Here is a 55,685-nt window from a genome sequence, read left to right as displayed (position 1 = left end):
TCACCAGGTCGGCATCGGTGAGTGTGGTGGAGACGACGTATTTCGGCATGCCCTTGTACCCGGCGAAATCCGCCATGTCCGGCCACACCGGGCTGAACGCCTCATAGCTGACGCGGCCCATCAGCATCGCGGTGGCTTCCTCCTGCTCCCGTCCCTTGATCTCGTAGGCCTCGGGAACGAATTCGACATCCTTGAAGGTCCAGCCGGAGTTCCGGTAGCCGGGTTCGCCACCCGGTCCCTCCACGACGCCGTCGAGGGAAATGAAGGCGGTGCTGATGAGAGTGCGCATGCTCTGCTCCTTGATATGTGGTGTGTCGGTTGGTGATTCGAATGGTTCGGCGGGGGCTGCTTCAGCTCAGCAGGCTGGTGAGCCACTGCTGCCAGGCGGCCTCGGCCCCGGCGGTGTCGGGACCGAAGAGGTGATGGAACATCAGCGCGAGTCCGGTGGGGGCGTGGTGGAAGGTGTAGAGCCCGTCGGCCGTACGGATCTCGAAACGCTCGTCGTCGGCCCACACCACCTCACCGTCCAGCGCCGGCAGGCCCGCCGGTTCGGCCTGCACCCGCGCGCCCACCGCCACCGGGTCCGGTAGCGCCAGCGCCCGGATGAGCGCCGACCGCACCGCCTGCCCGGAAGAGCCCATGGCGACGGCGAATACGGGAGCCGCGATCCGGCCCGGGAAGTGCGTCAGGTACTCGCGCAGCGTGTTCAGGTGGAACGGCCAGCCGCGGCGCAGGGCGTCGTATTCGTCCTGCCAGTCGTCGCCCAGCATGCCGCTGTGGACCACCCGCAGCACGGTGCTGCCACCCTCGCGCCCCTCGAGCAGATACTCGAAGGCCATGAACCGGCCGTCCTCGTCGGTACCGGTGCGGGTGGCGAAGTGCTTGCCCGGCTCGTACGCGGTGATTACCGACTCTTCCCGCCGGCCGCCGGTATCCATGGCGGCGATCCCGCCCGTCCGTGCCTCGACCTCGTTGCGCCCCATGAACCAGGAGTCGATTCCCGGCCCGGTCGCGATCGCCTCCCAGACCTGGTCCGGACTCGCGGGCAGGGTCGCCTCCAGCTCGATCTCGAACGGATGCCCCATCGTCAGTTCTCCTGTCCTGCTTCGGATTCGGTGTTCTTCCGCGCGGCGGGTATCTGGTGCATGCCGACGACCACCCGATGGTCGCGCCCGCCCGGTGCGGACTCGTCGTGGTAGCGGCTGACCAGTGTCGTCACCGCCTGTGCCAGCTCCTCGGCGAATGCCGCCCGGTCGGCCGCTGAGGCGAACCGCACCTGCGCATCGATCCCGAAGGTCGTGACCCGCCGCTGCGCCCGGGCCGCGCCGGTCAGCAGCGCCCCGACCTCCTGCACCAGCCGCGCGCCCAGCGCCACGAGCCACCGCGCCGACAACTGGTCGGGCGAGCGCGCCGGATCCGGACTGACCGCACCCAGCACGCTGGGGGAGATCACGTAAGAGGCTGCCGTGGCCCGGAATACACGCTCGGTGACATTGCCCTTGCGCCGCTCCTCGACCAGCTCCACCAGCCCGTGCCGCTCCAGCTCCTTGAGGTGGTAGTTCACCTTCTGCCGCGGTAGCCCGAGCCGACCGGCGAGCATCGCGGCCGAGCCCGGCTCGGCGAGAGCGGCGAGGATCCGGGACCGGATCGGGTCCAGGGAAGCCTCGGCCGCAGCGGGTTCTTCGATCACAGCGACGTCCAGCACCACCCCAGAGTCTCACCGACAAAAATATTTGTCAAGGAAGATGAAGTTGTCGGTTGCCGAGTGCCGCGGGTCCCGTCGGCGGTCGACCGGGTTTCCGGCATTGACACCGGCCGGGTCGCGCCGCACGCTGCGCCGGTGACGATTTTCTTCATCGTGGCCATCCCGACAGCGGCGGCTCCATCGACTGACGCGCGATGACCGTTCCTGCCGACTTCGGTCCGGACGCCTACGTCGTACGCACAGGACTGTGGCGGTGGCGCCGTGCGTCGCACGGCCGAGTGGTCTTCGCCGTCCACGGTGCGGGTGTCTACTTCGCTGCCGACGCGTTCGGCCCTGCCCAGACCGTGCCCTGGTCGCGAATCTGCGCGATCGAACTGTTCACCGAAACCACCTCGACACCGCGAAATCAGTTCCGCCACCGCTGCATCGGCGTGCGGGCCCGCGGCACCACCCAACCCTCCCGAGGCGGTCCGGCCGCCCGCCCGATACCCGAGTCGTCGGCCCGGCTCCTGCGCGACGCCGGTCGCGCCGACCTGATCCCGGGCGCCGACGGCACCATCCGCTGGGCATACCGCCGCATGACGGGCTGGCGCGTATCGCGTGAGAGCCTGACCGCGGCAGTCACCTGCCACGCTCCGCACATTCCGGTCATCGACGGTCCGTCCTGGCCGCCTGCCCTGACCTGGTCCGAGGCGCTCACGGCCCGCAAGCGACGGCCTCGGTGACGTCGGCGCCGCGGTGAGCCGCGTCACCCGACACGCGCCGCGATGTCACACATCGGGCTCGAATGGTGTCTTCATGTCCGATACCACCAACGGTGAAGGAGGGCGGACATGGAACGGGTCGTCAGGGTCGTCGTGGTCGGCGGCGGATATGCGGGGATCATCGCGGCCAACCGGCTGCGGACTCGGGAGGACGTGCAGATCACAGTGATCAACCCGCGGCCGCAGTTCGTGGAGCGAATTCGGTTGCACCAGTTGGTCGCCGGCTCCGGTTCCGCCGCGGTCGAGTACGACGCGCTGCTCGGCGCGGGGATCCGGCTGATCGTCGATGAGGCGACGGTGATCGATGGGGTGCGGCGCAGCGTGGCGCTGAAGAGCGGAGGCAACGTGGCCTACGACTACCTCATCTACGCCGTCGGCAGCCACGGGGCGGCCCCGGCCGTCCCGGGCGCAGCCGAATACGCCTACGACATAGCGGAATTCGAGCACGCCGAGCAACTGCGCGACGCGCTGGCCGGTGCGGACGCGGCCGCACCGGTGACCGTGGTCGGCGCCGGGCCCACCGGCATCGAAACCGCCGCCGAGCTCGCCGAGCAGGGCCGTCCGGTCACCCTGGTGTGCGGGGGCCTGCTCGGCCCGTACCTGACAACGACCGCCCGCCGCTCGGTCGCCAGGCAACTGACCACACTCGGCGTGACCATCGTCGACGGTCCGGATGCCAAGGTCACCGCCGTTCACCCGCACAGCGTCGTGCTGGCCGACGGTCGCGAACTGCCCAGCCCGATAACAGTGTGGACGGCCGGTTTCGGCGTCCCGGACCTGGCTGCCCGCAGCGGCCTGAGCACCGACGCCGTCGGCCGCCTGCTCACCGACGAAACCCTCACCAGCATCGACGATCCGCGCATCCTGGCCGCCGGTGACGCCGCCGCCCCCTCCGGCCAACCCCTGCGCATGAGCTGCCAGGCCGCCATCCCGCTCGGTGCCCACGCTGCCGGAACCATCCTGAGCCGCCTCGCCGAATCCGAGCCCGCCGCAATCGATATCGCGTTCATCGGCCAGTGCATCAGCCTGGGCCGCAAACGCGCGACCATGCAGCTGGCCCACTTCGACGACACCGCCCGTCGGGCCTACCTCGCCGGCCGCGTTGCCGCCACCGTCAAGGAGGCGATCTGCAAATCCACCGTGTGGGGCCTCGCCCGCGAAGCCCGCAAACCCGGCTCCTACGCCGCCATCAAGGGCGGCAAGCGTCAGCAGCGCATCGCGGCCGCCACAGCGATGGCCGATCATAGGTAGGGGTGAAAGTAGGAATCGCGTCAGGTGGCACATGAAGCCGCTCAAATGCCTTGCGGCAAAACGCCGCCGCGCTTTCATTGCGTCGGGCGACCAGCGGTTTCAGTAGGTTCCGGGCTTGCCGGCCGGGCAAATCGGGCGTCCCCGTCGCGCCTCGGCCGCGGAGTGCGTAGGTGGCGCTACGGTTCCGCCATGATGCTGCTGCAGCCGCCCACGATCGCGTCAGCGCAGGAGAAGGGGATGATCCTCGATGTGGCCGCTCTCGGCCGCCACGATCCCCTCGGTGCCGACATCCCGTACGTGCGCGCCACCGACGGCTGGATGTTCGAGCTGCCCGAAGAGTTGCGGGAGTGGGCGACGTTCGTCATCGGAGGCAATCTGCACAACCTCCAGGCCGGATACCCGTCGGAGTTCCCGTGTCGGATCGAATTCGGGGTGCGCGACGGCCGCATGTACGCCGAGATGCTGTAGCTCGCATAGGGGCCGAAGACCGGGAGACACGCTCATGTACCAGGCGACACGATTCTTACCGGCACCCCTACCAGGGCACATCCCGAACTTCGTTGGATTTTCGGCGATTACTACTTTCGCCGCCAATTGCATTGGATGCGAACTCGCGATGGTATGCACATCGACCGGTTCGGGGTAGCAATTGCGGCTCCTGGCAGTGGATTTCGGATGCCGCGGCACTGGTGATGGTAGCGATCCCCTGCGCGTCGGAGGCCGAGTGTGGCTCAACTGCCTGCGGATTCATCCATCACTCGCATACGATGCGACTTTCTCGCATCAGATGCGAGTGATGGAGGGTCGGTATCACCGGCATCGGTCTGATGATCGCGTGAGAACGATCCGCCGAACGGCTCCAGGCCTACCTGCAGGACATCAGAGACGCACTAAAGGCTGCCTACGCACGCATTACCGGCCAGAGTCCGCGTGACAGTCCAAGCCTCCTTCGGCGGCGGGACTGCCGCTTTGCACGCAGCGGCGGTGAAGCAGCACATCTTCCCTCGAACCGGCGAAACCCACCGAACCACCGATGGTCGAGGGGCATCCCGGTGTTCAACAGCCAGACGAATGAAGCGACGAACATGAGCAACGACGCGAGCAAGAGGGCTTTTGGCTTTGGCCACGAGCGACGAGCGTACGGGCAGCCCGTGACAGGCCGTTCCGCTGGCACCCGCACCGCGTGCCAGCGGAACGGCCACCGAGTGGCATGTCGTTTTGGGGTACACCCCGGCACCACACTCCGACCTGCGGCGAAAAGTGTTGATCTAGGGCCGATTACCGATATTTCCTGACAGGCACCGTATTCGGCACTGTGCCCGTGGGCTCTACGAGTCGGTGCCGGCCACCGGCCGCGGGTGCCGCCGCGGGGCGCGCAACTGTGGGCATGTCCAGCAGAGCGTGCAGACGGGCGATGAAGACGTCGATGCTGCCGTAGCGCGCGAGGACCTGCGCGAGCAGCTCGTACACGGTCGATCCCATCAAATCGGTCATTTCACCCCATCAAGGTTCACCGATCCGGTCGGGCCGGTTCCCTCCGGCATTCTGCACGACAATCTCGATCACGCAGCTAATTCGGAGATATCTGCGACCTTCCGTGCCTGGGCACTCTCGATTCGTGCCACCCGTGCGGTATTCGGGCAGCTCCGACACAGGATCTGAGTACGGTGCAGAGCGGGTGAGCTGATCGTGGAGCGCGGCAGGAATCAGGGTGCGGTTATCGCGCCGCATTCTCACGTCGGACCATCCGACCGGGGTCACAAGTGGACGACTCCGGAACTGATGCCCCGCTTCGCCAACTCCGAGCGGCGCATCGTGCTCGGCAGCCGGGTGGATCGGCCCACAGACTCTTCCTATCCACCCGGCCCGAGCAGCAATCGGACCGTCACGGTGGAAATGGTCGTGTGCTATGAGCAGTACGGATGCGCGTCGCCGCCGGTCGAGGGCGCCGGGCTCTGGTGGTGGTGAAGGCATGTGCCGCCTCGCAGACCTGCACGTGCTGTGTGCCCAGATCCACCGGTGACAGTCGATGATCGCCATCGGTAATGAGCTGCACGACCGCTACCCGGAACTGTTGCCGGTGCTGAATCGATGGATGCCATTGCAGGAGAAAGACGCTGAGCCGGGTGCGGCGCTCGAACTGACATGGGTGAGGCCGGAACCTGCCCGCCTCACCCACTTTCAAGATGAGGGCTGGTTGCGACACCAAGTCTATCTAGATAGAGTTAGCGCGTGGTTGTTCGCCGTCCCTCAGCGCAGACGAGACTTGTTTTGGACACCTTGATGGTTCCCGGTGATGAGTGGCGGCACGGGTACGACCTGGCGGGGGCGAGCGGGCTCGCGGCAGGCACGTTGTACCCGATCCTCGGTCGGCTCACCGATCGCGGAATCCTCGAAAGCCGATGGGAAGAGGATCCGCCGGTCGGCAGGCCACGGCGGCATCTGTACCGGCTCACGCGGGATGGTCGGGCATTCGCCGAGCAGGTGGCCGTTGCCGCGCAATCGACGCGACCGCGCCCTACGAGCGGCTCGCCGCGACTGGCGGGCGGTCTGGCATGAATTACCCCGACCGGCTGACTCGCGCACTGTCGTTCGGCGTGCGGCTACTGCCGTCGGGGCGTCGCGACCTGGGAGCGGCCATGCTCGCCGAGGCCGCGTTGATCAGTGCCGGTCCCCTCCGCCGCCGCTGGTTGCTCGGCACGGGTTGGTTCATCGCGAAGGAAGGCATCATGACCTGGCTTAAACTCATCTCCATCGCGGGCAGCGCGCTGTTCATCCTGTGGATCCTCTACAACGGCATGGATTCCGGCTGGGCCGGTACCGGACCCGAGATTGTCTCCTATGTCGCCATCATGGCGCTGTTGGCTTTGAACATTGTGCTGATGAGCCGCGGCCTGCTGGCCCAACGACGCGGCACCGGAGGTAGCGGTGGTTCCGACCTCGCCGTGATCGATCAGTACTGAAGAACCGGTCCTCTCCTGAGACTCCTCAGCCAAGCACAACGATCCCACCCCGAACCCCGAACCGGCGAATCACCCTCTACCAGGGCACATCCCGAAATCCGTTGGTTTTTCGGCGATTACTACCGGAACCCAGCTTCGCGGGTCTTTGTCACCCTGGTGCACAACGCAATCCGGATTGTGATGTGTCGGAGGAGATTCCGAAGTCGTCCAGAGTGCCGCGCCGACCGCTCGGCGCTACGCCTGCCATGTCGCGATGGCGATGCAGGTGCCGCTGAGGATGAGGGCGATTCCGAAGCAGCGCAGGGCGTTTGCGAAGGCCCTGTACTTCAGGGCGGCGATCCTTGCCAGGGCGTGATTCTGGGTCCAGGCCTCGACGAGCGTGGCCATCGGGTCCAGATCGCTTGGTGGACACGAGGAATCGGCGACGCTGGGCCATGAGAAGCGGTTTTGCGTGGATGCGCCGCCGGATCTGGGCTTGAGCGCCTGATAGGCGAAGCCTGCAGTGGCAAGGATCGCGCAGCATAGCAATCCCAGCGGGACGGACAAGATCCACTTGTGCCGGAAGGCCGGGTTGGACAGGGCCGCGTGGAGAGTGTCGATGTTCGACGCGGTGCTCGCGACGAGGATGCCGAGTGCGGCGGTGAGAATGGTCACCTTGGTATCGGCATTCTTGATCCAGTTGCCGAATTCGGTCATCGCGAGTTTGGCGTCCTCCCACGGGGGTACCGCGGGAGTGGCGGGCGGCGCGGCAGGGGGCTGGCTGCGCCGGATGATCCAGTTCATGTGATCCGACCCGAGGTGGTGATGGAGCGCGGTTCGTCAGGGATCTGTCACTTGAAACCCGAGATGGGTTACGAGACAGGCCATTCCAGTTCGTCGCTCTCCGCGGACGCGATCAGATGCGCTTCGACTTCGGTCTGGATCCGGTCCCATGCGATAGCCCTGATGGCTAGCTGCCGTATTTCGGACACGCTGTACATGAGTTGGGTGGCCTCAAGCCGGTTCGTCATCATGCGCCTCCCTGCCGCGGGTCCGAGTCATCTGCGTTTCATAGAAGGCCCTGGTCGCCCGCATGTTGCCTACACACGAAGGTACGGCGAGACTGGAGGACAATCAACTTGATCAGACCTTGAGACAACTTGTCCCAACATGACTTTGGAGGACATGCCGTGAATGATGGTGGGGCGCGAGTGCGGGCCTTTGACCCGAACAAGCCCCGGCGGATCAGCGCCGAAGAGGTACGGCGGGTGGTGCTGGAGACCGCGGTCGAGTTGGTGAACGAGAACGGGCTGACCGTGAGCCTGCAGCACATTTCGATGGACTACATCGTGGCGGCCGCCGGTGTCGCCCGCAGCGCGGCGTATCGCATCTGGGGTTCGCGGGAGAACTTCTTCGACGAGTTGCTGCTGGAGTTGGCGAGCAAGCCCGAATGGGCTCCGTCGGTACACGATCCCGACACCTTGCGCACGGCGATACGCGCACTGCAAGAGGCCTTGCAAGAGGCGCCGAACCTTCTGGCGGATCCGGCCATGCGGCGGGCCGTGGTGGTCGAGATGTGCAGGACCGGAGCAAAGGTCAACTACGACAACGTGATCAAGCGTCAGAGCTGGCGCACCTACATCACGTTGTCGGCGACCGCGTTGTCGTACAAGGGGCCCCTGGGCGCAAAGCTGCAGGACGCGATCGCGCGCAACGAAGCCGATTATGTGGCGAGCATGGCCAGGTTCTACGAATCCATCGGTGAGATCGTCGGTCGGCGAGTGCGGGCGGAGTTCGATGCCTCGGCCGACGGGGAGCCTGCCTTCTCGAAGGTCGCGGCGACGGGCTCGGCGTTGATGGAGGGCTTGGTGCTGCGCACCGTCACCACCCCCGAGGAGAACAACATGGTGCCGGATCTCGCTCCCGACATGAAGTTGTCGGATCCGTTCGATACTGGCTCGCCGCAGCCGTGGTCGGCGCCGGCGATCGCGTTCACGGGGATGTTCATGGCGATGACCGAGCCCATCCCCGAATCCGAGTACGATCTGTCGGACCTGGATCGAAAGATCCAGGTTGTCGAGGAGTTCATCGACAACCTCCCCACGCCCCCAGACCACATGGCTTAGGCGCCCGGCACGAAGAAGGCCTCCGATCGAATTCGATCGGAGGCCTTCTTCGTGCTAACGGTGGATCAGGCTGCGACGGAGGGCGCGTCATCAACGAGTTGCTCGATCTTGATCGCGCGACCGCCCTTCGGATTGACGGCGACCTCGAACGACACCTCGTTACCGACCTTGAACTGCTTGCGCATCTCGTCCGAGACGTGGAAGTGGAACGACATCCGGTGGTTGCGGTCATCGGTCACCTCGATGAACCCGAAGGGCCGTTCCGGGTGGATGGTCCGAATCACCCCGTCCGCGCGCTGCCCAGCGACCAGCACGTTCACCGCCCGCGCCGTCTGCCCTTCCCGCGCCGGCGGCGCGGTGAGGAACACGACCTCCGTGCCGCTGCTGCTCAAGCACTCCACGTCGTCCTCGTAGAAGACGGCCCTCGACGAGATGTGAAAGTCCGTTCCAGCAAGGTCGGTGATGAATCCGAAGCCGCGATCGGCGAACCACTGCTTGACCCGGCCGACGCGCTGCCCAGCGGCAGCCCCGGCGGGGGGCGGCTGTGAGGCCGCCGTGGTGCTGGACACCACGATCCGCCCTGCTGGTGCGGATGAGACCGACGCGGCGCGCGGTGTCCTCGTCACCTCGGTCACCGCAGAGGCGCGGAGGCCGAAAAGTGAAGCACCGTAAAAGATCTCGTGGTACTCGACAGGATCGGGGATTCCCTGGAGCGGTACCCGCTCGCGCGGTCCGCGGTACTCCTCCGGCGTCCGGTGCAGGATGATCCCGAGCTTGGAGTGCACGCTGCGCATGTTCGCCGCATCCACGGTGTCGCCGTCGACGAGAATCGCGTGTGCGGAGGCTGCCGAGCACAGCCGCGACGCGCGGTCACACACCGGAGAAAGGTGATCGACACCGCCTTCCTCGAGCCGGTACCGGAACGCGGAACCGGTCGCGAACCCGATCGACATCGCGATGTCGATCTCGCCGATGGGGTGCCCGTCCTTCGCTGACGCCGCCTCGGTGATGCGCTCCATGAACTCGATGCCCATGTTCAGCAGCTGATGGGCGTGATCACTGTCGACCACGACCATCCCGCCGTCGCCCATCGGCCTGCTCACCGAGAGCACCTGCATCCCGGCGCGGCATTCGTCCAGGATGCGGAACATCTTTAGGAACTCGCTCAGCCACGCCATGGTCGACTTCTCGAACTTCTGGCCGGCGCTGTTGCGCATGTCGACGAACATGCAGGTGATTTCGCTGTTCCACGGCTTGTCGATCGGATCGGACAGGCCAGGCAGGTTCGGGTCGTCCAAACCAATGTGCTTGTTCACGGCGTACTCCTTTCCCAGTGCAGCTCGGCCCCCGTGCGGGGAAGAGTTGCTACGCCATCGATGAGACTACAGCATCTACGCATCTCCATTGATGAAAGGAATCTATAAGACTCTTTGAGATGCTCATAGATGCTTAGCATCCCATTGGCGAAGCTCTACTGATCGACAGTGCGCCGATGCCAAAACGGCGGGGAGGGAACCGGATTCGATTCCCTCCCCGCCGTTCCGTGCGGTCGTCTACGCGCCGGCCTTCTCCTGCGACTTCCGCATCTGGGCAACCGCGGCCAGAAGCCGCTGCTTCTCCGCCTCGATGGCCGCCTCGATCTGATCTGGATCGGTTGCAAGCGTGAGACCTTCCAGGATCAGCTCCCTGGCGAGCTCGGCCACCTGCCGGTTCTTGATCTTCGCGACCCCGGCGAGCACGGCATAATCTTCCGGCTTTAGCCGAACCGTGATCGCTTCGCTGGACTTTCCGGTCATGCCTACGCCTCCTTGGTGCTGCCGTTCCGTGAGGCGCAGGCCAGGGCGACGATGCGACCGTGCCTCGCCTGCAACCCGGAGTCAAACGCTTCTGCGGTGCGCAGCAGCTCTCGTGAATACCGCTAAGTTTATAGCATCTGCAGTCATTTTATTAACAGACTCTCAGCATCTGAGACTCGAACTGTGCTGGGGGTGCAGGAGGCGCCCAAAGTGGCGACCATGCCGACGCGCAGCTGGGCGAGCTGGCACCGGAGGTCATCGCCGGGCCGTAGGCGGTCGGGCATGTCGCTTGCGGAAACGGCAGGCGCGCGATCGAGGACACCGATTCTTCCGGCTGGGTGACATCCCTTCTCCCTATGCCACCTGTAGCGGGAAGCCCCGCCCCACGGTCTCCCGCGCTCCCGGAGCGGGCGGCGACCTGCGGCTTCCCGGAACACATCGATCACCCTGACGGAGATCTCGCGTCAGGGTGATGTACCGGTTGGCGTGTTGCGAGCGAACATTGCCCGCCTCGCTTCCATGAGCCGCCGCAGCTGGTCGGCGACAGCGTTGTCGTTGCTATCCGACACTCCGAGGTCTGCACGCAGGACGATCCGGAGGAGGTGAATGCCGTCGTTTAGCGGACCTTTCGCCCAGACAAGCGGGTTGTCAGCTGTGAAGGCATCAGCACGGCCGGCGTCGAGCGCGCACAGCGCGTCGTACGTGCGATCCAGGCAGTTGCTCACCTCCGACGCGATAGCCAATTCGAAGTCGGGTAGCCACATCTGCGCCATGGCGTACAAATCGCGGTAGTCGGACCGCTTCGACCCGACCACCTCAAGAGTTCGCACCCGATGCTCGACGAAATCCAATGCCGCGGTCCGGTAGCCGCGGGCCGCACGGTTGAGCTCGGCGTACCTCGCCAGACGAGCTACTTCAGTCTCTCGGCGACGCAGATTTTCCGCGTCCAGTTGCTTGCCGCGGATTGCGTACCGCTGCGATACCACGATGCCGCCAAGCGACCCAGCGACCCCTGCGAGCGCACTGATCATGGACACCAATTCCACACTCACACAGACGATTATCGGCAGCACACTGCCAACACGGGCCAGTTACGGTTCACCCTCGCTCTTGGCCAGTTGGCCCGCAGTGCCGCCGGCGGTGATCTCGGGTACGTACTTGTAGAGCGTGGACCGTGAGACTCCGAGCAGTCGGGCGATCGAGGACACCGATTCGTCGGTCCGGGTCAGCAGGGCGCGGGCCTGGCGGATCTGCTCGGTGTTCATGGCCGGCGGGCGGCCGAGGCGCTGCCCGCGGGCACGGGCGGCGGCCAGGCCCTCGTTGGTGCCGGCCACGATCAGCTCGCGGATGAACTCGGCCAGCGCGGCGAACGCATGGAACACGAGCCGCCCGCCCGGAGTGGTGGTGTCGAGCGCTTCGTGCAGCGACCGGAATCCGATTCCGCGCCTTCGGAGTTTGGCCACGATCGCGATCAGGTCCTGCAGCGAGCGGCCGAGCCGGTCCAGTGACGGAACGACCAGGAACCGACACCAGGCTGGACCGCGCGAACCTGACCAGAGCCTCCCTTGACTTCGCCAGGCTGGACCGCGCGAACCTGAGCTCTGGGGACTTGAGCCACACGAACCTGACCGGCGCGAACCTGAAACACGCGAACCTGAACGGCGCTGACCTGAACGGCGCGAACCTGAACTACGCGAAACTGAACGGCGCGATATTACGCAACGCGAAACTAGGCGGCGCGACGCTACGCGGCGCGATCTACAGCGAGTTCACTCAGTGGCCGAGTGAGTTTGTTCCATCCGAACAGTCCTGAGGCTCTTTCCTCGCGCGTTCGGAAAACGATCCTCTGGGCGTTCGCGAGCATCCGCGCTAAATGCCCCTCTCGGGTCGTGTCGGCTCGGGAAGTCATCTGCGGTAGCCCGGTCTCACCGTGACTTTCCAGCCGTGCGAACCCCACGGGCCGTGTCGGTCCCTGGTGACAGGATGGGGGTGACTATTTCGAACGAATCGTCGACCTCGATGTGACCTCGGCCGAGGCGAGCACGTTGGCCGAGCACATGGTGGACTGGATGGTGTCGCGGCGATGGCTGCTTCGGGAGACTTCGCGCGACGCGATGTACAGCCTCCAGGTCGACGAAGGCTACGTGCCCGGCCCCGACTGGCCGCAGATCGCCCAGGACTGGAGTGCCGACTGGATCCCCGGCCCCGTCGCTGTCATCATCGGACGCCACGACCACTACCCCGGACAGGGCTACATCGAACCGACCTCCGCGGTATGCCCACGCTGCCAGGCCACCACCGTGATCATCGACTACCCACAACAACGGGAAGCCGATCCCGCCGTATGGCAGCCGTTCTCCGACGCGATCGACGCCTGGAAACAAACAGGCACCGGCGCAGCAATCTGCCCCTCGTGCACCACATCGAGCCCCATCACCTCCTGGCAATGGCCAGACAACTTCGCTCTGGGCACCCTCGCCTTCGACTTCTGGAGTTGGCCGCCCTTCACCGAGGACTTCATCACCGAATTCTCCGCCCGAATCGGGCACCGAATCGAACACCACACCGGCAAGTTCTGAACCGAGGCTTCTCACAACCCAATGCCGTTAACTTTGGGAGTTTGCTGACAGCGGGCAATGTCTGAGCGAATCTGACTGTGTGGCTGGGTGTTCGGTGTAGGGTGCCGGGTCGTGACGCAGGTGGTGGGGCGGTTGACCGACCGGATCGGGCTGGGGGTGCTGACCCGGGTGGTGTCGCGGGATCTGGTCGATGAGGTGGTGGCGCAGACCGGTCGGCGGGAGAAGCGGCAGCGGTTGTTGCCGGCGCGGGTGGTGGTGTATTTCGTGCTGGCGATGACGTTGTTCTTTGACGACGCTTACGAGGAGGTGATGCGCAAACTCGTTGACGGGCTGCGGTTTCTACGATCCTGGGACGGCCTGTGGCGGGTGCCGAGCTCTGCGGCGCTGTGCAAGGCGCGGGTGCGCCTGGGCGAGGAGCCGGTGCGGGAGTTGTTCCGGCGGGTGGCGGTGCCGCTGGCGGGTGCCGGAACTCCGGGCGCGTGGCTGGCGGGGCGGCGGGTGATGGCCATCGACGGGGTCCAGATGGATGTTCGCGACACACCCGACAACGAGGCCGAGTTCGGCCGCGGCCGCACCCACCAGGCATTGGATGATCCGTATCCGAAGGTGAAGGTCGTGGGGTTGGCCGAGTGCGGCACGCACGCGATCGTCGATGCCGCGATCGGGGCTGTCGAGACCGACGAACGGGAGTTGGCGCGGGTATTGCTGGAGCGTTTCGACCCCGGGATGCTCGTTCTCGCCGACCGCGGATTCTTCAGTCACGAGTTCTGGCGCGAGGCCATCGCCACCGGGGCGGATCTGTTGTGGCGGGTGCAGTCGGGGCTGAATCTGCCTGTCGTGCAGGAACTCCCGGATGGCTCGTATCTGGCCAGGCTCTCGGATAAGGCCGAACGTCAGCGCAACCGCCGTCGTCTGGCCGCGGGCGTGGACACCGAAACCGAAGGCGTGTTGGTGCGGGTGGTGGTCTACGAGATCACCAACCGTGACAGCGATCAGATCGGGCCGATCCGCCTGATCACCACGATGCTGGATCCCGAGCAGGCCAGCGCGGGCGAGCTGGCCGCGGCCTACCACTGCCGCTGGGAATTCGAAACCAGCCTGGCCGAACTCGAGACCAGCCAGCGCGGCAGCTACCGGGTGCTGCGCTCACACAGTCCGGCCATGGTCCGCCAGGAGATCTGGGCCCTGCTGACCACCCACTACGCGATCCGCGAACTCATGTACTACACCGCCGACTTCGAATCGGTCGATCCGCTACGGCTGTCGTTCGTCCGCACCCTGCGCGTTGTCCGCCGCCACGTCGGCGGGCAAGCGGGTTTTTCCCCCTGACCGGCTCGCCATCACCACCGCCGACGCCGTCGCCGAGATCGCCGAACGCCCCAACCCGCCGCGCCGCCAACGCAGCTATCCCCGAGTCACCAAACGTGCCGGACGCCACAAATTCCCACGAAAAACGGTGCAGCACAAGAACATCAACCACCCAGAGACCGCCGAGATCCTGCTACATCGGCGCGTAAGTTAACGGCATTGTCTCACAACCCCGTACGGATCGAAACCCGAAATACGCAGGGCCAGAAGCAGAAGAGACCGGCTGTCGGCCCCGCGTCTTATGGTGGCGGCGAACCAAGGACTGAGGGAGTGCGTGTCGTGCTGTATGTCGTAGTTAACGGATTCTGGGGTCTACGCGGGGAATCCGTGCCGGGCATTGCCGAACGCTGGTACGCCACGCTGCGCGCACTCGCGGACATCGACGGCTCGATGTTCGAGCGATGGCACGAGGCCGGCGCCGACCTCCCGACCGATCCCGTGGTGGAGCCCTCGGTGCCCGCACTGGCGGAGTACATCGAGCGCACGAACACCGGTCCCGATCTCGACGTCATCGGATACACGACGTCGCTGTGGGCGCAGAACCCCGTTACAGCGCACGTGTCCTTGGCGATTCACGCGGGCAGTACCTCGCGCTACGCGGTGAACTCCGTTGCACTCGCCTTCCGCTCGCGCGAGATCGACGAAACCGCGCAGGTGATCCGGCGCGCTCCGCAGATCCTGCGCTTGCTCGCGGAAAACTGGGACATCGACGCCGGACAGGTCTACGACAGGCACCAGTACCGGGCGGTGGCCGAACGGTTCGACCTGGCCAACAGCGACCCGCGCTGCGGCCGTGCGGTTTTCCTCTCCGCCGGCCGTGCCGCCCTCGCACCCGAGGGGCTGCCCGCAACCTACGTCCGCACCGCGCACGGTGGACTGGTCATCGACCTCACCCGTGGTGGTGCGGACGCCCCGGCCATCGAGACGATACTGGAGGTGAACACACGACTGCGGGCTGCCGGGGCTCTGGACAAACTCCCGATTCCGTTCGACCGGGCCACGTTCTGACACCTGCGTGCCGCTGAGCGAGCGTGCCCCCTCAGAGCCAGCCCCGCTCCGCCGCGAACCCCGCCAGCGACCCCACCGCGAACATCCCGAGCACGAGCGCGAACACCGCGGGCATCACCACCGGCCCCCACGCCCCGGGCCCGGCCACCGTGGCGTTCGCCGCCGGGTCCGCCGGGTCGTAACTGACCCGGACCGGCGCCCCGACCGCCACGCCGAACGGGCCCGGGGCATGGTCGGCCGTCACGGGTGTGGAACGCGAAGACGTACTCGGTGGCGTAGCTGCGCTCCATGTCCGGCCGCTCGACTATCCGGCGCTCCACGCACCGCCCCTCGGCGCGTTCGCCGTGTCGCACCAGCCACAGCACCCGGAACAGGCGCAGCGCCGAACGGATCGCGAACGCGCCGAGGAACAGGCTGAACAGCAGCAGGAACGTGGACACACCGCCGGGCAGGAACTGCATGGAGCGCTCCCAATCCTCTACTCGGCCATGATCGAGTCAACGAACCCGATCCGGGCGTGCGTTACAGGCGCTGTCAGCACCCCACTGCTGTGGCGGGCCGAGTTCGAGCAACTGGCCGCGCTCGGTGACCGGGCCGGCGCACCCGGCTCTCGCGCCACCGCCCGCCGGTCCCGCAGTGTCAGCAAGTCCGACTCCAATTCGCTCATACCCCAACCACTTTCGACACGATCCGAGCCTAGCCGCGCCCACTCGGCAATCGGTAATGCTCCTACACACGACACCACCCGACCCCCATCCTCGATTCGCGTACCGTGCCCGAGCATTCGTGTTCGGAAAACCATCGTCTGACGAACCCGAACACGACCGACCAGCCGCGCGCGTTGTGACTCGCGCCGATAGATGGCGGTCTTTCGCGTTGTCAGGTGGCGCCGATGACGAGAGTGCTGCGGGCGGTTTCGACGACGCCATGGGAACGATTTCTGGGCTACGCGCGTGCCCGATGCGCAGACGCGGGACGGCCGAACCCGGATGTTCACCGATGCGGGAGGGTGACGGTATGGGTGGCAGGTGGCGGGTCGTGCCGGGAGGCACACGGAATCCGCACATTTCTCACGCGGATTCTGCACATCGTCCGGATAGGTTTCCAGGATGCCGTCTGAAAAGCGCAGTTCGGTTCTGGGGCTGGGAGTGGCCGCCGCGCCGGTCGTGGTTTCGATTGTCGTGACACTGCACGCCGAGCTCTTCTTGTACTGGATCGGGGTCCTGTACCTGCCGTTGTTCGCCTTCGGTTATCTGATCCTGGCCATCGTGTTCGTGGTGTTGCTGCGGCGTGTTACTCGCAGTGGTTCCCAGGGGCTGGCGGTGGCCACCGCGGCACTGGCGGTCGTGGGTGTCAGCGGGTCGTTGTTCCTGTTCGTCGATACCAAGGCCAGCGGGTGGGCGCGGTTCTGGCTCGAGTATCCTGCGTTCGCCGCGGCGGCCACGGTGGAGGTGCCCAAGCACGGCGAAGGTGATCTCTACGGTGTCGAGCTACCGAGTCATTTGTGCGTCGTGGCGCCGAACTGCCGGATCGCGAACCTCGGTTACAGCAATGGAGCACCGGTCCGGTACGCCGCCGACTACGTCGACGTCTTCGAGGACACCTACGGTTACGGGCACTTCGTCGGCACGCCGGAGCCGAGGCCGTACAACGGATTCGGAATTCCCTTGTGCCCCACCATGGAGTTGGCGGGCGGATGGTGGTGGCTCGAACGTTGCGACGGCCCGGAGTACGAGCGAGCCCGGTGAACTCGACGATCAGCCTGCTAGTCAGGAACCAAGGTCTGATCGGGAAGCTTCTGCCACATGCTATTCGGCACTACATGACGTTCGCCTGATCTGGAAAGGCGAGCGCGACGGCATGGGCAGCTGGTATCAGCGTCCGCGAACGAACGTTCACGAGACACTTTGGGGTGCTGAAGATTCCCGTAGGTCGTATCCCGTCAAATCTGTAAAGGTCGCCGTGTACGCGCCAGTGTCAACCTGTCGGGGGTTCGCAATACACTGCGCCGCATGCGAATCGGCTATGGGCGGGTCTCTACCCGTGATCAGCATCCCGAGGCCCAGCACGACGCACTCACCGCGGCCGGCTGCGAGCAGATCTTCATCGACAAGGCCTCGGGGAAGCTCGCCTCCCGCCCGGAGTTGAGTAAGGCGCTGCTGGTGGCCAACCGGCGCAAAGATCAACTGGTGGTGACCAAGCTCGATCGGCTCGGCCGTTCCCTCGAGCACCTCATCGAACTGTCCAAGACATTGCAGGACCGCGGCGTGGATCTGGTGGTGCTGGATCAGGGCATCGACACCTCCACCGCTGTCGGCGGATGTTCTTCCAGATCCTCGGCGCCATAGCCGAATTCGAGCACGCCCTGATGTCCGAACGCACCCGCGACGGCCTGGCCGCGGCCCGCGCCCGCGGCCGCACCGGCGGCCAGAAACCCAAACTCGGCCCCCGGCAGGTGTATCTGGCGCGCCAGATGTACGACGAACTCGACGAGCGTGGCAAGCGGCGCTACACCGTCGAGCAGATCGCCGCCGAGTTCGGGGTCACCCGCCCCACCATTTACCGCCATTTGTCCGCTGCCGCACCGAAAATGGAGGCGTGACCGCAGTCGGATTGACCGAACTGACCGACGCGGACCGCCGCCAGGCGATGCGTCGTTACGAGATCCTGCGCCCGCACCTCGACGACGGTGTGCCCCTCACCCGCTCCGCAGCACATGCGGGCGTGCCACTGCGGACCGCGCAGCGATGGCTGCACCGCTACCGGGACGCAGGCCTGGCCGGATTGGCGCCATCGCGACGCCGATCGACCCGCTGGCGCACACACTCCGAAATAGGTACCACCCCACAGCAATCCTGGATCGCCGACGGATGGCTGCCACGGATGCCCGAGGACCTCGAACACCTCGACCTGCTGCTGGTCCAGGTCGCCACCCCGAGGATCGTGCACCGCGACGGCATCCACTTCCAAGGCCTGCGCTACCTACACCCCACCCTCGCCGCCTACGTCCGCGAACCGGTCACCGCCCGCTACGACCCGCGCGACATCACCGAGATCCGCGTCTTCCACCGCGACCGCTTCCTGTGCAAGGCCGTCAGCCCTGATCACGCCGGCGACACCATCGGACTCGAGGACATCCAGGCTGCCCGCCGCGCCTTCCGGCGCCGGGTCCGCGACCAGATCAACGAACGCATCACCGTGGTCACCGACTACCTGCCCGCACCCGAACGCGTGCCGAAACTAGCGAAATCCTCAGCGGTGCCCCCGCTTCGGGCCTACCTCGAGGACTGACAGAGAGGATGTAGACGAGCACCTCCCCTCCGGGTCTGACCCAAGGACTGACTGACCTGGGGTCCTCAACGGGATCTGTCGGCCCGGGTGGGAGGTGCTCGTGTGCACTCACTGGGTGTGGCGTTGTGACTTCATAGGAGCCTGGCCAGAGGCCCCATCTCTGTCTTGTCCGCGTGCCCGGCTGGTGCGTGCCGCCCTGCCCACTCTCACGCGTAACAGGACGACGATGCCCTCCATTACACACGAACACACCGCGGCCAGCGAGGTAGCCGGCGGTGTCGATACCCATAAGGACACCCACACCGCGGCCGTGCTCGACACCGTGGGCCGGGTCCTGGGGACCGCTGTCTTCGCCGCCGACGCGACAGGCTATGCGGCACTGGTGGATTGGATGCGAGGGTTCGGCCGGTTGATCCGGGTCGGGGTGGAAGGCACCGGTGTCTACGGTGCGGGATTGGCCCGGATACTGCGCGAGCACCACATTCCGGTCGTGGAGGTCGATCGCCCCGACCGCAAGACCCGCCGTTCCCAGGGCAAGTCCGATCCGATCGACGCCATCCAGGCGGCGAGGACAGCCCTGGCCGAAAACCGCACCGGCACACCGAAACAACGCGACGGCCGCGTCGAAGCGTTACGCAATCTGCGCGTCGCTCGCCGTTCGGCGGTCGACCAGCGCGCCGATGCTCAACGCCGCATCAAAACGCTGATCATCACCGCGCCCGAGGAATTACGCCAGCAGTTGCGTGGGCTGCCGGTGAGCAAACTGATCACCACCTGCGCCGGTTTCGACCCCGATCACGCCGACGCCGCGACCCCCCGGACCGCTGCCATGATCGCCCTGCGCTGCCTGGCGCGGCGCCACCAGCAGCTCTCGACCGAGATCACCGAACTCGACGAGCTGCTCACTCCACTGGTGACCGCCATCAACCCGAACCTGGTCGCGGCCAACGGCATCGGCACCGACACCGCCGGGCAACTGCTGGTCACCGCCGGGGAGAACCACCACCGGATCCGTTCCGAAGCCGCGTTCGCCATGCTCTGCGGCGTAGCCCCGATCCCCGCGTCCTCGGGCAAGACCAACCGGCATCGGCTCAACCGCGGCGGCGACCGCCACGCCAACGCTGCGCTCTACCGCGTCACGCTCTGCCGCATGCGCTGGGACCCCCGCACCCGCGCCTACGTCGAACGACGCACCAAAGAGGGCATGTCCAAAAAGGAAATCATCCGCTGCCTCATTGGGCGAGTATTGATCTCGCGGTCCGACGATCGGATCGTGGTCCTCGGTCAGCATCAGGAGATGGCCACGTTGCCGCGCCGCATGGACGGCCAGTTTGAGTACTGCCACTCCTGGTGCGCCGAGGCTCCGATGACTGACATCAGGGACATGCCCCATCGAGGGCCGAACAATGAGGAACCGGCGCGGAGCCTCGACTGACCAGGGCCTGACCAGCGAAACCCCTTGGGAGACTGTGTATGCCGTTCGTCGGCTGGGATTGGGCGAGCAAGACTCACGACGTGACTGTCATCGACGACCGCGGTCACGTCCTGGACCGCTGGGCGTTCAGCCACACCGAGCAGGCGTGGACCTCGACGCTGGCCCGTTTGGCGCGTCATGGAGATCCCACCGACCTGCCGGTGATCATCGAGCGGACCGGTGGGCTGATCGTCGACCGGTTGCTGGCCGCCGGACATCCGGTGGTTCCAGTGCACCCGAACGCATTTCATGCCGCGCGACCCCGATGGGGAGCCTCGGGCGCCAAATCCGATCCCGGCGACAGCTACAAACTCGCCGACTACCTGCGCACAGACGGACACCGGCTGCGCCAACTCGACCCGGTCGATGCCGGCTTGCGCGAGCTGCAGGCACTGATCCGACTCCGAGACGATCAAGTCCAGGCCCGCACCACCGCGATCAACCAGCTCGCAGCCCTGCTCGACACCTACTGGCCAGGCCCCAAAGACCTGTTCCGCTCGCTGGCCTCACCCATCGCTTTGGCCTTCCTCACCGATTACCCCACGCCCCATTCGGCTGCCCGGCTCGGCGAGGCCCGCATGGCCGCATTCTTACGCCGGCACTCCTACCGCGGCGGCAAACCCGCCTCACAGCTGCTGGCCCGGTTACGCGCCGCCGCCGTTCCGGCTGCCCAACTGCCCACCGACACTCTGGCGATGATGATCGGAACCCAAGTGCGGCTCTTGCGCGGCATCCAAGCCGCCATCGCAGAACTGGAAGCCCTGATCAAACATCGCGTCGATCAGCACCCCCGAGCCAGACTGCTGGCCGAGCTGCCCGGCGTGGGCACGATCAACCTGGCCCAGTTGCTCGCCGAGGTCGGTCCGATCCTCGACCGCGTTGACACCATCGACCAAGCCGGCGCCGAATGCGGCGTCACCCCGGTCACCAAGGCCTCTGGCAAGACCAGTGGCGTCTATTTCCGCTGGGCAGCTAACACCCGGGCCCGCAAAGCCATCACCGCTTTCGCCCACAACGCCCGAATGCAATCACCCTGGGCCGCGCAGCTTTACACAAACGCCCGTGCACGCGGCAAACGCAATCCTCACGCCACCCGCATCGTTGCCCGCGCCTGGCTCCGCGTCATCTGGGCCTGCTGGCACCACGGCACCCCCTACAACCCAAGCAACCATCACGCCGCACAACGACTTACAGCATGAGGACTTGACTCAAGGGACTCAAACGCTACCTCGCCCGCGAGATCTATCAGCTCATCACGACAAACACCCCACTGCCCACCACTTGACATCCATAGGAGCATCCATGCCCACGCCACGGAACTGGCCGTTCATCGCCACCAAGGAACACCGCCGGTTCGTCGAGTTCGCCGACGTCGTCAAACGCGAGCAGACCATCGGAATCTGTTACGGCCCAGCAGGAATCGGCAAAACCCTCTCCGCCACGCACTATGCGCGATGGGACACCGCCGAACCCCTGCTGCGGACCTGGGGCCCGCGCGCCGAATCCGACCACGACGTCTATGCCGCACTCGACGACGCCCGCACCGTGCTCTACACCCCGATTGTTGCCGCGCCCGTGCGGCAACTACGCGACGACCTCAAGCTCCGGCACAGCCGGGTCAACATCTGCATCGACCAGCACGACCACAGCCGACGCGACAGCAGGATCGGTGACAACGTCGAACTGGTCGTCATCGACGAATCCGAACGCCTGTCGGCCACCGCCATCGAACTGCTGCGCGACCAGTACGACCGCGGCCACCACGGCCTGCTGTTCATCGGGATGCCCGGCATCGAGAAGACCTTCTCCCGCTACCCGCAGCTCTACAGCCGCGTTGGCTTCGCCCACCACTACCGGCCCCTGACCGGCGAAGAACTCACCTTCGTCCTGACCCGCCACTGGCACAAACTCGGCCTCGAACTCGACGCCGACGACTTCACCGACGCCCAAGCCGTCGAGATCAACGAACTCCACACCATCACCGCCGACGTCGTCGAAACCGCCCGCAGCACCCTCGTCATCGGCGCCACCTGACCCTACGAAAACACCGCCACCCATCGCTGCGAGTCAAACGCTCGCAGTCCGCAGGTCGTGTTCGGGTTCGGCGAACGATCGTTTTCCGAACACCTCGGCTTGGGTCGCCGCGTCCGCACCTCGGGCAAAGAACCTATGTCGAGCGCGGTTCGAGCACCCCCCAATTCCTTTGCCTTGACACCCCTTCCACCCCACCCCAATATGAAACAACTGCATTTCATATGGGGTCCGGCGAAATCCGGGCCCCGCTCGGGGAGGAAACCTTGATCAACCGACTGGCACCCCTGACCGCGATCGCCGCAGGCGCACTGTTCTTCCCCGCACTCCTTGCGCCCCCGGCATCGGCGGCAATCGGCGATTTCACCGCCGAGACCCAGGTTGGCGCCCCCGAGATAGGCAACCTCGTCCCCTGCACCACCACGGGGAAAGATTGCCTGGTCGGCGCCTGGTTGGTAGGTGAGGACCAGCACACCCCCGCATCACTGACCCTCAACGGCCGCCTGGTCGCGAGGACCGACAACGGCAGCATCTGGCTGACATACAACTGGACGCCCACCACCACGGGCACCTACACCTTCACCGCGACCCAGGGCGCATCGACCAAAACCATCACCGTCGACATCACGAAGGTCGGCGACACCGGATCCTCGAATCTGTTCCCCACAGGCTCGGCCAGCTGACAAAACGCGGCCCGCGCCTCCATCGACCGGACCACATGGGCCGTATCGGCCTCATCATCAATAGGCCACGATCGGGCACCGACCGGTTGAGAAGGCCGACCTGTTGGTATGCGCTGTATGTCAGCGCAGTGCACGCGAAATCCGCCGGATGTTTTGAAATGGAAATAATTAACTCTCCGGCGGTGGGCCGAGATGTTCGGCCGCACGCTCGATCGAAGGGTTTCCCGCATGCGAACTCTCATTGCGGCAGTTGGCATTGCCATGGCATTGACCATCGGAGCCGGACAGGCGGTGGCCGCGCCGCTCCCCGTCCACGACGCTCCAGCCGCCCCGGTCGCAGAGACCGGCTCTTCCAGCGGGTCGGCCGGGGCCCTGAACTTCATCGCAGCTCTCCTGCTGTGCCTCCTCCCACCATCTCCCGGTTGCACCACAGGAGGAGGTGATATCTCGTAGCGCCGCTGCGCTAGGCCATCGTTTTCCGAACGCGATCGAAGGCCTGGATCACTGCGGCGGAACGAATCCGTCCGGCCATTGTGTGGTTTTGGTACATCGTGCTTTGGTCAGGTTTGCGCCGATCAGGTACGCGTTGGGCTGCTTGGTTGTCGATGCGTTGCTGGGGATGTCGCGGTTGCGGTGGTTGTCGACTGGCCCGGTGGAGGCCTCGGCGAGCGCGGTGAAGGCGGAGGTCGAGAAGCTGGGATTCCTGCGCGGTCTCGGTGCCGACCGCCTTGGCATGTTGGTGCTGCCCCGGGACCTGGTTACCTATCCGCCGAGCGCGAGCCGGGGCAGTGACTGGGACCGCCTCACCTCTGTCGCTGCCACAGCGCCAACGTCGCGCCGCCGGGTTCGTCGATCACGACCACCGACCCTGGCGGAAGGTCGATGCGGGGCTTGACGATTCGGGCGCCAACATATGACGACGGCCTGGACGGGTAGCACGCGGTCAGCGCGGGCCCGGCTGGTCGGGCTCGGTTACATCGATGAACAGGGGGCGTAGGGAGTGGATCACGTCGTCGACCGGGTCGATCGACCCATCGACGCGACTGAGCACCACTGCGCCTTCGATCGCTGCCACCGCTAGGTTCGACAAGCGTCGGGCTCTGGCCGGTGCCGCGCCGTGGTCGCGCAGCACCGACTCCAAGGCGGTGCGCCAGGCTGTGAAGGCCCGGCCGGCTGCGTCGACCACACCCGGTGTGCGGTCGGCGGATTCGATGGCGGCCGCCAATATGGGGCAGCCCGAACGGAATTCGCCGGAGATCAGGGTTTCGCGCCAGGCGCCGGCGAAAGAATCGAAGACCTCGACCAGGCTGCGTTCGCCGGCATCGCCGAGGATTCGGTCGATACCGCCTCCGGCGATATCGACCGCCTCCTGGATGAGTTGGTCACGTCCGCCAGGGAAGTGGTGGTACAGCGAGCCGCGTGGTGCGCCGCTGTGGGCGAGGATCTCATCGAGACTGGTGCCCGACGCACCGGCGCGGCGGATCAGGGCGATGGCGCTGGTCAGCATGCGTTCGCGCGCATCGGAACGGCGTGGGCTCATCGCTGCCGTCCGGTCAGGGTCCGGCGGGGATCGAGCTGTGCGGAGATGCCGCGCGCGGGAAAGCCGAGCCCCGACCTCCACCAGCGGCCCCAACCCCGGGGTCGCAACGCGATCGCGGCGAAGAGAGGCAGAGGATCCAGGTAGGTCACCCGGCCGCGCACCAGACCGTCCTCGAACCAGAAGCGGTCGCAGGCATCCCACGTCAACGGCCTGCCACCGACGGTCCCGGTGAGCCGCACCTCGATGTACACGCCACCGTCGAACACATTGGCCGCGAGGACCTCTCCACGCATGTCCGGAGCCAACGCGTAGACCCGCGCGAAGAAGTCGAGCAGCCCCGCCGGCCCCACCGCCGGTGGAGTTCCCGGCTGCACCGCAACGTAATCCGGATGCGTCACCAGGGCCAGGTCGGCCACCGCATCGAAACGACCGGCGGCGAAGGCCGCGGTGAACAGCTCTACCCAGTGCCCCGGGTCGCGCACCCGTTCAGGAAAGGGACGATGGTCGACAGGTGTGGATTTCACGAGAACCCCTCCAGCCCAACGTATTATGCTATATGGCATAATATATAGCACATGGGCTGAAGAGGTCAACCGTCCACCCCACGCCGAGCGATGGCCGCAACAGCCGGAACGTCGTTGTTCGGCCGTCTCTCTAAGTGAGGTTGCGTCGACGAACCAGGTGCCCCATGGCGATCTCGGTCCGTTCCACATCCACCTGGCGCGCGATGTAATCGACTGCGGCATCAGGGATTTCAGCCCGCCCGCGCGGAAACCGGCCCCGCTCGGTATAGGTCCTTGCGATGGGCCCGAGGCGTGTCGTCGAGCCGGATCTTCTGCACGAGGTCGAGATCACCGACCGCAATTCATTTCTGGTACTGCTCGCCTTCCTCGGCCGCCTACCCGATCCGGCTGACCAGGCTCGAGTCCTCCTCCGCGCCTGCACTTCATGGACGGCCCAGCCAGCTACTTCTATGCCGACGGCAAGCCCCTGCGCGTTGCCGATATGACCGACCGATTCCGCAAGGGCATGCTCACCCTCGCTGCGGCAACCAGCCGCGCGGACCGCGCCTGGTTGGAGTCCACGATCGCAGAACTCGTACCCGATCGGGGCTCTACAGGCCCAGCTTGGTGACGGCGTTGTCTTCCAAAGGATTTGCCGTGCGGATGTAGCCGTGGACGGTGCGGGGGTTGGACCAGCGGCCCTGGCGCATGATCTCGCGGTCGCTGGCGCCGCCGAGGGCGGCCTGGGTGGCGAAGCCGGCGCGCAGGGAGTGCCCGGAGAAGAGGGTGGGGTCGAGGCCGGCGCGGGCGGCGTAGCGCTTGACGAGTTCGGCGACCGCGCGGCCGGACATGGCGGTGGTGGCGATGCCGCCGTGGCGTGAAATGGCCGGGAACAGCGGCAGATTCGGGTCGGTCAGGGTGGTGCCGGTGAAGCCGTGGCAGCGGTGGATGCGGGGGTCGGGCGGTGGGGTGGCGTCGAGCCAGGCGCGCAGGTCGGTGGCGGCGTGCGCCTCGCGCAGGCGGGTCCAGTCGGCGAAGGCGCAGACGGGGCAGGTGTGCGGGCGCTGGCCGCGGGGCAGGGCGACGCGTTGTTCGTTGACACCGGTGGCGTCGGTCTTGGTGGCGGGCAGCTGGATCAGCAGCAGCGGCTCGCCGGTGGTGTGGTCGGTGGTGACAGCGACATCGGCGACCCGCAGCGCGGCGATCTCACTGCGGCGCAGCGCCCCCGCGAATCCGACCAGCAACAGCAGGGTGTCGCGGCGGCGGGCCGGTTCGGTGGGCCACTGCGCGGCCGGCAACTCGTTCAGCAGCTGATCGAGGGTGTGCAGCAGCACCGGCCGCTTCCGCTTGGGACGGGTGCGCCGGGTGCGGCGGATGCCGCGCAGGGTCAGCCGCACCACGTCGGCGCGGGTGGGGGAGGGCAATCCGTTGGCGGCGTGCACGGCGGCCAGCGCCGCGGCCTTGCGCTCCAAAGTGGCGGCGCTGAAGGCCCATTCGCCGTTCTCCCGCCGTGCGTCCGCCGCCGCGGCCAGATACACCGCCACATCCAGGGCGTCCGCCGGTAGTGCCTGCCGCGTTTCCGCCGCGCACCAGGCCGCCCACGCGATCCAGTCGGTCCGGTACGCGCGCAAGGTATTCGCCGACTGCGACGCCTCGAGATACCGCCGCAGCGATCCGGCCTGCACCTCGTCGAAGCGATCGCGCACCAGCCGCAGCGCCGCCGCGTCCACCAGCACACTGCGTACCCCGCGCCGCAATTCGCCGCGCACCTCGTCGGGCACCGCGATCACCGCGGCCTGTTCCACCGGCTCGGTGACCTCCGTCGGATCTGGCATGTCCCCGACCCTAGATTGAATATGTGCTCCCGTTGCAGCAGACCCCGATTCACGTGTCCGACGACATCCTCGACGACCTCCGGCAGCGCCTGACCCGGAGCCGCTGGTTCGACGACGACGGCAATGCCGACGGCCACTACGGCGTGCCAACCGCCTACCTGCGCGACCTGGTCGACCACTGGCGTACCGACTTCGATTGGCGTGCACAGGAAAAGGCCATGAACGCCTACGAGCACTACCGCGTCGAGGTGGACGGCGTCCCGATCCACTTCCTGCGTAAACCCGGCGTCGGCGACAACCCGATCCCGCTCATCCTCACCCACGGCTGGCCCTGGACCTTCTGGCACTGGTCCAAAGTGATCGACCCGCTGGCCGATCCGGCGGCGCACGGCGGTGATCCCGCCGACGGGTTCGAGGTCATCGTTCCCTCACTACCCGGTTTCGGCTTCTCCACCCCGATCCCGTCGCGCCCGGATCTGAACTTCTGGAAGATCGCCGACCTCTGGCACACCCTCATGACCGATGTGCTGGGCCATCGCACCTACGCCGCCGCCGGATGCGATGTCGGCGCCCTGGTCACCGGCCAGCTCGGCCACAAATACGCCGACGCCCTCTACGCGATCCATATCGGCTCCGGTCAGCGCCTGGACATGTTCAACGGCGAACGCGCCTGGGACGTCACCGGCGGCCGCCCGATTCCCGAGGGCCTGCCCGGCGACGTGCACGCGCGAATCATCGAGCTGGAGAAGCGATTCGCGGTTCACCTGTCCGCCCAGATGCTCGCCCCCGCCACCCTGGCGCACGGCCTGTCGGATTCACCCGCGGGCATGCTGGCCTGGATCCTGGAGCGCTGGATGCGCTGGAGCGACCACCGCGGCGGCGACTTCGAATCCGTGTTCAGCAAAGACGAGGTATTGACCCACGCGACCATCTACTGGGCCACCAACTGCATCGGCAGCTCGATGCGCCTCTACGCCAACCACAATCGCTACCCCTGGACCCCGTCCCACGACCGCTGGCCCGTGATCGAGGCCCCCACCGGCCTCACCTTCGTCGCCCACGAGAACCCGCCCGGCGTCACCACTGCCCAACGCGCCCAGCAGTTCCGCGACAGCGACCGCGGCGCCTGGTACCACCTCGTGAATGTGACCGCCCACGATCACGGTGGCCACTTCATCCCCTGGGAGGTCCCGTCCGAATGGACCGACGACCTCCGCCGCACCTTCCGCGACCTCCGCTAGCCTTCCGCCACCGCTGTGATGGGGCTTGCGGGGAGGTCGCTCGCAAGCCCCACGGAACGCCGGCGGAAATCGTGTCAGGGGTCTTGCCGCGATCGGGCGAAACGCGACATTCTCACGCTGCGGCCGTGCGGGTCAGCACGACGACGGGAATCTCCCACTCCACCTTTGCTTGGAAATCGGCCATGAACGGCGTCATCTCGAGCTGCCGGTCCCACAGCCGCGCCCGCTCGTCCCCACTCGCGACCACGGCGGTGACCGGCCAGGTCTCGGTGCCCACCTCGACTGTCCCGGCCGGTTTTGCCACCAGGTTGTGATACCAGCCCGGCCGGTGCGGCCGGCCGCCATTGGCGGCGAAGACCACCAGGCGGTCGCCGTCGCGCAGATAGGCCAGCGGCCAGGTACGGTCCTGCCCGGTGCGGGCCCCGGTGGTGGTCAGCAACAGGAGATCACGCACGGCGAACTGCCCGCCGACCTGTCCGCCCCCGGCCCGGAATTGCTCGATCACTTCTTCGTGCAGTCGCTGACGCGCAATGTCGGTCATGGTCGGCATCAACTGTGTTGCCGCCGTGGGTATTCCGCTCCCGGCGGCGAATCCGCCTCAGTGCTGCAACCGCCATTCCGCATCCGGTTTCGGAAGCGGCCAGGTCCACCCGCTCTTCATCCGCAGCTCCAGTAGCTGCTGTCGGCGACCACACGACTGCCCGGTGTCACCGTCGCCCTCGACGCAGTTGCGGTGGATCCACATCATGGCTTCCACCGTGCCCGAGAGGCGCATGGCGTCATGCTCGGGCATACGATGATGCTCGAGTACCGACGGCGTGTCCGACATGGCCCAATCATCCCTCAGCCCGGCCGTGCTGTCGTCCAGTCCGCGCGTCTTCGCCTCTCGTGAGAGGAGTTGGTCATGTGTCGTCTGTTCGGACTCTCGGCCGCGCCGCAGCGGGTGCACGCCACCTTCTGGTTGCTGGAGGCGCCCGACAGCCTGTCCCAGCAAAGTCACCGCGAACCCGACGGCGTCGGCCTGGGCACCTTCACCGCCGCGGGTGCGCCGCTGGTGGAGAAGCAGCCGATCGCCGCCTACGAGGATCGGCTCTTCGCGCAGGAGGCCCGCGAATGCGAATCCGAAACCTTCGTCGCGCATGTCCGCTTCGCGTCCACGGGCGGGCTGAACACGCGCAATACCCATCCGTTCGAGCAGCACGGGCGCCTGTTCGCGCACAACGGGGTGCTGCAGGGACTCGACGAGCTCGATCACGAACTCGGTGACTATCGCCGACTCGTCCACGGCGACACCGACTCCGAGCGCTTCTTCGCCCTGATCACCGCCCGGATCGACCATCATGCGGGCGATGTCACCGCGGGCATCACCGACGCGGTCGGCTGGATCGCCGACCGGCTGCCGCTCTACGCGCTCAACCTGATTCTCACCACCGCGACCGAGCTGTGGGCCCTGCGCTATCCCGACACCCACGACCTGTATGTCCTCGAGCGCGCCGCCGGTGGCGCACAGGGCGATCGGCGGCTCGACCACGCGAGCCATAGTCGTAGGGGCATTCGCACCAGCAGTGGCGCGCTGACCGACTATCCTGCTGTCGTCATCGCCAGCGAACGCATGGACGACGACCCCGGATGGCGGCTCCTCGCCTCCGGCGAACTGCTCCACGTCAACGGGCGTCTGGACGTGCGGTCCAGCATCATTCGGGATTCCCCACCCCGCCACCTGCTTTCGCTCGCCGACCTCGACGAGACCGCCGCCGCCTCCCAGACCGCGCACTGACGATCACCGCTGCGGCATGGTCCGCTCGGTCACTCGGGTCGCGAGGCCCGGGCGAGATCGACAGTGGCCGTACGCAAGTCGGCGATGCTGTCGATCGGCGCGAGATAGCCGATGCGGGTGACCGCGATGCCACGCGGGGTGGTGACCCGCAGGTCGAGGCCGAAGCGGTCGGCGCGTTCGCAGACCGCGGCGGTCGCGTCCGGATAGCCGCCGCGGGCGTGGGCCATGTCCAGCAACGCGCCCGCGTGATCGCCATTGAGGTGTGCGATGGCGCGGGCCGCGCCCGGGATGATCGGATCGGCCTGGGCGGCCGCGTATTCGTCGGCGGTCGCGGAATCCATGCGACCGTACCCGCCGACCCAGCGGGCCCGCTGCACACGCAGCACCCACACCGTGAAATCGCTGAAGTCGATGTAGGTCTTGGCCGCCGGGACCGCGGCCAGGTGGGCCTCGCGGGCCGCTACCGCCTCCTCGCCCTGCGGGCGTTCCGCGACACCGGCGAGCGTCAATCGCGTTCCGGCCAGCGGGTCCTCCGGCAAATCCGGGGTCACGATGGACAGGCTGGCGCGCGGATCGGCGGCCAGGTTGCGGCCATGCTCGGCCATCCGGGACACGCACAGGACCGGTTGTCCCGCAAGCAGTCCATACGTGACGAAACTGGCCCAGGGACCGCCGTCGGCCGACAAGGTCGCCAGGGTGGCCGTATTCGTCGCCGCGGCAACGGTTCTGGCCTCATCCGCCGCGGACGGCCGGGTGGTGTTCGCGATGGGGGTCAGCGGCGGGGGAGTCGAGGGCGCGTCGCCCGGGTCGCCGTGGTCGAGAGCCATGCGTCACAGGCTACCCGCGCGGCCGAACAGGACCGATCAGTCGGGAAGGATTGGCACCGACAGCCCTTCGCCCTTCCGCAGCAGGGCCGCACGCGTGACGGTGCCCGCGCCGAAGCGATCGCGCAGTGCGTCCAGGGTCGAATCGAGAGTGGATTCCGAACGCGGCTCGAACGGCAGCGACAGCTGCATGGTGTCGGCGTCGTCCAGATTGGTGAGGGACAGGCCGATGAGAGTGAGGCCGCCGCGCTCCCGGATCAGCGGCATGGTCGCGGCCAGCAGAGTGCGGGCCGCCCGCAGAACGGTCTCGCCGCTGTCGGTCGCCTCGGCCAGCGTGTGCGAGCGGGTGGCGCGCGTGAAATCGTCGAAACGCATGCGCAGCACCACCGTTCGGCACACCCGCCGGGCTTTGCGCAGCCGGTGCCCGAGCCGGTCGGCCAGTCCGTGCAGGTACGCCTCGAGTTCCTCGTCGCTGCGATGGCGGCGGCCCAGTGCCCGCTGCGCGCCGATGGAGCGCCGGCGCCGCCCGGTATCCACCCGGCGCGGGTCCCGCGCCCACGACAGGGCGTGCAGATGCCTGCCCGTGGCCGGTCCGAGCACCGCCGCGAGCGGCCCCTCGCCCAGGTCCGCGAGTTGCCCGACCTTGGTGATGCCGCGTTCGCGCAGCTCTCGCGCGGTCACCTCGCCCACACCCCACAGGCGTTCCACCGGCAGTGGATGCAGGAATTCCAGCTCCCGGTCGGGCGGAACCTCCAGCAGCCCATCGGGTTTGGATACCGCGCTGGCCACCTTGGCCAGGAACTTCGTGCGCGCCACCCCGACCGAGATGGGCAGTCCGACCTCCGCGCGCACCCGCGCCCGCAGCCCGCGCGCGATATCGACCGGAGTGCCGGCGATCCGCCACAGTCCGGCCACATCGAGAAACGCCTCGTCGATGGAGATGCCCTCCACCTCGGGCGTGGTATCGCGAAAGATCTCGAAGACCGCCTTGCTGGCCTCCGAATACGCCGACATCCGCGGCGGCACCACGATCGCAGTGGGGCACAAGCTCAGTGCCTGACGCACATTCATGGGCGTCCGGACCCCGAACGCCTTCGCCTCGTAACTGGCGGCCAGCACGACCCCGCCGCCGACGAGCACCGGCCGCCCCCGCAGCCGCGGGCTGTCGCGCTGCTCCACCGACGCATAGAAGGAGTCCAGGTCGGCATGCAGAATCGCCGCCCGCTCGGGGCGCGCGCTCATCCTCGTGATCGAACCGGACACGAACATATGTTCGCATACCCGATGGTCTGTTGTCCGCGTGTCCCGCTCACCCGACCGATTCGCGCCGAACGGCTGAGGCGTAGCTTCAAGGCGCGGCAACACTTCGGGCAACACGGATCGAAGAATGGAGTCGACATGTGCACCCAGCCGAAACCAGCGACCCCGGACACCGCCCGCGTGCATCGTGAAGCGGCCGCGCGCTACGACCTGGCGAACGTGCAGGACTACTCGGATGTGCGACGCGGCCTGATCGCCGAACTGCCGGGCAATGTCGTCGCCGGTGACGGTTCGGTCATCTTCGACCCGCACGCCCTGGACTGGATCGAAGAGGGTGCGCCTGCGCCCGACACGGTCGATCCGAGCCTGTGGCGGCAGAGTCAGCTCATCAAACTGGGCGGCCTGTATCAGGTGTCCGATCGGATCTACCAGGTCCGCAACAACGACATGGCCAACCTGACCGTCATCGAGGGCGACGACGGATTGATCGTGGTCGACTGCATGTTCGGGGTGGAGTCGGCGAAGCAGGGCATGGACCTGATCCGCGCGCACGTCTCCGACAAACCGGTCGCGGCCGTCATCTACACCCACACGCACGTCGACCACTACGGCGGCGTGAAAGGCGTGATCGATCCCGCGGACGTGGCATCGGGGAAGGTTCCGATCATCGCCCCGGGCACGATCAAGTCGTTCGACAAGTTCGCCATCGGTGAGAACGTCATCGCCGGAAATGCCATGTCGCGCCGCAGTTTCTACGCCTTCGGCGGACTGCTGGACCTGAACGCCACTGGACACATCACCTGCGGCATCGGCATCGTCTCCACCAAAGGCGCGACCGTCTCCTACATTTCGCCCACCGACTCGATCACCGAGACCGGCACGCGGCGCGAGATCGCCGGACTGGAATTCGAATTCCTCTACGCCCCCGACACCGAGGCGCCCGAGGAACTGCACATCTGGATTCCGGAGCTGAAGGCGCTGACCTGCGCGGAGAACGCGAACCATGCGCTGCACAACATTCAGACCCTGCGCGGCGCACGCACCCGCGACGCCCGCAATTTCGCCCGCTACCTCGACGAGTCACTGGAACGGTGGGGCGACGATGCCGTGGTGCACTACGGACCGCACACGTGGCCGGTGTGGGGCAACGACCAGGTGTGTGCCCTGATGGAATCACAGCGCGACACCTACAAGTACATCCACGACCAAGCGCTGCGGCTGGCCAACAAGGGATACACCCCATTGGAGGCGGCCGAGATCATCGAACTGCCCGACGAATTGGGCCGCACCTGGGCCAATCGCGGCTACCACGGCACCGTCCATCACAATGTGCGCGCGGTGTTCACCAAGGAGCTCGGCATGTGGGACGGCGATCCGGTGTCGCTGCACCCGCACACGCCGGTCGACTCCGCCACCCGCTTCGTCGAATTCGCTGGAGCCGACGCGATTCTCGCCGAGGGCCGGCGCGCGTACGAGGCCGGCGACTATCGGTGGGCGACCGAGATCCTGCACAAACTGGTCTTCGCCGATCCGGGCAATACCGCGGCGCGGGAATTGCAGGCCGACGCCTACGAACAGATGGGGTATCAGGCCGAGGGCCCACAGTGGCGGGGTGTCTTCCTCAGCGCCGCAAAGGAATTACGTGCGGGTGTGCAGCCGCCGCCCTATACGACGGCCAGCCCGGACTCGATTCTGGCCATGCCGATCGACATCCTCTTCGACTTCGTCGCGGTCCACGTCATCGGCGAGCAGGCCACCGGCGCGAACATCAGCATCAATCTCGATTTCACCGATTCGGGACAGCAGTGGACGATGTGGGTGCGCCGCGGCGTTCTCAACGCCCGCCAGGGGCGCGCCGACGATGCCCGGGTGACGGTGTCGGGTCCGAAGGCGGCGCTCGTCGGGGTGCTGCTGACCCCGGGAGGCGCCGGGGAACTTGCCCGCTCGGGCGCCATCACCCTCGACGGCGATGTCACCGCACTCGGCGAACTCGCCACACTGCTGGACGATTTCGAGCCGACATTCCCGATCGTCACCCCCTGATCGGGCGATACTCGGCTACCGGCGATCCTCGCGGACCGTGCCCGCGAGGATGGTGGTGAGGCCGGCGGTGAATCTGCGGTCGCGTTCGCCGGTCATGATGGAGATGGTGTCGCCGGTGGGGTTCGGGCGGGGGGCGTCGGCGGTGAGGGCCGAGACCAGTGGCTGCCATTCGCCGGACCGCTCGAGTTCCAGGTAGGCCTGTTCCTCGATGACGAAACCGGTTGTGTAGGAACGCAGGACCGATTGCAGGTCACCGGGTTCGAAGGGCGGTACGACGATGCCCTGTAGGAGTGTCATGAGGGTGCCCGACAGTTTCATCGTGGCCGCGAAGGGGGAGTAGGAGCCCGCGACGATGCGGCCGCCGTCACGGAATCGGAGCATCGCGGCGCGCATGCGCTCGCAGCAGGCGATGACCTGGGCGCGGGTCGGGGCGCCGAGGTCGATATCGGAGAGGTCGATGGTGGCGTAGACGGCATCGGACATGGCGCGCTGGAGATCTCGGCGATCCTTCAGATGCTTGTACAGCGCGCCGGGAGTCACCTCGGCGGCCGCTGCCAGTCGCCGCATGGTGAGCGCGTCCAATCCGTTCGCCGACACGTACTCGTGGGCGATTTCTACCAGCCGATCCCGGCTCAATCCACGTTTGACCATCGGCCCAGAGCCTAGCGGCGGCCTGGGCGGCCGGGTTTGTGTGGTTGACGACACGGATCACCTCCCTTAGCCTTCGTGTGGTGAACAATGTTTACCACACTGGTGTCGTCATCGCCGGAGCCGGTCCGACCGGGCTGATGCTCGCCTGCGAATTGCGGCTCGCGGGAATCGAAGTGGTCCTGCTCGACGTCCTCACCGCGCGCACCGGGCAGTCGCGGGCGGGCGGCATCAATGCCCGGACCATGGAGATCCTCGATCAGCGCGGGCTGATGGAGCGAGTGCGGCCGCACGGCTATGTGTTCCGGGGCCGGGGTCCGGGGCACTTCGCCGGGCTGCCCATCGAGTTCGGCGATCTGGCCACCCGGTATCCGACCGGGCTGGTCATCACCCAGGCCGACCTCGAGACCCAACTCGACCGGTATGCAACCGAATTGGGTGCACCCGTGCAGTGGGACTCACCGGTTGTCGACCTCGAACAGGACTCCGATGGTGTCGAGATCCGGGTCGGTGGTGCACACGGCCGCCGCATCCGGGCCGCATATCTGGTCGGCTGCGACGGTGGCCGCAGCGCGGTCCGCAAACTGGCCGGGATCGAGTTCGCCGGGACCGACGCGACCATGGTCGGCATGATCGCCGACGCCGAACTGGCGGACCCGTCGCCCGGCTGGATCCTGACCGAGCGTCGCGGACCGGGTGATTTCTCGGTACTTCCGTTGCAGCCCGGCTGGTTCCGGCTCATGGTCAACCGGCACGACCGCGTCATCGACCACGCGGCTCAACCCTCCTTCGAGGACTTCCGGGCATCCTTCCGCGAGGTGGCCGGCACCGACTACGGAATGCACAGTCCCCGTTGGGTGTCGCAGTTCGGCGACGCGGCCCGCCTGGCCGAACGCTACCGTTCGAACCGCGTACTGCTGGCGGGCGATGCCGCGCACATCCATTTCCCCGCCGGCGGCCAGGGATTGAACACCGGGGTGCAGGATGCCGCCAATCTGGGTTGGAAGCTGGCCGCCGTTCTGCACGGCCGCGCGCCCGAGGCCTTGCTCGACACCTACGAATCCGAACGCCGACCCGTCGCCGCGCGCGTCCTGCAGAACACCCGCGCCCAGACCGCGCTCATGCGCCCCGGGCCGCACACCGAGGCGCTGCGCGAAACGCTCGCCGGACTCTTCGATATCGACGAGGTCCGAAACCGCCTCGGCGGCATGCTCTTCGCCCTGGACATCCGCTACGACGTCGGCGACGGCCACCCGCTGTCCGGCTATCGCGTCCCCGACGTCGGCCTCACGCTGCCCACCGGCGGTACGCGCGTCCACGAACTGCTCCGCGGCGGCCGCCCGGTCCTGCTGTCCCTGAACGGAACCCGCCCGCGGATCGGCGACTGGCAGGGTCACATCGACGTCGTCCACGCCCAATGCGATGCGGGCCGGTGGTCGGTACCCGGCCTCGGCGACATCCCCGCGCCGACAGCAGTGCTGGTCCGGCCGGACGGCTATGTGGCATGGGCCGCGGATGAACCCTGCGACACAGGTCTTTTCGAAGCGCTCAGCGCCTGGGTCGGTCCGAGTGCTGCTGCGCACCGGGCCTGACAGGCGCGGCGCGCGTTCACGAGGTTCTCCACAGCCGGCCCGGAAAGACCTCGGCGGCGTCCCAGGATCTTCGGGACTCGGTGGGCCGAGCCGGAATCCGGGGACGCCGCCGTATGGATCAGTGCGGCTGGACCGTCAGGTCGTAGGCCGCCATGTAACCGAAGTGCTGGGTCGCCGTGTAGTGGGCGGTCACCCAGTCGAGGATCTCCTTGTTGCCCGTCGGACGCCAGACACCTTGCTTCGCACCCGATTGCGCGGGCGCGGCGGTGTCAGCGGGCTTCGGATCCACTCGCCAGGAGTCGGGCAGCGGAACCTCGGGAGCCAGGTAGTAGGTGATCTCGTGGTTGCGGACCATCTCCTCGAACTGGGGCAGCGTCGGCACCGGGTCCTCGGAGGTGAAGCCGCCGATGGCGAGGACCGATGTGCGGCTGGCCAATTCGAGCCCGGCCGCGGGCGACGAACGGTCGATGGCGGCCGACCACTTGGTATTGGTCTGCTGCAGCAGCGTGACCAGCTGCGGATCGGACTGACCACCGAACAGCGTCTCGAGCTGCTTGCGGAACTGGTCGGCCGGTCCGGCCTTCTTGGGCTGGGGCGGGCCCACGGTCGGGCCGCCGCCGGTGTGCGACTGCGGCAGGGTCGCGGCCGCATACGCCGTGGAGCCGGTCAGGCCCGCGATCACACCGACTACGAGCAGCACCGTGGTACCGCGGCCGCGCAGCCGGTCCCAGCGGGCCGCAACCGGCAGCGCCAGCACGAGCAATCCCAGCGCCGTGACCACCGTGACCGCCAGCACCGTCCAGCGCAGCCACGGCTGCCAGTCGGAATTGCGTTGCAGCAGTACGAAACCCCAGATCCCCGCCGAGAGGATCAGCCCGGCGCCACCCACGCGGCCGAACGCCTCGGCCCGTCGCCGCCACATCTCGTACGCGCCGATGGCGAAGCAGCCCGCGATCGCCGGGGCCACGGCGAGAGTGTAGTAGGCATGCATGCCCGACTTCATCGCCGAGAACAGCACCCCGTCGATGACCAGCCACAGACCGAACACCAGCGCCGCGCCGCGGATCAGATCGGTGCGCGGCCGGCGGCCCCGCGACACCAGCACCAGCACGAACGCGAGCAGCGCGGCCGGCAGCAGCCACGAGATCTCGAATCCGATCTCACCGGTGAACATCCGGTCCGGCCCGTTGCCGAACCCGCCACCGAATCCGCCGCCCTCGAGCGCCTTCGGAATCTGGTAGCCCTCGGGCAGTTCGAAGGGATTCTTGGCGTTGCCGCCCATGTGGTTCTTGCCCAGGTAGCGGGCGAAACCGTTGTAGCCCAGCACCAGATCCATGAAGGTGTTGTCCTTCGATCCCGCCAGGTAGGGGCGCGAATCGGCGGGCCAGAGAATGGTGAGCAGCACGTACCAGCCGGAAGAGACGATCAGCGCGCCCAGCGCGGCCATCGAGTGCACGAGCCGGTTGCGCAGGGTGGTCGGCGCGACGATCACATAGGCCAGCCCGAGCGCGGGCAGCACCATGAGGCCCTCGAGCATCTTGGCCAGGAACGCGAATCCCAGTGCGACACCGGTCAGCACGATCCACTTCAGGCTCGCCCGCGGCAGCGCGCGCACGGTGCAGTAGGCCGCGGCGGTCATGAGCAGCACCATGGCGGCGTCCGGATTGTTGAACCGGAACATCAACGCCACCACGGGCGTCACCGCGAGCACCAGACCTGCCAGCAGGCCCGCGCCGCGGCTGCGGGTGACCCGGGTGACCGCGCCGTACATGAGCGCGACCGCGCCCACCGCCATGATTGCCTGCGGTGCAAGCATGCTCGCGCTGCTGAACCCGAACAGCTGCCCGGACAGGCCCATGACCCACTGCGAGACCGGCGGCTTGTCGACGGTGATGAAGTTGCCCGGATCCAGCGACCCGAACAGCAGCGCCTTCCAGTTCTGCGATCCGGACCAGGCGGCCGCCGCGTAGAAGCCGTTGCCCATCTGGTTGACCGTGATGTTCCACAGGTATGCGACGGCGGTGCCGATGAGCAGCAGCGCCAGCGCCGGCCGTTCCCAGCGGCGGGCGGGGGAGAGGCCTTCCGATGATGTCTCGGATGGCGGGGCGGTCGGTTCGGACGGGGCCAGCTCGGCAGTGGTCACGCTCACCGCGGGAGTGTGTCGCGCCAGCCGGTGAAGACCCTGACTCCTTGCTGGGAGCTTCCTGTGAACCGGGATCTCCCTATGCTGGTCGGATGAGCCCAGGTATGACAGCGCTGGTGCGGATCGACCCGGACCTCGACGCGGTGACCACCCTCGGACCCGAGGCCGACCCCGCCGACGCCGGACTCGCGCCCGGCGATATCGAGGCGATCTGGCGGTCCGTGCAGGACTGGTACCGCATGGGGACCACACCCGCCATCCAGGTGTGCCTGCGCCACCACGGCCACATCGTGCTGAACCGGGCCATCGGCCACGGCTGGGGCAATGCGCCCAAGGATTCCCCCGACGCCGACAAGCGCCCGGTGACCCCCGACTCGCCCTTCTGCGGATTCTCCACGGCCAAGGGCGTATCCGCCGCCCTGATGTTCATGCTCATCGAACAGGGTGCCTTCGCGCTCACCGACCCCGTCCGCGACTACATCCCCGAATTCGCCGGCCACGGCAAGGACCACATCACCATCGGCGACGTCCTCTCCCATTCCGCGGGCGTCCCGTTCGTCACCCCGCCCCACCGCGGCTCCGACCTGGTCCTCGACGAGGAACTCGCCGTCCAGGGCCTGGCCGACCTGGTTCCGAGCTGGCCGCCCAACCGGTTTCGCGTCTATCACGCGCTGACCGGTGGACTGATCCAGCGACTGCTGGTCCAGCGCGCTACCGGCAAAGCGATGCGCGACCATCTGCGCGAACAGGTCCTCGAACCACTCGGCTTCCGCTGGACCAATTTCGGTGTCCGCCCCGAGGACGTCGACCAGGTGGTGCCCAGTGTCAAGGTCGGCCCCGGGCCCTCCAAACTCTGGCGCCACCTGGCAGGCCGTGCCCTGGGCGGCGGCCTCTCGGGCCCGACCGACCCGGCCGCCGCCCGCGCCTTCCTCACCGCCGAACTCCCTTCCGGCAACCTCGTCACCACCGCCGCCGAACTCTCCCGTTTCTATGAAATCCTCACCCGCGGCGGAGAACTCGACGGAATCCGCATCATGCGCTCCGAAACCCTCGCCGCCGCAATCCATCCCGCCCCATGGCTGCCCGGCATGGCGGGCCGTGTCTCCGTGGCGGGCTTCGAACTGGGCGCCCGCCGCTCGAAGTTCGGCCGCAACACCGAATCCCACTTCGGTCGCAGCGGCCTCACCACCCAATACGGCTGGTCCGATCGTGCCCGCAACCTGTCGGGCGCCATCCTCACCAGCGGTAAGGCCCAGGCCGACGCCGACCGCCCCTGGCGCCTGGTCCACCAGATATCCGCGACCATGAATCCCCGCACCGATCGGGGATGACGGTTCAGCCACCCTGACAACACCGGACTTCGCAAGACGATCGCCGGTGTTTGCGTGCTATCGCCTGTGCGGGTCGAGCATGGGGACCAGGAATTGGCGGGCGATGGCGGCGAGTTGTTCGTCGTCGTCGAGGTCGACCACCTGGCTCGGAATTGCCAGGAACGAGGCGCAGATTCGAACCATCAACTCGGCGACCAGCTCGACCTGCAGGTCCGGGGGGATGGTGCCGGCCCGCTGTTCCTGGCGGAGTTGACGGGCTACGAATTCTCGGACCATGGCGACCGCTCGTCCGCCGTCGCCGACCAGCGAGCTGACGAAGTGGTCGGGTTCGGCGGTGATCAGTCCACCGATGAGGGGGTTGCCGCGCAGCGCGCGCAGGGAGCTCACGAATCCGAGGACGACGCGGTCGCCGACATTCGCCGCCGCCGCGATATCGACGAGGAATGTGTCGAAGTACCGGCGGAATTCACGCAGGATGACGCGTTCGACCAGTTCTTCTTTGGTGGCGAAGCGGCGATAGACGGTGATCCGTGAGATCCCCGCGGTGCGCGCGACATCCTCCATGGTCGAGCGCTGGATACCCCACCGCCGGAATTGTTCCTCGGCCGCGTCGAGGATGCGGGTGCGCATCGGGTCGGTGTCGTCGACCTGTTCGACGGCCTGCAGGTAGGCGCGTTCGAGCAAGGATTTCCCGGCGGGGAGCTCATTCGCGGGCGGCGCAGATTCCACGGTGTCCTCCTGAAACATCTTGTTCTGCATCAGTTCTCGGGCTGCGCCGCGATCGCGCTTCGCCTGATATTCGCGTTGCACACACTCCACATCGTTGTTGATACGCGGGTACGTTAGCTGTTTCATCGGATCCAGCGGGGTACCCCGTACCGGCCGAGTGTCGTCCGTACCTTATGTCCCTGGACGAGGGCGGCGAATCACCGGTTGGTCAGCGGGATTTCGATACTCAGGGGCATCCGCAGCTCGGCCACGTACCACAGGGCGAACTGGCGGAGGAACTCGTCGAACATCCAATACGGTGCGTCCACCACCGGTGCCACCGACAACACTCCTTCCCGAACTGCGACGAACGGGCCCCACGCCACCTCGAGCAGCGGGCTCCAGACCGGTTCCCGAGGAATGTTGAGCCAGTCGGCGACCTTGTCTCCCATGATGAATCGGGTGAACGCGCCCAGAATGCCGCGGCTGAGCAGCGTCAGGTCGAGATCGGCGCCGAGGTTGAGCAACTGGTTGGCCAGGTCGTTGCCCTCCGCGGTCGGTGCCAGGATCGGGTCGAGCTGCTGGCTTGCCTGCGCGTTGGCCTGCTCCCAGGTCGCAGGTATGTACTCGTCGCGAATGCCGAGCAGATGTGCGGCCAGCTGCCAACTGTGCAGGTAGCCATCGGATTCGGCGGCCGGGATGGGTACCTTCCACGCGGTGAGGGTCCGCATGATGGTGGTGGCCAAGCTGTGCCAGGTGACCATCATGTCGTCCTGGCTGATCGGCGTGACGCCTGCGGGCCAGTGCGGCGACTGCGGCAGCAGATGCCGGACGGACGCGTGGATGATCCTGGTTTTCACACAGGTCACGATCATCTCGCCGCCGTCCCCGTAGGCATCGACCGTGCCGATGTCGTACCCGAATTTCGCGGTCTTGGCGATGCGCTCCTTCAGGTGCGATCCGCCGCGTGAGTAGTACACCGCGAGGGCCTCGTGCGGGATGACCGTGGACATCATGCCGCTGGCGAACGCGTACAGCACGCCGAGATACAGACCACGCTTCTTGTTGAACTCGAAGGAGCTGGCCAGCTTGCCCTGGTCGGTCCACGAGGGCAGCTGACGAGCGGATTCGATGAAGTCCGCCAAGCCTTTCGGCAGGCCGGCGGGCAAGGGCTGGTCGTTGTAGACCCAGGTCGCCAGCAGCCTGTTGACCTCGGGCACATCGGCGTGGTCGATCACATCCGCCAGGACGGAATCGGCATCGGGGTCGTACACGGTCAACGGGTCGGCGCCGCCACCGGCGCCGACCACCGAATCGGCGGGCGACCACCTCCAAGGCTCCGCCCTCGCGGTGCGTGCCGTCAGTGCCATCGCACCGACGACGCCCACCAAACCGCCACCTGTCCTCAATGCGTCGCGCCTGCTGAGACGGTGTGCATCCATGCCGATTTCCTGTTCGTGAGTCTGATACAGAGACACATGAGATGTATCTGTGTATCTTGATGAGAGCACACCGTGACGGCTGTCACAACCAGTTGGCACGAATTTCCAGACGAAGGACCGGTCGATGAATCCGTACGTCGTTATCCAGAACCTCCTCAACCACCTGGACCTGGGGTCGGCCGGAAGCAGCGGCCCCGTCGGACTGGCAGAACACTCGGGAATCGCCATTTAGGTTCGGACACAACCGCTCTGGATCGGCTCCGTCGCGAGTAATACGTCCAATGCCGGTTCAGCGGACCCGATCCTGATCGGCCGTTGATCTACTCGGCCCGTGAGGGCCAGCGACGAGAAGAGTCACGCTGATCGGCTGGTGGTGCAGACCGCTCGTTATTCAGTTCGGTGAGCTGCGGCGATGTTGTGGCGCTGGTGGTTTCATGTCCGGCTCTGCGTGATGAGGGCTTGGGTGAGTACGGCCGGTTTCCGGCGTTGTAGCGGGTGGGGCTGGAGCGGTTCCTCCATCTGGACGACAAGGACCGCAAGCTAATTGCCAACCGTCGGCGCGACTACAACAAGCTCGGGTCCGCGGTGCAGATGACGACGGTGCAGTACCTGGGCATGTTCCGGCCGGATCCGGTCGACGTCCCGGTCGACGTGGTCGAGTATCTGGCCGCGCAGTCCCTTGCGATGCAGTGGGCGGTCGTTGGTGCTTGGCTTGGTTGCTGGTGCGGATTGGTTTGGCGGTGACCTTTTCATTCACACCAATTTCTCGGTGTCGCCCCAGCGTTGAAGAGCGCGGCGTAGCGATCGTGCATCCGCATACCCGAGGTGGGATGCAACTGTGCTGAGGGACATTCGGGCATGGTGCAGTAGGTGTTCGGCGCGCGCGTGGCGTGCTTCGTCGAGTTGCTGTTGCCACGTTGTGCCGTAGTCGGCCAGCCGGCGTTGCACGGTGCGGGGGCTGAGCGAAAGTCGGTGTGCGACCGCGTCCAGGGACGGTGTCTTCTCGGCGAAGGCTTTCGCCAGGGCGTCGTCGAAGCTGTCGCGCCAATCGGGCAATGGTCTGCTGCTGGATGCCGTCATCTCGGCGTAACGGCGGAATATGCGGGCGAGTTCGGGATCTGCCGGCTGAAGTGGTTGGGTATCGGAGCCTAGGAATGTGATCGAGTTGGTCTGCCCACCGAAGTCGAGACGTCGCGTACCGAACGCATCCGCCAGCAGTTGGGATGTCCGTGGGGCCGGGTGCGCGAACCCGACATGCAGCGGCACAATCGGGTGGCCGATGGCTTCCCGGCAGCGGCGCAAGATCAGGAGCATGATGAATTCGTGGATCGCGCCCGCAGCCGTGGTCCACGATGTTTCCGAACCGTAGCGCAGTGTCAGCTGAGCCCCGTCCGATCGAACGCTCATCGTCGCTGAGGGGTCGACGAGCAGATGCAAGTATTCCGCAGCCTGCTGGGCTCCGTCGGCGAGAGTGGCACCGCTGGTGAACAGGTAGTCCCAGACATGCAGGCTGCCCACTGCGGCCTGCTCCGCCGCCCGCAACCCCGGCATGCCCTCGGGTGCCACGGTCGTCATCATCTCCCAGAGGCGCAGGAGCGAGTTGGTGGGGGGACGAACAAGGTCGTCGTCCAACTGATGACGTGTCAGACCGGTTAGGTTTTCGGCGTCGGCGGTCGCAATACCCAACCGGCCAGCAGTCCTCAACACCAGACGGGTGATGTGTGACGACACCGTGCCCTCGATCGCAGCGCGATGTTGCGCGCCCGAGCCGATTTCTGCGCCACTCCTTCGAGGGTGACCTCCCATGCGAGAGGAAACCGCAGCGGTGTCGTGTTTAGTCCCGAGATCGACGCGCTCCTGCATCCGAACGCCTTTGCCGCGCACTTACTTTGGGTCAAGAACGAGCCGCGATCCGCGGCCCGATCGATGGAAGGAGCTTCGAAAATGGCCGTACTGAGTGTCATGGAATGGGTCGGCAATTCGCCGACTTTCTACGTTGCGATCATCGAGCGCATGGGCGTCCAGAACGCTCCGGCTGAGGGCATCCTCCTCCATATAGCGGGGGAAACCGCGACTGGAATGCGGATCGTGGAAGTGTGGGATAACGAGGACGCATTTGAGGCATTCGTCCGCGAGCGACTGCTACCTGCCGCCGAAGACGTTGGTTTGACCACGGAGCCCGCCTACACGGTCACCGCGGTCGCCAACCTGTTCGCCCCTACATTTGATCCGCTCCGGGAACTCGCGGATGGCTTCGCGGCCGTGGCTGCCGCGCAGCAGTAGGTTCCGTTCCCACGCACTGTTCGTCGCCTCATAGGTCAGCGGTGGATGAAGTCATTCGCCGCTGGGTGGCTCCTCGGCCAGTCCGACCGCGGATGGAAATGACCGCAGTTGTTCTTGACGTGCTGGGTTTTCCTCAGCGTTTGCCAGTTCGTGGAGGACTCCGAGGAGCCGTTCTTGCTGCTCGAAGGGGAGCTGGCCGATGGTCCAGGCCATGCTGTCCATCATGCTGACCACCGCGGCGTCCAGGTCGTCGTCGGTGCCGTCGTAACTGTCCAGCCACCACATGACGTCGACGACAAGGCTGGTTAGCACCGGGACCAAGGGGTCTGTATTGTTCATCCTGACAAATCCTATCGAACGTTGATTCAGCTGCGAAGTTGTTGGTGGGCAACGTTTTCCACGTCGGCTTGCGCGCCGAGCTCGGGCCTGCGGTCAGATGCTCCCCGTCGCCACCGGACGTGAGCCAGAGCCGTTATCTGGACAGACCCGAGAGTCGCGTTTTCGCCCGTCCTGGTCTCCTGTCTCCGGTTGGTCATCGACATGTGTTGGGGGACTTGTGTGTTTGTCTGTTGGGTGTGATGTCGAAGTTGGTTCGGGTCGGTGTCGGCGTGCTCGCGTGGATTGCGACACTCGCGGGAGTCGCTGGGGTCGCGTTGCACTTCAGTCGGTCGGGGTCTCGAGTGTTGGTCTTGGCGGCTTCGGGTGCGCCGTATTTGATGGGTGCCGCGCTCGTTGGGACGGTGGCGTTTGTGGCCGTGCGATGGTGGGTCGGTGCGGGTGTGGCGGTCGCGGTGGTGGCCGCTGCGGTGTGGACTCAAGCTCCGCTGTACGTCCATCGCTCCGGTGGTGGCGAAGGACCTGCGGTGATGGTGATGCAGGCCAATCTTCTGTTCGACGGAGCGGATCCTGGGGCGCTGGTCGACCAGGTGCGCGCGCGGAACATCGGTGTGCTGACCGTCAACGAACTCACTCGGGCGGAGGTTGAGGGTCTCGGCCGTGCGGGGCTCGACCAAGTGTTGCCGTACCGGTATCTCTCCCCGGGCAGGACCGCGGCCGGGACGGGAATCTGGAGCAGGTATCCGCTGTCGGAGACTGTCGAGTATGACGGGTTCGTACTGAATCAGCTCTCGGCGACGGCAGACATTCCAGGTGCTGGACCGGTCACGGTGTACGCCTTCCATCCGGTACCACCGGTGTTCGGCACCCAGGTGTGGGCCGATGAGTTGTCCCGTTTGCGTGAGATTCTCGAGCGGTCGCCGTCGGATCGGCCGGTGATCGTTGGTGGTGACTTCAACGCGACCTACGATCATTGGCAGTACCGCGTGATGTTGTCAGGACGTTTCGCCGATGCCGCCGGACAGGCCGGTGCCGGGCATCTGGTCACCTATCCCACCGACAAACGGTGGCCGCCCCTGGTCGGTATCGACCATATCCTCATCGCCGAGGGGCGAACGGTCACGGTGGAGACAGTGGACCTACCGGGCTCGGACCACCGCGCCCTGGTATCGCAGATCCGTCTGAACCGTGGAAGGCAGTAGGCGGCCCCGTCGCGTTGACAGAACGCTCGGGAATCGCCATTTAGGTTCGGACGCAACCGCTTCGGGTCGGCCTGGGACTTCGGCTCGGACGGCGTTCAGCGGTCGGCCGGGCTTCCATCGAAGATCCGGCGGAAGACGTCGTCGGCGTGGCTGGTGGGTTCCGGGGGTGCCGGTGTGAAGGAGAAGGTCCGGGTGCCGTCCGGATGGTGGCCGGCACGAAGGAAGAGATCGGTCGGGTGGGCGGATTGGTAACGGCGGTGGGCGAATTCGTAGAGGTGGGTGACGAAGACGATCGAGACGCCGCTTTCGAGGACTGCGTCGACGAGTGGCGCGGCGATGTGGGTGGCGTCGTGTTCGCTGGTGGAGGAGAACGACTCGTTGCACAGCAGGAGGGAGTTCGGGGTGATGCGGTCGACGATGCAGCTCATGCGGGCCAGCTCGTCGACCAGCTTGCCGTGGGACAGGGTGCGGTCTTCGTCGGTGACGAAGTGGGTGAAGACGCCGTCGCGCACGTCGGCTTCGAATGTGTCGGCGACGACGTACATTCCGGCCTGCATCATCAGCTGGGCGGTGCCGATGCTGCGCAGCAGGGTGGATTTGCCGCCGCTGTTGGCTCCGGTAATGACGATCAGGGAGCGGCCGGTGGCGTCGATGTCATTGCCGACCACCGGGTGGCCGGAGGTCAGGCACAGTGTGACGTCGCGCAGTCCGAAACAACGCAGGCGCGGCGTTCCGGCGGGGTGCGGGGTCGGCAGGCACACCGGTAGCCCGGCATTGCGGAAGCGGTCGTGTAGTGCGAGACAGCCGACGTAGAAGGCGAGTTCGCTGCGCAGTCGCCGGAAGAAGTCCTGCACGTGGACAACCGCGTCGTTGACGACATCGGCGATCACGGACACGGCTCGGTCGCGCAGCTGCATGACCGGGTCGAATTCGGGGTCGGGTTCGTCGATGACGCGAAAGGCGTGGCGGCTCGGGCGATCGAATCCGAAGCGGCGACGGCGGATCGGCTCGTGCAGCACGATGCCCGCGATCCGGTTGCCCGCGCCGAGCCCCGCGCTGATGTGCAGACCACGGTCGAAATCCATTGCCGCCAACTGTGCTTCGACACTGTCGAAATATCGGTCGTCGAGCTGAACTGCGATGACGGCCATCAGATGGGTGAATCCGGGCGCTCGGAACCGGTGGCCGTCCCGATCGCAGAGGGCGCGCAATTGCCGGAGGAACGTGATCAGCTCGTTCAGAGGTTCCAGCGCGAGCAGCAGTTTCCCACTGGCGCGGTGCAATGGACCGGCCTTGCGGCGCCTGACTTCGGTTGCCTGGGAAGCGATCCGGTAGAGCTCGCGCACCACGATCGGATGTGCCTGGCAGTCGGCGAGCACGGAGTGCCGGTAGCGGATCACCTCCGGATCGGTCACCGGTGCCGCCAGCCCGGCCCGGACGGCATCACGGATTACTGGATCGTCGGAGGCCGCAGTGCACAGCGACTCGAGACCGAGATCATCGAAGGTGCTGTCCCCGTTGCCTGCTGGACGAGGTTCGTAGTCGGCAGGATGGAGAAGATTCACCTGCATGCGGCGATCCTGGCGGTCACGAGGTCGTAGGTCAGCCCGAAGCGCTCGGCGAGCACCACGGCGTGGGCATGGCCGTCGGCCTGCCTGCGCTCGATACGGAATGTGCGCCGGGACGGATCGCCGGGGTCGGTGGCCGCCACCATGCTGACCGCGGCCGGTCCGGACCGGGCCAGTTCGTCGAAGAAGGTGACCCACACGGCCATCGCGCCACGCTCGACGATCCGATCGAGCACATCGCCGCCGATCCGCACGGCATCGGCGGTACTGGTTGCGCTGAAACTCTCATTGAGGATGATCACGCTGTCCGCGGTCGCCTCCTCGAGTGTGTCGCGGATGCGCAGCAGCTCCTCGGCGAGGCGCCCATCGGGAACGGTTGCCTGCTCGGCACGTTCGAAATGCGTGAACAGCCGGACCGCCAACGGCAGGCGGGCACTGCGGGCCGGGACCGGACAGCCGAGCGCGGCGAGATAGATCAGCTGGCCGACCGTGCGCGCGAAGGTCGTCTTCCCGCCCTGGTTGGGACCGGTCACCACCAGCACTCGTTCCGGACCCGACAGCCGCAGATCGTTGCACACCACCTCGGTGTCGGCGCGCCCGCGACGGGTGACCAGTGCGAGGTCGAACGCGCCTTCGGCGTGAATCTCCGCGCCTCGGGTTGCCAACTGTGGCAGGCACATCGCCCGGTCCGTTCCACTGACCCGGCGAACGAAGGCGAGATACGTCAGATAGAACTGGATCTCCCGATCGAACGCCATCACCGCGGCGTCGGCGAACTGCCCGTGGTCGCGGGCGAATTCGGCGAGCTGTTCGAAGGCGCGAGGGTGTAAGGCGGCGACACGATCGAGGATCTGCTCCTCCATGTGATTGATGTCGTCCCAGTCCGACCGCGGCCGCCCCGGCCGCGGCACACCGACACCGAAGCGCGAGAACAGCTTCGCGATCGCCGCACTGTAATCCGCCTCGGCGCCGACGGGCCCCACCTCGAGGGTGCGGTCGACGATCCGCAGGCTGTAGCGCACCGAGCTCAACGCCTGCTGCACCTGGTGCACGGCGTTGGCCAAACGGCAGAAACCGGGCCCGGCGACGTAGTCGGTGATGAACTCCCGCCATCGGGTCAGCGCACGAGCGGACAGGGGGAGTGCGGCCAACGCTTCAGCGAACCGGGCTACCGCCTCGATGTATTCGGCAGTAGCACTGAGCTGCCACCACTGTCGCTGATGCGGATGATGCAGGCGTTCCTGCCAATCGAGCCGTTTCCGGGTGCCGCGCATGCCGGCGGAGAACGCGTCGAACACTTCCCGCACCGAATCATCCGCGAGCTCGGCGAAGATCTCCTGTCGGTACCGCACCGTCTCCGGGTCCCGGACGGGCTCGGAAAACCATGCCCGCAACCGGTATTCATCGGCCTCGACGACGGCGGCGATGATCCGATCGATATGGAGGTCGGTCACCGCCCCGGAATCCATCATCAGGCGGCCGCCCAACGCCACTGAGTCCGGCCACAGCATGCTGACACCCGGCATACTCCCCACCTCCATCAGGTATGCCAGCCCTCGGCAACAGCAGGCGAGCCTCGGACGGGCCTATTGCACCGTAGAGAAACACCTTACCGGCCGTCAAGCTATCTGTTGGATTCCGGTTCCGCCGCCGCATTCGGCGCAGGTCGTTGACGGTGACCTCCCAGATCCTGGTGGGTGTCATGGACTTTCGGGCGCAGGGTGGGCTTGCCCTGGGTGCGCCAGGTGCGCGGGCTGCAGCCGTGGCGTTTGGTGAACCAGCGGGTGAAGTTGCTGGGGGAGGAGAAGGCCAGCATTTCGGCTATCTGGGTGAGGGAGTGGCGGCGATTCGCGACCAGGTGCTGGGCGAGTTCGGCGCGGGTGGAATCCAAGAGGGTGGTGAAGGTTTCGCCTTCCGCGGCGAGGTGCCGGTGGATGGTGCGGCGGTCGACACCGAGGCTGCGAGCGATCTGTTCGATCGAGCAGCGTCCGGTCGGCAGCAGGAGTTCGATCAATTCCCGCACGCGGTCGATGGTGGTGGCGGGGGCGAGGTCGGTGGAGTCGAGGAACTGCCGGGTGTAGGTGCGCAGCAGCGGGTCCGACATGGCGTTGGGGGCATCGAGATCGGTTGTGTAGATGATGAGTCCGTTGAATTCCTGACCGAAGGTGATGTTCGGTCCGAGTATGCGGTGATGGGTGCTGCGGTCGGCAGGCGCGGCGTGGGTGAATCGGGTCTCCACCGGCTGCCAGCCGCTGCCGAGGAATCCGCGCAGCAGGCCGTGCAGCACTCCGATAGCCAGTTCGACGGACTGGCGGGTTTCGCCGGCCTGCCCGATATCGAGCCCGAGCCGGATGGTGGCGAGACCGTTGCGTTCGGTGAGGCGGGTGTGCAAGGCCTCGTTGTACATGTGCGCGTGCCGGGACATGACCCGCAGCGCGCTGCGCACATCCGGTTCCTCGCGGATGACCAGGCTCAGCGGGCCGAGGTTCGCGATGCGCCGCCGCTCGGCCAGGCGCAGCCCGAAGTCCTCGCAGTGCGCGGCGGCGGCTGAGCGTTCGAGCAGATCGGCGATGGTGGCGGCCGGCACCCAGCGGTCCTGCAGGGTCAGGCTCGCCGGGTCGAGTCCGGATTCGCGCACCAGACGGACCGGATCGAGGCCGACGGATCGGCCCAGCTCCACGTAGTTGCTCAACGCGGCATAGCGGGCGAGCGGCTTCACCGGGCATCCTCCTGTGTCCCGAAGTGAATGGATTCCTGTCCCGAGAGGATAAGCAATCGAGTGTGATCCGGCTTACTCTGGGTTCATCACAACGAATTGACCAGCGGAAAAGCAGGACATCGCGGTCGGTGAGCGCACCCGGCCCGGATTCTGCTGCTGGTCTCTCGTTCTCGATAGCCCGGGCCTCCGAGCGTCCCCGCAGCCGCGGGCACGCGACGGGTCGGTGCCGGGTACCCCTGTCGGACCCAGAACGCCGATCGCCGCCCCGGCGCGGTCGCGTCCAAAAGGAGATGCACTGTGGCACAAGCTGTTCGCTTCTACGAAACCGGCGGACCCGAGGTATTGCGGTGGGAGACAGCCGATGTCGGAGAGCCCGGACCGGGCCAGGTCCGGATTCGGCACGAAGCGGTCGGCTTGAACTTCGCCGACACCTACTTCCGCACCGGCCTCTACCCGGCGGCGCTGCCGGCCGGCATGGGCGTCGAGGCGGCGGGCGTGATCGAGGCGGTCGGCCCGGACATCACCGATTTCCGGGCGGGTGACCGCGTGACCTACACCGGCAGCCCACTCGGTGCCTACAGCACCGAACGCGTGATGCCCGCCGAGCACCTGATCCGGTTGCCGCAGGAGATCCCGTTCGAGACCGCCGCCTCCATGACCATGCGCGGACTCACCACCGCATACCTGCTGCGGCGCATTCACCCGCTGCGCGCCGGGGACACCGTGCTGCTGCATGCCGCCGCCGGCGGCGTCGGCTCGCTGTTCACCCAGTGGGCGAAGTTGTTGGGCGTCAGCGTGATCGGGACGGTGTCGAGTGCAGAGAAGGCCGCGATCGCCCGCGCGAACGGCTGCGATCACGTCGTGCTCTACACCCGCGAGAACGTCGCCGAACGCGTCCGGGAGATCACCGACGGCAAGGGCGTGCCCGTGGTCTACGACAGCATCGGAAAGACCACCTATCAGTCGTCTCTGGATTCCTTGGCGCGGCGCGGCCTGCTCGTCTGCTTCGGCACCGCGTCGGGCCCGGTCCCGCCGATCGACGCCATGCAGTTGGCAGTGAAGGGTTCACTGTTCGTGACGCGCCCCGCGCTCGCCGACTACATCGCCGACCCCGCCGAACGAGCCGAACTCGCGGGTGAGCTCTTCTCCCACGTCGCCGCGGGCCGCATTCGCGTCGACATCAATCAGCGCTACGTGCTGCCCGACGCGGAGCAGGCGCACCGCGACCTCGAGTCCGGTCGCAGCGTCGGCACCTCGGTCTTCGTGCTCTGAAACTCCGCCCGCCCGTTGCCGCGGGCTCACACCCCTTGGAGGACTGTCATGACAACCCTTACCCCACTGGAGGATTCGACACTGCGCTGGTCGATCGGCGTGACACCGATGACCTGCACCATCGGTGCCGAGCTGTCCGGCGTGGATCTGGCCACGGCGGCGCACGACGACGCCCTTTTCGCCGAATTGCGCGCCCTGCTGCTCGAATACAAGGTCCTGTTCGTCCGCGATCAGGACATCAGCCGCGCCGACCACGTCGCGCTCGCCCGCCGCTTCGGCGAGCTGGAGGACCATCCGGTGGCCGGCAGCGACCCGGACCACCCGGGCCTGGTGCGCATCTACAAGGATCTGGACAGCGCGCCGGAACACTACGAGAACGCCTACCACTGCGACGCCACCTGGCGACAGCATCCGCCGATGGGGTCGGTGCTGCGCTGCGTGGAGGCGCCGCCCGTCGGTGGCGACACCATCTGGGTGAATATGGCCGAGGCGTATCGGCGTCTGCCCGACGAGGTCAAGAACCGTATCCGGGGCCTGCGCGCCCGGCACAGCATCGAGGCCAGCTTCGGCGCCGCCATGCCGCAGGAGCAGCGTCACGAACTGGCACAACGCTTTCCGGACGCCGAGCACCCGGTGGTGCGCACGCACCCGGAGACCGGCGAGCAGATCCTGTTCGTCAACTCCTTCACCACACACCTGGTCAATTACCACACCCCCGAGAACGTGCGCTTCGGCTTCGATTACGCGCCGGGCGCGGCGGAGTTGCTGCACTACCTGATGCGGCAGGCCGCGGTCCCCGAATACCAGGTGCGCTGGCGGTGGACCCCGAACAGCTTCGCCATCTGGGACAACCGGTCCACCCAGCATTACGCGGTCCAGGACTACTGGCCCGCGGTCCGGAAGATGGAGCGCGCCGGGATCATCGGCGACCTCCCGTACTGACATCCCTTCCAGCCCACTCACATTGGAGTAAGCCCATGCATTTTCACGACGATGCGCTGTTCCCGGAGGTCCAGGAGAAGCTGGTCATCACCGTCGCCCCCTACGGCCCGGAGTGGGAGCCCGATGATTTCCGCGAAGACCTGCCGCTGACCATGGACGAGCATGTCCAGCAGGCGGTGGACTGCTACAACGCGGGCGCCACGGTCCTGCACATCCACGTGCGGGAACTCGACGGCAAGGGCTCCAAGCGGCTCTCGAAGTTCAACGAGCTGCTGGGCCGGCTGCGTGATGCGGTGCCGGACATGATCCTCCAGGTCGGCGGCTCCATCTCGTTCGCGCCGGAAGGTGATGGCGCCGACGCCAAATGGCTCTCCGACGACGCACGCCACATGCTCGCGGCGCTGGATCCCAAGCCGGATCAGGTCACCATCGCCATCAACACCAATCAGATGAACATCGTCGAGCTGATGACCGACGACGACATCGCGGGCACCTCGTTCACCCGCCCGGAGGTGTACGAGGCCTACCGCGAGATGCACGTCCCGGCGGGACCGGGCTGGGTGGAGGAGCACCTGAAACGATTGCAGGCGGCCGGAATTCAACCGCACTTCCAGCTCGCGAACATCGCACAGCTCGAGACGGTGGAGCGGCTGATCCGCCGCGGCGTCTACACCGGCCCGCTCATGGTGACCTGGGTCGGCATCGGCGGCGGCTTCGACGGACCCAACCCCTACAACATGATGGAGTTCATCCGCCGGGTCCCCGACGGCGCGGTGCTGACCCTCGAGACGCTCATGCGCAGCGTGTTGCCGGTCAACACCATGGCCATTGCGATGGGTCTGCACGCGCGCTGCGGCAACGAGGACACCCTCTGGGGTCGCAAGGGCCAGAAGACGACCTCGGTGCAGCAGGTCGAGCAACTGGTGCGCATCGCCGGTGAGCTGGGTCGCGAGGTCGCCACCGGCAAGGAGGCGCGCGAGATCTACAAGCTCGACGAGCGCTACGCCGACGCGGACGAGACGCTCGCCAAGCTCGGATTCGCGCCCAACCGCAAGCCGGGCCAGGTCGGCTTCACCCACCACGCCTGACCAGCTCGCACCGGGCAGCATCTCGGGTCGCTGATCAGGCAGTGCCCGATTTCCGGGGGCACGCGGCCGATGGTCGTGTGCCCCCGGTTCCCTCTCTAGCTCCGGTGTGCACCACCGTCTCGCACACCGGATACGTAGGAGCACCAATGGAGTTGGACACTACCGCCGCCGGGACGGACTGCCGGCCGGCCGCCGCCCCGGCCACGGCGGTCACACGGACCCGCCGGGCGTATCCATGGCTCATCTTCGCGCTGGCCTTCGGGCTGCTGCTGGCCGACTACATGTCGCGCCAAGTCCTCAGCGCGGTCTTTCCCTTCCTGAAAACCGCATGGGGACTGTCGGATTCGCGGCTGGGCTCGCTCAGCAGCGTGGTCGCGCTGATGGTCGGTCTACTGACCTTGCCGCTCTCGCTGCTGGCCGACCGCTGGGGGCGGGTGCGCAGCCTGGTCCTGATGGCGGTGCTGTGGAGCGCGGCCACCCTGCTGTGCGCGGTGGCCGCTGACTACCCGCAGATGCTCGGCGCCCGCTTCCTCGTCGGGGTCGGCGAAGCCGCCTACGGCAGCGTCGGAATCGCTGTGGTACTCAGCGTATTCGCGCCCCGCATGCATGCCGCGCTGAGCGGGGCGTTCATGGCGGGCGGATCGTTCGGCTCGGTGTTGGGCGTGGGGTTCGGCGGGGTGATCGCCGTGCACTTCGGATGGCGCTGGTCGTTCGCTCTCATGGCGGTCTTCGGGCTGGTCCTGGCGGCGCTGTTCCGGGCGGCCGTCAGCGAGGAGACGCTGGCCCGGTACGCCGCCGACCCGGCACCGAGCCCGGAAAGTGGAGCGGGCCTGCGGGTTCCGGTCTCGACACTGTTCACCAATCCGGCGGTCCTGTGCGCGTACGCGGGCAGTGCCCTGCAGATCTTCACCGCAGCGGTGCTGTTGTCGTGGATGCCGAGCTTCTTCGGCCGCTACTACGACCTGGCCCCGGACCGGGCCGGCGCGGTCGCCTCGGTGTTCGTGCTGCTCGTCGGCGCCGGGATGGTGGGCTGCGGGATGATCACCGACCGGGTCAGCCGCACCGACATGGCCCGCAAATGGACCACGGCCATCGTGTTCTGCGCGATCGCCCTGGCCTGCCTCGCCATCGGTTTCGCCGTCGGCCACGGTCCGCTGCAGCTGCTGCTGATCGGCGTCGGGGCGTTCTTCTCCGGCGGATCGTCGGGTCCGGCCGCGGCCATGGTCGCCAACCTCACCCACCCCTCCGTCCAGGCTTCGGCCTTCGGCACCCTCACCCTCGCGAACAGTCTGCTCGGTCTGGCACTGGGCCCGTTCGTCGTCGGCGTCCTCGCTGATCACCTCGGATTGACGAACGCGCTGCGGCTCGCACCGCTGACCTATCTGCTCGCCATTGCCGCCCTTGCACTGGGCAAGCGCGCCTATCCCGCCGGACTGCGCAGGCTCGCCGCGCTCGACTCCGGCGCATCACCTGGACCTTCGAAAGGACTTGCCGCACCTCATGAGTGAGACCACCACACCGACCGTTGTGATCGTGCCCGGGCTGCGCGACCACGTCCCCGACCACTGGCAGACCCGGCTCGCCGACCAACTGGACCGGGTCCGCACGGTGCCGCCGCTGGAGCGGGACAAGCTCTCCTGCGCAGCCCGTGTGGCCGCCCTCGACGCGGTGCTCACCGAGATCGACGGGCCCGTCGTGCTCGTCGCCCACAGCGCCGGCGTCATGATCACCGTGCGCTGGGCGCAGCAGTCCACCCGGCCCGTGCAGGGCGCACTGCTGGCCACGCCCCCGGATTTCGAGACCCCGCTACCGGACGGGTACCCCGCGCGCGAGGAACTGGACGCCAACGGATGGACGCCGATTCCCTGGCGGCGCTTGCCATTTCCCAGCATCGTCGCCGCCTCCACCACCGACCCGCTGGCCACCTACCGGCGTGTCTCCGGGATGGCGGAGGCGTGGGGGAGTCGACTGGTCGATCTCGGCGATGTCGGCCACCTCAATCCCGCGTCGGGATACGGGGATTGGCCGCGCGCGGCCGAGCTGCTGCGAGAACTCGTCGAGGAGACGACGCCGGCGGCGGCCGAACCGGGGGCCACCCGATGACGAAGGTCGCCGCGTCGGCCGCGGCCGCCGTCGCCGACATCACCTCGGGCTCCTCGCTCGCGGTGGGCGGATTCGGACTGTGCGGTATCCCCGACGCACTCATCGACGCGCTCGCCGCCCGCGAGATCACCGATCTCGAGGTGATATCCAACAATTGCGGCACCGATGCGCACGGCCTCGGAATTCTGCTGGCGGACAAACGTATCCGCCGCATCATCGCCTCCTACGTGGGCGAGAACAGCGAGTTCGCCCGCCAGTATCTGGCCG

At 66.7% G+C, this 55,685-nt stretch carries 59 protein-coding genes and 1 pseudogene (2 of these 60 cut by a window edge); 34 read left to right on the top strand and 26 right to left on the bottom strand.

The window, feature by feature from the left end; genetic code table 11:
- The 3 genes from ACFXIV_RS16785 to ACFXIV_RS16775 all read right to left on the bottom strand — a co-directional run.
- Positions 1–289: the 5' portion of a dihydrofolate reductase family protein gene (locus ACFXIV_RS16785; protein ID WP_379403168.1), read on the bottom strand. 284 nt of this gene lie to the left of the window's left edge; 289 of the gene's 573 nt are visible here — the first part of the coding sequence; the start codon lies at positions 287–289; its stop codon lies beyond the left edge, outside the window.
- Between the two features lie 61 nt (positions 290–350).
- Positions 351–1,085: an SRPBCC domain-containing protein gene (locus ACFXIV_RS16780; RefSeq protein WP_379403167.1), complete on the bottom strand. Its 735-nt coding sequence runs from the start codon at positions 1,083–1,085 to the stop codon at positions 351–353.
- Between the two features lie 2 nt (positions 1,086–1,087).
- Positions 1,088–1,705 carry an ArsR/SmtB family transcription factor gene (locus ACFXIV_RS16775; RefSeq protein ID WP_379403166.1) on the bottom strand — a complete coding sequence of 206 codons (618 nt, stop codon included), beginning with the start codon at positions 1,703–1,705 and terminating at the stop codon, positions 1,088–1,090.
- A 194-nt stretch (positions 1,706–1,899) separates the two neighbouring features.
- On the opposite strand from ACFXIV_RS16775, the gene ACFXIV_RS16770 reads away from it, so the two are divergent.
- From ACFXIV_RS16770 to ACFXIV_RS16760, 3 genes are all read left to right on the top strand, one after another.
- Positions 1,900–2,430, top strand: coding sequence for a hypothetical protein (locus ACFXIV_RS16770; protein WP_379403165.1), 531 nt, complete (start codon positions 1,900–1,902; stop codon positions 2,428–2,430).
- Between the two features lie 108 nt (positions 2,431–2,538).
- Entirely contained in the window at positions 2,539–3,720 is a 1,182-nt protein-coding gene (locus tag ACFXIV_RS16765; protein ID WP_379403164.1) for an NAD(P)/FAD-dependent oxidoreductase, read from the top strand.
- Positions 3,721–3,909: 189 nt separating this feature from the next.
- A complete protein-coding gene (locus ACFXIV_RS16760; protein ID WP_379403163.1) occupies positions 3,910–4,188 on the top strand; it encodes a hypothetical protein in 279 nt (92 codons plus the stop codon).
- Positions 4,189–4,998: 810 nt separating this feature from the next.
- On the opposite strand, the gene ACFXIV_RS16755 is transcribed toward ACFXIV_RS16760, so the two are convergent.
- Positions 4,999–5,214: a hypothetical protein gene (locus ACFXIV_RS16755; protein ID WP_379403162.1), complete on the bottom strand. Its 216-nt coding sequence runs from the start codon at positions 5,212–5,214 to the stop codon at positions 4,999–5,001.
- A gap of 288 nt (positions 5,215–5,502) precedes the next feature.
- Between ACFXIV_RS16755 and ACFXIV_RS16750 the strand changes: the two genes are divergently transcribed.
- The 3 genes from ACFXIV_RS16750 (at position 5,503) to ACFXIV_RS16740 (ending at position 6,683) form a co-directional block, all read left to right on the top strand.
- Positions 5,503–5,688: a hypothetical protein gene (locus ACFXIV_RS16750; RefSeq protein WP_379403161.1), complete on the top strand. Its 186-nt coding sequence runs from the start codon at positions 5,503–5,505 to the stop codon at positions 5,686–5,688.
- Positions 5,689–6,003: 315 nt separating this feature from the next.
- Entirely contained in the window at positions 6,004–6,279 is a 276-nt protein-coding gene (locus ACFXIV_RS16745) for a PadR family transcriptional regulator (protein WP_379403160.1), read from the top strand.
- Entirely contained in the window at positions 6,276–6,683 is a 408-nt protein-coding gene (locus tag ACFXIV_RS16740) for a hypothetical protein (protein WP_379421285.1), read from the top strand. Before ACFXIV_RS16745 ends, ACFXIV_RS16740 begins: the two co-directional genes overlap by 4 nt.
- Positions 6,684–6,917: 234 nt before the next feature.
- Here ACFXIV_RS16740 and ACFXIV_RS16735 read toward each other — a convergent pair whose 3' ends face one another.
- Positions 6,918–7,466 carry a hypothetical protein gene (locus ACFXIV_RS16735; RefSeq protein ID WP_379403158.1) on the bottom strand — a complete coding sequence of 183 codons (549 nt, stop codon included), beginning with the start codon at positions 7,464–7,466 and terminating at the stop codon, positions 6,918–6,920.
- 386 nt (positions 7,467–7,852) lie between these two features.
- On the opposite strand from ACFXIV_RS16735, the gene ACFXIV_RS16730 reads away from it, so the two are divergent.
- Positions 7,853–8,788: a hypothetical protein gene (locus tag ACFXIV_RS16730; RefSeq protein ID WP_379403157.1), complete on the top strand. Its 936-nt coding sequence runs from the start codon at positions 7,853–7,855 to the stop codon at positions 8,786–8,788.
- Positions 8,789–8,853: 65 nt separating this feature from the next.
- On the opposite strand, the gene ACFXIV_RS16725 is transcribed toward ACFXIV_RS16730, so the two are convergent.
- The 4 genes from ACFXIV_RS16725 to ACFXIV_RS16710 all read right to left on the bottom strand — a co-directional run bounded on the left by ACFXIV_RS16725 (position 8,854) and on the right by ACFXIV_RS16710 (position 12,047).
- A complete protein-coding gene (locus tag ACFXIV_RS16725) occupies positions 8,854–10,104 on the bottom strand; it encodes an adenylate/guanylate cyclase domain-containing protein (RefSeq protein WP_379403156.1) in 1,251 nt (416 codons plus the stop codon).
- Positions 10,105–10,341: 237 nt separating this feature from the next.
- Positions 10,342–10,584, bottom strand: coding sequence for a hypothetical protein (locus ACFXIV_RS16720; protein WP_379403155.1), 243 nt, complete (start codon positions 10,582–10,584; stop codon positions 10,342–10,344).
- Positions 10,585–11,048: 464 nt separating this feature from the next.
- Positions 11,049–11,636, bottom strand: a complete 588-nt coding sequence (locus tag ACFXIV_RS16715) for a hypothetical protein (protein WP_379403154.1) — start codon at positions 11,634–11,636, stop codon at positions 11,049–11,051.
- A 39-nt stretch (positions 11,637–11,675) separates the two neighbouring features.
- Positions 11,676–12,047: a recombinase family protein gene (locus tag ACFXIV_RS16710; protein ID WP_379403153.1), complete on the bottom strand. Its 372-nt coding sequence runs from the start codon at positions 12,045–12,047 to the stop codon at positions 11,676–11,678.
- 41 nt (positions 12,048–12,088) lie between these two features.
- On the opposite strand from ACFXIV_RS16710, the gene ACFXIV_RS16705 reads away from it, so the two are divergent.
- The 4 genes from ACFXIV_RS16705 to ACFXIV_RS16690 all read left to right on the top strand — a co-directional run bounded on the left by ACFXIV_RS16705 (position 12,089) and on the right by ACFXIV_RS16690 (position 15,539).
- Positions 12,089–12,397, top strand: a complete 309-nt coding sequence (locus ACFXIV_RS16705; protein WP_379403152.1) for a pentapeptide repeat-containing protein — start codon at positions 12,089–12,091, stop codon at positions 12,395–12,397.
- Between the two features lie 208 nt (positions 12,398–12,605).
- A complete protein-coding gene (locus ACFXIV_RS16700) occupies positions 12,606–13,163 on the top strand; it encodes a hypothetical protein (RefSeq protein ID WP_379403151.1) in 558 nt (185 codons plus the stop codon).
- A gap of 87 nt (positions 13,164–13,250) precedes the next feature.
- Positions 13,251–14,492 carry an IS4 family transposase gene (locus tag ACFXIV_RS16695; protein WP_379405961.1) on the top strand — a complete coding sequence of 414 codons (1,242 nt, stop codon included), beginning with the start codon at positions 13,251–13,253 and terminating at the stop codon, positions 14,490–14,492.
- 309 nt (positions 14,493–14,801) lie between these two features.
- Positions 14,802–15,539, top strand: coding sequence for an Imm52 family immunity protein (locus ACFXIV_RS16690; protein ID WP_379405633.1), 738 nt, complete (start codon positions 14,802–14,804; stop codon positions 15,537–15,539).
- A gap of 31 nt (positions 15,540–15,570) precedes the next feature.
- Here the strand turns inward: ACFXIV_RS16690 and ACFXIV_RS16685 are convergent, their stop codons facing one another.
- Complete coding sequence (locus ACFXIV_RS16685; RefSeq protein ID WP_379405634.1) at positions 15,571–15,783, bottom strand: DUF3592 domain-containing protein; 213 nt, start codon at positions 15,781–15,783, stop codon at positions 15,571–15,573.
- Between the two features lie 865 nt (positions 15,784–16,648).
- Between ACFXIV_RS16685 and ACFXIV_RS16680 the strand changes: the two genes are divergently transcribed.
- The 8 genes and pseudogenes from ACFXIV_RS16680 (at position 16,649) to ACFXIV_RS16645 (ending at position 23,018) form a co-directional block, all read left to right on the top strand.
- Complete coding sequence (locus ACFXIV_RS16680; RefSeq protein WP_379405636.1) at positions 16,649–17,287, top strand: hypothetical protein; 639 nt, start codon at positions 16,649–16,651, stop codon at positions 17,285–17,287.
- Between the two features lie 264 nt (positions 17,288–17,551).
- A pseudogene (locus ACFXIV_RS16675) lies at positions 17,552–17,898 on the top strand (recombinase family protein); the annotation flags it as partial.
- A gap of 9 nt (positions 17,899–17,907) precedes the next feature.
- On the top strand, positions 17,908–18,141 hold the full coding sequence (locus ACFXIV_RS16670) for a helix-turn-helix domain-containing protein (RefSeq protein ID WP_379421286.1): 234 nt from the start codon (positions 17,908–17,910) through the stop codon (positions 18,139–18,141).
- A complete protein-coding gene (locus ACFXIV_RS16665) occupies positions 18,138–18,830 on the top strand; it encodes a Mu transposase C-terminal domain-containing protein (RefSeq protein WP_379405638.1) in 693 nt (230 codons plus the stop codon). Before ACFXIV_RS16670 ends, ACFXIV_RS16665 begins: the two co-directional genes overlap by 4 nt.
- A 226-nt stretch (positions 18,831–19,056) precedes the next feature.
- The gene (locus ACFXIV_RS16660; protein ID WP_379405640.1) at positions 19,057–20,265 is read left to right on the top strand and encodes an IS110 family transposase; all 1,209 of its coding nucleotides are present in this window, start codon (positions 19,057–19,059) and stop codon (positions 20,263–20,265) included.
- A gap of 38 nt (positions 20,266–20,303) precedes the next feature.
- On the top strand, positions 20,304–21,503 hold the full coding sequence (locus ACFXIV_RS16655; RefSeq protein ID WP_379421284.1) for an IS110 family transposase: 1,200 nt from the start codon (positions 20,304–20,306) through the stop codon (positions 21,501–21,503).
- A 103-nt stretch (positions 21,504–21,606) separates the two neighbouring features.
- A complete protein-coding gene (locus tag ACFXIV_RS16650; RefSeq protein ID WP_379397157.1) occupies positions 21,607–22,338 on the top strand; it encodes an AAA family ATPase in 732 nt (243 codons plus the stop codon).
- A 263-nt stretch (positions 22,339–22,601) separates the two neighbouring features.
- Positions 22,602–23,018 (top strand): hypothetical protein, encoded by a 417-nt coding sequence (locus ACFXIV_RS16645; RefSeq protein WP_379397156.1) that lies wholly within the window; start codon positions 22,602–22,604, stop codon positions 23,016–23,018.
- Positions 23,019–23,961: 943 nt separating this feature from the next.
- Here ACFXIV_RS16645 and ACFXIV_RS16640 read toward each other — a convergent pair.
- Both ACFXIV_RS16640 and ACFXIV_RS16635 read right to left on the bottom strand, forming a co-directional pair.
- Complete coding sequence (locus ACFXIV_RS16640) at positions 23,962–24,558, bottom strand: TetR/AcrR family transcriptional regulator (protein ID WP_379397154.1); 597 nt, start codon at positions 24,556–24,558, stop codon at positions 23,962–23,964.
- On the bottom strand, positions 24,555–25,082 hold the full coding sequence (locus ACFXIV_RS16635) for a nuclear transport factor 2 family protein (protein WP_379397152.1): 528 nt from the start codon (positions 25,080–25,082) through the stop codon (positions 24,555–24,557). The genes ACFXIV_RS16640 and ACFXIV_RS16635 overlap by 4 nt, the downstream gene beginning before the upstream one ends.
- A 424-nt stretch (positions 25,083–25,506) precedes the next feature.
- On the opposite strand from ACFXIV_RS16635, the gene ACFXIV_RS16630 reads away from it, so the two are divergent.
- Positions 25,507–25,692, top strand: coding sequence for a hypothetical protein (locus tag ACFXIV_RS16630; protein WP_379397150.1), 186 nt, complete (start codon positions 25,507–25,509; stop codon positions 25,690–25,692).
- Here ACFXIV_RS16630 and ACFXIV_RS16625 read toward each other — a convergent pair.
- Positions 25,673–26,896, bottom strand: a complete 1,224-nt coding sequence (locus ACFXIV_RS16625) for a site-specific integrase (protein WP_379397148.1) — start codon at positions 26,894–26,896, stop codon at positions 25,673–25,675. The two genes, ACFXIV_RS16630 and ACFXIV_RS16625, sit on opposite strands and share 20 nt — an antisense overlap.
- 23 nt (positions 26,897–26,919) lie before the next feature.
- Here ACFXIV_RS16625 and ACFXIV_RS16620 point away from each other — a divergent pair, with 23 nt between their 5' ends.
- Entirely contained in the window at positions 26,920–28,137 is a 1,218-nt protein-coding gene (locus tag ACFXIV_RS16620; RefSeq protein WP_379397146.1) for an epoxide hydrolase family protein, read from the top strand.
- Between the two features lie 112 nt (positions 28,138–28,249).
- On the opposite strand, the gene ACFXIV_RS16615 is transcribed toward ACFXIV_RS16620, so the two are convergent.
- On the bottom strand, positions 28,250–28,678 hold the full coding sequence (locus ACFXIV_RS16615) for a nitroreductase family deazaflavin-dependent oxidoreductase (protein WP_379397144.1): 429 nt from the start codon (positions 28,676–28,678) through the stop codon (positions 28,250–28,252).
- 57 nt (positions 28,679–28,735) lie between these two features.
- Positions 28,736–28,930 (bottom strand): hypothetical protein, encoded by a 195-nt coding sequence (locus ACFXIV_RS16610; protein WP_379397142.1) that lies wholly within the window; start codon positions 28,928–28,930, stop codon positions 28,736–28,738.
- Positions 28,931–29,041: 111 nt separating this feature from the next.
- Between ACFXIV_RS16610 and ACFXIV_RS16605 the strand changes: the two genes are divergently transcribed.
- A complete protein-coding gene (locus tag ACFXIV_RS16605) occupies positions 29,042–29,914 on the top strand; it encodes a class II glutamine amidotransferase (protein ID WP_379397140.1) in 873 nt (290 codons plus the stop codon).
- Between the two features lie 29 nt (positions 29,915–29,943).
- Here ACFXIV_RS16605 and ACFXIV_RS16600 read toward each other — a convergent pair whose 3' ends face one another.
- Together ACFXIV_RS16600 and dinB are read right to left on the bottom strand one after the other, a co-directional pair.
- Complete coding sequence (locus ACFXIV_RS16600) at positions 29,944–30,741, bottom strand: HugZ family protein (protein ID WP_379397138.1); 798 nt, start codon at positions 30,739–30,741, stop codon at positions 29,944–29,946.
- Positions 30,742–30,777: 36 nt separating this feature from the next.
- On the bottom strand, positions 30,778–32,007 hold the full coding sequence (gene dinB, locus ACFXIV_RS16595) for a DNA polymerase IV (RefSeq protein WP_379397136.1): 1,230 nt from the start codon (positions 32,005–32,007) through the stop codon (positions 30,778–30,780).
- Positions 32,008–32,136: 129 nt separating this feature from the next.
- Here dinB and ACFXIV_RS16590 point away from each other — a divergent pair, with 129 nt between their 5' ends.
- Complete coding sequence (locus tag ACFXIV_RS16590) at positions 32,137–34,041, top strand: alkyl/aryl-sulfatase (protein WP_379397134.1); 1,905 nt, start codon at positions 32,137–32,139, stop codon at positions 34,039–34,041.
- Between the two features lie 15 nt (positions 34,042–34,056).
- On the opposite strand, the gene ACFXIV_RS16585 is transcribed toward ACFXIV_RS16590, so the two are convergent.
- Positions 34,057–34,692 (bottom strand): TetR/AcrR family transcriptional regulator, encoded by a 636-nt coding sequence (locus ACFXIV_RS16585; protein ID WP_379397132.1) that lies wholly within the window; start codon positions 34,690–34,692, stop codon positions 34,057–34,059.
- Positions 34,693–34,772: 80 nt separating this feature from the next.
- Between ACFXIV_RS16585 and ACFXIV_RS16580 the strand changes: the two genes are divergently transcribed.
- Positions 34,773–36,281 carry an FAD-dependent monooxygenase gene (locus ACFXIV_RS16580; protein WP_379397130.1) on the top strand — a complete coding sequence of 503 codons (1,509 nt, stop codon included), beginning with the start codon at positions 34,773–34,775 and terminating at the stop codon, positions 36,279–36,281.
- Positions 36,282–36,399: 118 nt separating this feature from the next.
- On the opposite strand, the gene ACFXIV_RS16575 is transcribed toward ACFXIV_RS16580, so the two are convergent.
- The gene (locus tag ACFXIV_RS16575; protein WP_379397128.1) at positions 36,400–38,430 is read right to left on the bottom strand and encodes an ArnT family glycosyltransferase; all 2,031 of its coding nucleotides are present in this window, start codon (positions 38,428–38,430) and stop codon (positions 36,400–36,402) included.
- Positions 38,431–38,516: 86 nt separating this feature from the next.
- Here ACFXIV_RS16575 and ACFXIV_RS16570 point away from each other — a divergent pair, with 86 nt between their 5' ends.
- Entirely contained in the window at positions 38,517–39,755 is a 1,239-nt protein-coding gene (locus tag ACFXIV_RS16570; protein ID WP_379397127.1) for a serine hydrolase, read from the top strand.
- Between the two features lie 57 nt (positions 39,756–39,812).
- Here ACFXIV_RS16570 and ACFXIV_RS16565 read toward each other — a convergent pair whose 3' ends face one another.
- Both ACFXIV_RS16565 and ACFXIV_RS16560 read right to left on the bottom strand, forming a co-directional pair.
- Positions 39,813–40,610 carry a TetR/AcrR family transcriptional regulator gene (locus tag ACFXIV_RS16565; protein WP_379397125.1) on the bottom strand — a complete coding sequence of 266 codons (798 nt, stop codon included), beginning with the start codon at positions 40,608–40,610 and terminating at the stop codon, positions 39,813–39,815.
- Positions 40,611–40,681: 71 nt separating this feature from the next.
- Positions 40,682–41,905: an oxygenase MpaB family protein gene (locus tag ACFXIV_RS16560; RefSeq protein ID WP_379397123.1), complete on the bottom strand. Its 1,224-nt coding sequence runs from the start codon at positions 41,903–41,905 to the stop codon at positions 40,682–40,684.
- A 495-nt stretch (positions 41,906–42,400) separates the two neighbouring features.
- Here ACFXIV_RS16560 and ACFXIV_RS16555 point away from each other — a divergent pair, with 495 nt between their 5' ends.
- Positions 42,401–42,649: a DUF4158 domain-containing protein gene (locus ACFXIV_RS16555; protein WP_379397122.1), complete on the top strand. Its 249-nt coding sequence runs from the start codon at positions 42,401–42,403 to the stop codon at positions 42,647–42,649.
- A 9-nt stretch (positions 42,650–42,658) separates the two neighbouring features.
- On the opposite strand, the gene ACFXIV_RS16550 is transcribed toward ACFXIV_RS16555, so the two are convergent.
- On the bottom strand, positions 42,659–43,768 hold the full coding sequence (locus tag ACFXIV_RS16550) for an AraC family transcriptional regulator ligand-binding domain-containing protein (protein ID WP_379397121.1): 1,110 nt from the start codon (positions 43,766–43,768) through the stop codon (positions 42,659–42,661).
- An 81-nt stretch (positions 43,769–43,849) separates the two neighbouring features.
- Here ACFXIV_RS16550 and ACFXIV_RS16545 point away from each other — a divergent pair, with 81 nt between their 5' ends.
- Positions 43,850–44,188 (top strand): hypothetical protein, encoded by a 339-nt coding sequence (locus ACFXIV_RS16545; protein ID WP_379397119.1) that lies wholly within the window; start codon positions 43,850–43,852, stop codon positions 44,186–44,188.
- A 51-nt stretch (positions 44,189–44,239) separates the two neighbouring features.
- On the opposite strand, the gene ACFXIV_RS16540 is transcribed toward ACFXIV_RS16545, so the two are convergent.
- Positions 44,240–44,527: a hypothetical protein gene (locus ACFXIV_RS16540; RefSeq protein WP_379397117.1), complete on the bottom strand. Its 288-nt coding sequence runs from the start codon at positions 44,525–44,527 to the stop codon at positions 44,240–44,242.
- A 455-nt stretch (positions 44,528–44,982) separates the two neighbouring features.
- Here ACFXIV_RS16540 and ACFXIV_RS16535 point away from each other — a divergent pair, with 455 nt between their 5' ends.
- Positions 44,983–45,726: an endonuclease/exonuclease/phosphatase family protein gene (locus ACFXIV_RS16535; protein WP_379421283.1), complete on the top strand. Its 744-nt coding sequence runs from the start codon at positions 44,983–44,985 to the stop codon at positions 45,724–45,726.
- Between the two features lie 95 nt (positions 45,727–45,821).
- Here ACFXIV_RS16535 and ACFXIV_RS16530 read toward each other — a convergent pair whose 3' ends face one another.
- The 3 genes from ACFXIV_RS16530 to ACFXIV_RS16520 all read right to left on the bottom strand — a co-directional run bounded on the left by ACFXIV_RS16530 (position 45,822) and on the right by ACFXIV_RS16520 (position 50,013).
- On the bottom strand, positions 45,822–47,297 hold the full coding sequence (locus tag ACFXIV_RS16530) for a DNA mismatch repair protein (RefSeq protein ID WP_379397114.1): 1,476 nt from the start codon (positions 47,295–47,297) through the stop codon (positions 45,822–45,824).
- Positions 47,288–48,820 (bottom strand): DNA mismatch repair protein MutS, encoded by a 1,533-nt coding sequence (locus ACFXIV_RS16525; RefSeq protein WP_379397113.1) that lies wholly within the window; start codon positions 48,818–48,820, stop codon positions 47,288–47,290. Before ACFXIV_RS16525 ends, ACFXIV_RS16530 begins: the two co-directional genes overlap by 10 nt.
- Before the next feature lie 98 nt (positions 48,821–48,918).
- Entirely contained in the window at positions 48,919–50,013 is a 1,095-nt protein-coding gene (locus ACFXIV_RS16520; RefSeq protein WP_379397111.1) for an AraC family transcriptional regulator, read from the bottom strand.
- Positions 50,014–50,310: 297 nt separating this feature from the next.
- Here ACFXIV_RS16520 and ACFXIV_RS16515 point away from each other — a divergent pair, with 297 nt between their 5' ends.
- The 6 genes from ACFXIV_RS16515 to ACFXIV_RS16490 form a co-directional block, all read left to right on the top strand.
- Positions 50,311–51,285, top strand: a complete 975-nt coding sequence (locus ACFXIV_RS16515) for a quinone oxidoreductase family protein (RefSeq protein ID WP_379397109.1) — start codon at positions 50,311–50,313, stop codon at positions 51,283–51,285.
- Positions 51,286–51,333: 48 nt separating this feature from the next.
- Entirely contained in the window at positions 51,334–52,227 is an 894-nt protein-coding gene (locus ACFXIV_RS16510) for a TauD/TfdA dioxygenase family protein (RefSeq protein WP_379397107.1), read from the top strand.
- A gap of 35 nt (positions 52,228–52,262) precedes the next feature.
- Positions 52,263–53,315 (top strand): 3-keto-5-aminohexanoate cleavage protein, encoded by a 1,053-nt coding sequence (locus ACFXIV_RS16505; RefSeq protein WP_379397105.1) that lies wholly within the window; start codon positions 52,263–52,265, stop codon positions 53,313–53,315.
- Between the two features lie 146 nt (positions 53,316–53,461).
- Positions 53,462–54,823 (top strand): MFS transporter, encoded by a 1,362-nt coding sequence (locus tag ACFXIV_RS16500; protein WP_379397103.1) that lies wholly within the window; start codon positions 53,462–53,464, stop codon positions 54,821–54,823.
- Complete coding sequence (locus tag ACFXIV_RS16495; protein WP_379397101.1) at positions 54,816–55,418, top strand: RBBP9/YdeN family alpha/beta hydrolase; 603 nt, start codon at positions 54,816–54,818, stop codon at positions 55,416–55,418. Before ACFXIV_RS16500 ends, ACFXIV_RS16495 begins: the two co-directional genes overlap by 8 nt.
- A protein-coding gene (locus tag ACFXIV_RS16490) for a CoA transferase subunit A (protein WP_379397099.1) crosses the window boundary here: on the top strand, positions 55,415–55,685 show its start. Its footprint extends 500 nt past the window's final position; the window shows 271 of its 771 coding nt (coding positions 1–271); its start codon is at positions 55,415–55,417; the stop codon falls past the right edge of the window. The genes ACFXIV_RS16495 and ACFXIV_RS16490 overlap by 4 nt, the downstream gene beginning before the upstream one ends.

Origin of the sequence: Nocardia sp. NPDC059236 (assembly GCF_042754085.1) — a bacterium.
Classification (GTDB): Bacteria; Actinomycetota; Actinomycetes; order Mycobacteriales; family Mycobacteriaceae; genus Nocardia.
This window is presented reverse-complemented; position numbering and strand designations above follow the sequence as displayed.

Coding starts and splice junctions, on each gene's coding strand:
- ACFXIV_RS16770 (WP_379403165.1), top strand. CDS start 1,900: ATGACCGTTCCTGCCGACTTCGGTCCGGACGCCTACGTCGTACGCACA.
- ACFXIV_RS16670 (WP_379421286.1), top strand. CDS start 17,908: ATGTCCGAACGCACCCGCGACGGCCTGGCCGCGGCCCGCGCCCGCGGC.
- ACFXIV_RS16505 (WP_379397105.1), top strand. CDS start 52,263: ATGCATTTTCACGACGATGCGCTGTTCCCGGAGGTCCAGGAGAAGCTG.
- ACFXIV_RS16755 (WP_379403162.1), bottom strand. CDS start 5,214: ATGACCGATTTGATGGGATCGACCGTGTACGAGCTGCTCGCGCAGGTC.
- ACFXIV_RS16745 (WP_379403160.1), top strand. CDS start 6,004: ATGGTTCCCGGTGATGAGTGGCGGCACGGGTACGACCTGGCGGGGGCG.
- ACFXIV_RS16760 (WP_379403163.1), top strand. CDS start 3,910: ATGATGCTGCTGCAGCCGCCCACGATCGCGTCAGCGCAGGAGAAGGGG.
- ACFXIV_RS16605 (WP_379397140.1), top strand. CDS start 29,042: ATGTGTCGTCTGTTCGGACTCTCGGCCGCGCCGCAGCGGGTGCACGCC.
- ACFXIV_RS16585 (WP_379397132.1), bottom strand. CDS start 34,692: ATGGTCAAACGTGGATTGAGCCGGGATCGGCTGGTAGAAATCGCCCAC.
- ACFXIV_RS16625 (WP_379397148.1), bottom strand. CDS start 26,896: ATGCCAGATCCGACGGAGGTCACCGAGCCGGTGGAACAGGCCGCGGTG.
- ACFXIV_RS16630 (WP_379397150.1), top strand. CDS start 25,507: ATGGACGGCCCAGCCAGCTACTTCTATGCCGACGGCAAGCCCCTGCGC.
- ACFXIV_RS16525 (WP_379397113.1), bottom strand. CDS start 48,820: ATGCCGGGTGTCAGCATGCTGTGGCCGGACTCAGTGGCGTTGGGCGGC.
- ACFXIV_RS16650 (WP_379397157.1), top strand. CDS start 21,607: ATGCCCACGCCACGGAACTGGCCGTTCATCGCCACCAAGGAACACCGC.
- ACFXIV_RS16615 (WP_379397144.1), bottom strand. CDS start 28,678: ATGACCGACATTGCGCGTCAGCGACTGCACGAAGAAGTGATCGAGCAA.
- ACFXIV_RS16565 (WP_379397125.1), bottom strand. CDS start 40,610: ATGAAACAGCTAACGTACCCGCGTATCAACAACGATGTGGAGTGTGTG.
- ACFXIV_RS16655 (WP_379421284.1), top strand. CDS start 20,304: ATGCCGTTCGTCGGCTGGGATTGGGCGAGCAAGACTCACGACGTGACT.
- ACFXIV_RS16610 (WP_379397142.1), bottom strand. CDS start 28,930: ATGCCCGAGCATGACGCCATGCGCCTCTCGGGCACGGTGGAAGCCATG.
- ACFXIV_RS16510 (WP_379397107.1), top strand. CDS start 51,334: ATGACAACCCTTACCCCACTGGAGGATTCGACACTGCGCTGGTCGATC.
- dinB (WP_379397136.1), bottom strand. CDS start 32,007: ATGTTCGTGTCCGGTTCGATCACGAGGATGAGCGCGCGCCCCGAGCGG.
- ACFXIV_RS16500 (WP_379397103.1), top strand. CDS start 53,462: ATGGAGTTGGACACTACCGCCGCCGGGACGGACTGCCGGCCGGCCGCC.
- ACFXIV_RS16495 (WP_379397101.1), top strand. CDS start 54,816: ATGAGTGAGACCACCACACCGACCGTTGTGATCGTGCCCGGGCTGCGC.
- ACFXIV_RS16545 (WP_379397119.1), top strand. CDS start 43,850: ATGGCCGTACTGAGTGTCATGGAATGGGTCGGCAATTCGCCGACTTTC.
- ACFXIV_RS16540 (WP_379397117.1), bottom strand. CDS start 44,527: ATGAACAATACAGACCCCTTGGTCCCGGTGCTAACCAGCCTTGTCGTC.
- ACFXIV_RS16570 (WP_379397127.1), top strand. CDS start 38,517: ATGAGCCCAGGTATGACAGCGCTGGTGCGGATCGACCCGGACCTCGAC.
- ACFXIV_RS16560 (WP_379397123.1), bottom strand. CDS start 41,905: ATGGATGCACACCGTCTCAGCAGGCGCGACGCATTGAGGACAGGTGGC.
- ACFXIV_RS16680 (WP_379405636.1), top strand. CDS start 16,649: ATGCCGTCTGAAAAGCGCAGTTCGGTTCTGGGGCTGGGAGTGGCCGCC.
- ACFXIV_RS16600 (WP_379397138.1), bottom strand. CDS start 30,741: ATGGCTCTCGACCACGGCGACCCGGGCGACGCGCCCTCGACTCCCCCG.
- ACFXIV_RS16530 (WP_379397114.1), bottom strand. CDS start 47,297: ATGCAGGTGAATCTTCTCCATCCTGCCGACTACGAACCTCGTCCAGCA.
- ACFXIV_RS16740 (WP_379421285.1), top strand. CDS start 6,276: ATGAATTACCCCGACCGGCTGACTCGCGCACTGTCGTTCGGCGTGCGG.
- ACFXIV_RS16660 (WP_379405640.1), top strand. CDS start 19,057: ATGCCCTCCATTACACACGAACACACCGCGGCCAGCGAGGTAGCCGGC.
- ACFXIV_RS16735 (WP_379403158.1), bottom strand. CDS start 7,466: ATGAACTGGATCATCCGGCGCAGCCAGCCCCCTGCCGCGCCGCCCGCC.
- ACFXIV_RS16550 (WP_379397121.1), bottom strand. CDS start 43,768: ATGCAGGAGCGCGTCGATCTCGGGACTAAACACGACACCGCTGCGGTT.
- ACFXIV_RS16780 (WP_379403167.1), bottom strand. CDS start 1,085: ATGGGGCATCCGTTCGAGATCGAGCTGGAGGCGACCCTGCCCGCGAGT.
- ACFXIV_RS16720 (WP_379403155.1), bottom strand. CDS start 10,584: ATGACCGGAAAGTCCAGCGAAGCGATCACGGTTCGGCTAAAGCCGGAA.
- ACFXIV_RS16640 (WP_379397154.1), bottom strand. CDS start 24,558: ATGAGCCCACGCCGTTCCGATGCGCGCGAACGCATGCTGACCAGCGCC.
- ACFXIV_RS16590 (WP_379397134.1), top strand. CDS start 32,137: ATGTGCACCCAGCCGAAACCAGCGACCCCGGACACCGCCCGCGTGCAT.
- ACFXIV_RS16765 (WP_379403164.1), top strand. CDS start 2,539: ATGGAACGGGTCGTCAGGGTCGTCGTGGTCGGCGGCGGATATGCGGGG.
- ACFXIV_RS16750 (WP_379403161.1), top strand. CDS start 5,503: ATGCCCCGCTTCGCCAACTCCGAGCGGCGCATCGTGCTCGGCAGCCGG.